Origin of the sequence: Paraburkholderia sp. C35 (assembly GCF_003121405.1) — a bacterium.
GTDB lineage: Bacteria > Pseudomonadota > Gammaproteobacteria > Burkholderiales > Burkholderiaceae > Paraburkholderia.
This window is the reverse complement of record NZ_QBUY01000041.1, coordinates 1-56,809: the sequence shown is the minus strand read 5'-3', so window position 1 is coordinate 56,809 and position 56,809 is coordinate 1. Positions and strand designations below refer to the sequence as shown.

52 protein-coding genes (1 of these 52 cut by a window edge) are annotated in these 56,809 nt (G+C 62.7%); 32 read left to right on the top strand and 20 right to left on the bottom strand.

The window, feature by feature from the left end; genetic code table 11:
* Positions 1 to 188, top strand: the 3' portion of a protein-coding gene (locus tag DK391_RS23100) for a pyrimidine/purine nucleoside phosphorylase (RefSeq protein ID WP_109480310.1). The gene continues 136 nt to the left of window position 1, outside the view; only the last 188 of its 324 coding nucleotides appear in the window; the start codon falls outside the window, past its left edge; the stop codon is at positions 186 to 188.
* A 49-nt stretch (positions 189 to 237) separates the two neighbouring features.
* On the opposite strand, the gene DK391_RS23095 is transcribed toward DK391_RS23100, so the two are convergent.
* Positions 238 to 1,200 (bottom strand): LysR substrate-binding domain-containing protein, encoded by a 963-nt coding sequence (locus DK391_RS23095; protein ID WP_109480309.1) that lies wholly within the window; start codon positions 1,198 to 1,200, stop codon positions 238 to 240.
* A 135-nt stretch (positions 1,201 to 1,335) separates the two neighbouring features.
* On the opposite strand from DK391_RS23095, the gene DK391_RS23090 reads away from it, so the two are divergent.
* Genes DK391_RS23090 through DK391_RS23050 form a run of 9 tightly spaced genes read left to right on the top strand, consistent with a single transcriptional unit; the run spans position 1,336 to position 9,687 of the window.
* Positions 1,336 to 2,400 (top strand): ABC transporter substrate-binding protein, encoded by a 1,065-nt coding sequence (locus DK391_RS23090; RefSeq protein ID WP_109480308.1) that lies wholly within the window; start codon positions 1,336 to 1,338, stop codon positions 2,398 to 2,400.
* Between the two features lie 53 nt (positions 2,401 to 2,453).
* On the top strand, positions 2,454 to 3,524 hold the full coding sequence (locus DK391_RS23085; protein WP_109480307.1) for an ABC transporter ATP-binding protein: 1,071 nt from the start codon (positions 2,454 to 2,456) through the stop codon (positions 3,522 to 3,524).
* On the top strand, positions 3,511 to 4,383 hold the full coding sequence (locus DK391_RS23080; RefSeq protein WP_109480306.1) for an ABC transporter permease: 873 nt from the start codon (positions 3,511 to 3,513) through the stop codon (positions 4,381 to 4,383). Before DK391_RS23085 ends, DK391_RS23080 begins: the two co-directional genes overlap by 14 nt.
* A 4-nt stretch (positions 4,384 to 4,387) precedes the next feature.
* Complete coding sequence (locus DK391_RS23075) at positions 4,388 to 5,185, top strand: ABC transporter permease (RefSeq protein WP_109480305.1); 798 nt, start codon at positions 4,388 to 4,390, stop codon at positions 5,183 to 5,185.
* On the top strand, positions 5,182 to 6,330 hold the full coding sequence (locus tag DK391_RS23070; RefSeq protein ID WP_109480304.1) for an FAD-dependent oxidoreductase: 1,149 nt from the start codon (positions 5,182 to 5,184) through the stop codon (positions 6,328 to 6,330). The genes DK391_RS23075 and DK391_RS23070 overlap by 4 nt, the downstream gene beginning before the upstream one ends.
* A gap of 7 nt (positions 6,331 to 6,337) precedes the next feature.
* Entirely contained in the window at positions 6,338 to 6,679 is a 342-nt protein-coding gene (locus tag DK391_RS23065) for a (2Fe-2S)-binding protein (protein WP_109480303.1), read from the top strand.
* On the top strand, positions 6,669 to 8,099 hold the full coding sequence (locus DK391_RS23060) for an FAD-dependent oxidoreductase (RefSeq protein WP_109480302.1): 1,431 nt from the start codon (positions 6,669 to 6,671) through the stop codon (positions 8,097 to 8,099). The genes DK391_RS23065 and DK391_RS23060 overlap by 11 nt, the downstream gene beginning before the upstream one ends.
* 25 nt (positions 8,100 to 8,124) lie before the next feature.
* Positions 8,125 to 9,273 carry an FAD-binding oxidoreductase gene (locus tag DK391_RS23055; RefSeq protein WP_204117422.1) on the top strand — a complete coding sequence of 383 codons (1,149 nt, stop codon included), beginning with the start codon at positions 8,125 to 8,127 and terminating at the stop codon, positions 9,271 to 9,273.
* A 60-nt stretch (positions 9,274 to 9,333) separates the two neighbouring features.
* Positions 9,334 to 9,687: a RidA family protein gene (locus DK391_RS23050; protein ID WP_109480300.1), complete on the top strand. Its 354-nt coding sequence runs from the start codon at positions 9,334 to 9,336 to the stop codon at positions 9,685 to 9,687.
* 36 nt (positions 9,688 to 9,723) lie between these two features.
* Here DK391_RS23050 and DK391_RS23045 read toward each other — a convergent pair whose 3' ends face one another.
* Complete coding sequence (locus DK391_RS23045; protein ID WP_109480325.1) at positions 9,724 to 11,223, bottom strand: sensor domain-containing diguanylate cyclase; 1,500 nt, start codon at positions 11,221 to 11,223, stop codon at positions 9,724 to 9,726.
* 295 nt (positions 11,224 to 11,518) lie between these two features.
* Between DK391_RS23045 and DK391_RS23040 the strand changes: the two genes are divergently transcribed.
* From DK391_RS23040 to DK391_RS23025, 4 genes are all read left to right on the top strand, one after another.
* Positions 11,519 to 12,409 carry a LysR family transcriptional regulator gene (locus DK391_RS23040; protein ID WP_109480299.1) on the top strand — a complete coding sequence of 297 codons (891 nt, stop codon included), beginning with the start codon at positions 11,519 to 11,521 and terminating at the stop codon, positions 12,407 to 12,409.
* Between the two features lie 287 nt (positions 12,410 to 12,696).
* Positions 12,697 to 13,926 (top strand): CoA transferase, encoded by a 1,230-nt coding sequence (locus tag DK391_RS23035; RefSeq protein WP_275426830.1) that lies wholly within the window; start codon positions 12,697 to 12,699, stop codon positions 13,924 to 13,926.
* Positions 13,923 to 14,687 (top strand): enoyl-CoA hydratase, encoded by a 765-nt coding sequence (locus tag DK391_RS23030; protein WP_109480298.1) that lies wholly within the window; start codon positions 13,923 to 13,925, stop codon positions 14,685 to 14,687. The genes DK391_RS23035 and DK391_RS23030 overlap by 4 nt, the downstream gene beginning before the upstream one ends.
* 34 nt (positions 14,688 to 14,721) lie before the next feature.
* Complete coding sequence (locus DK391_RS23025) at positions 14,722 to 16,041, top strand: MFS transporter (protein ID WP_109480297.1); 1,320 nt, start codon at positions 14,722 to 14,724, stop codon at positions 16,039 to 16,041.
* A 73-nt stretch (positions 16,042 to 16,114) separates the two neighbouring features.
* On the opposite strand, the gene DK391_RS23020 is transcribed toward DK391_RS23025, so the two are convergent.
* On the bottom strand, positions 16,115 to 16,279 hold the full coding sequence (locus tag DK391_RS23020) for an FmdB family zinc ribbon protein (RefSeq protein WP_109480296.1): 165 nt from the start codon (positions 16,277 to 16,279) through the stop codon (positions 16,115 to 16,117).
* Positions 16,280 to 16,559: 280 nt separating this feature from the next.
* Here DK391_RS23020 and DK391_RS23015 point away from each other — a divergent pair, with 280 nt between their 5' ends.
* Positions 16,560 to 18,482, top strand: coding sequence for an SMP-30/gluconolaconase/LRE-like region family protein (locus DK391_RS23015; RefSeq protein ID WP_109480295.1), 1,923 nt, complete (start codon positions 16,560 to 16,562; stop codon positions 18,480 to 18,482).
* A 31-nt stretch (positions 18,483 to 18,513) separates the two neighbouring features.
* Here the strand turns inward: DK391_RS23015 and DK391_RS23010 are convergent, their stop codons facing one another.
* From DK391_RS23010 to DK391_RS22995, 4 genes are all read right to left on the bottom strand, one after another.
* Complete coding sequence (locus DK391_RS23010; protein ID WP_109480294.1) at positions 18,514 to 19,662, bottom strand: acyltransferase; 1,149 nt, start codon at positions 19,660 to 19,662, stop codon at positions 18,514 to 18,516.
* A gap of 151 nt (positions 19,663 to 19,813) precedes the next feature.
* Positions 19,814 to 20,428: a hypothetical protein gene (locus tag DK391_RS23005; RefSeq protein ID WP_109480293.1), complete on the bottom strand. Its 615-nt coding sequence runs from the start codon at positions 20,426 to 20,428 to the stop codon at positions 19,814 to 19,816.
* 64 nt (positions 20,429 to 20,492) lie between these two features.
* Positions 20,493 to 21,284, bottom strand: coding sequence for a molybdopterin-dependent oxidoreductase (locus tag DK391_RS23000; protein ID WP_109480292.1), 792 nt, complete (start codon positions 21,282 to 21,284; stop codon positions 20,493 to 20,495).
* Positions 21,285 to 21,287: 3 nt separating this feature from the next.
* On the bottom strand, positions 21,288 to 21,881 hold the full coding sequence (locus tag DK391_RS22995) for a cytochrome b/b6 domain-containing protein (RefSeq protein ID WP_109480291.1): 594 nt from the start codon (positions 21,879 to 21,881) through the stop codon (positions 21,288 to 21,290).
* A gap of 374 nt (positions 21,882 to 22,255) precedes the next feature.
* Here DK391_RS22995 and DK391_RS22990 point away from each other — a divergent pair, with 374 nt between their 5' ends.
* Positions 22,256 to 24,448: a TonB-dependent receptor gene (locus DK391_RS22990; RefSeq protein ID WP_109480290.1), complete on the top strand. Its 2,193-nt coding sequence runs from the start codon at positions 22,256 to 22,258 to the stop codon at positions 24,446 to 24,448.
* 14 nt (positions 24,449 to 24,462) lie between these two features.
* Here DK391_RS22990 and DK391_RS22985 read toward each other — a convergent pair whose 3' ends face one another.
* Positions 24,463 to 25,116, bottom strand: a complete 654-nt coding sequence (locus DK391_RS22985; RefSeq protein ID WP_109480289.1) for a DsbA family oxidoreductase — start codon at positions 25,114 to 25,116, stop codon at positions 24,463 to 24,465.
* Positions 25,117 to 25,291: 175 nt separating this feature from the next.
* Between DK391_RS22985 and fusA the strand changes: the two genes are divergently transcribed.
* The gene (gene fusA, locus DK391_RS22980) at positions 25,292 to 27,337 is read left to right on the top strand and encodes an elongation factor G (protein WP_109480288.1); all 2,046 of its coding nucleotides are present in this window, start codon (positions 25,292 to 25,294) and stop codon (positions 27,335 to 27,337) included.
* A 9-nt stretch (positions 27,338 to 27,346) separates the two neighbouring features.
* Here the strand turns inward: fusA and DK391_RS22975 are convergent, their stop codons facing one another.
* From DK391_RS22975 to DK391_RS22950, 6 genes are all read right to left on the bottom strand, one after another.
* Positions 27,347 to 27,985 (bottom strand): DUF2894 domain-containing protein, encoded by a 639-nt coding sequence (locus tag DK391_RS22975; RefSeq protein ID WP_109480287.1) that lies wholly within the window; start codon positions 27,983 to 27,985, stop codon positions 27,347 to 27,349.
* Positions 27,978 to 28,625 (bottom strand): OmpA family protein, encoded by a 648-nt coding sequence (locus DK391_RS22970; RefSeq protein WP_109480286.1) that lies wholly within the window; start codon positions 28,623 to 28,625, stop codon positions 27,978 to 27,980. Before DK391_RS22970 ends, DK391_RS22975 begins: the two co-directional genes overlap by 8 nt.
* Entirely contained in the window at positions 28,622 to 31,060 is a 2,439-nt protein-coding gene (locus tag DK391_RS22965) for a DUF802 domain-containing protein (RefSeq protein WP_109480285.1), read from the bottom strand. Before DK391_RS22965 ends, DK391_RS22970 begins: the two co-directional genes overlap by 4 nt.
* Positions 31,061 to 31,070: 10 nt before the next feature.
* Positions 31,071 to 31,826 carry a DUF3348 domain-containing protein gene (locus DK391_RS22960; RefSeq protein ID WP_109480284.1) on the bottom strand — a complete coding sequence of 252 codons (756 nt, stop codon included), beginning with the start codon at positions 31,824 to 31,826 and terminating at the stop codon, positions 31,071 to 31,073.
* A gap of 195 nt (positions 31,827 to 32,021) precedes the next feature.
* Positions 32,022 to 33,035 carry an alcohol dehydrogenase gene (locus DK391_RS22955; protein ID WP_109480283.1) on the bottom strand — a complete coding sequence of 338 codons (1,014 nt, stop codon included), beginning with the start codon at positions 33,033 to 33,035 and terminating at the stop codon, positions 32,022 to 32,024.
* A gap of 197 nt (positions 33,036 to 33,232) precedes the next feature.
* Positions 33,233 to 34,327, bottom strand: a complete 1,095-nt coding sequence (locus tag DK391_RS22950; RefSeq protein WP_239482922.1) for a nucleoside hydrolase — start codon at positions 34,325 to 34,327, stop codon at positions 33,233 to 33,235.
* Here DK391_RS22950 and DK391_RS44405 point away from each other — a divergent pair.
* The 5 genes from DK391_RS44405 to DK391_RS22930 all read left to right on the top strand — a co-directional run bounded on the left by DK391_RS44405 (position 34,284) and on the right by DK391_RS22930 (position 39,674).
* Complete coding sequence (locus tag DK391_RS44405; protein ID WP_162600892.1) at positions 34,284 to 34,496, top strand: hypothetical protein; 213 nt, start codon at positions 34,284 to 34,286, stop codon at positions 34,494 to 34,496. The two genes, DK391_RS22950 and DK391_RS44405, sit on opposite strands and share 44 nt — an antisense overlap.
* A 204-nt stretch (positions 34,497 to 34,700) precedes the next feature.
* Complete coding sequence (locus DK391_RS22945) at positions 34,701 to 37,070, top strand: penicillin acylase family protein (protein WP_239482923.1); 2,370 nt, start codon at positions 34,701 to 34,703, stop codon at positions 37,068 to 37,070.
* Positions 37,067 to 38,065, top strand: a complete 999-nt coding sequence (locus DK391_RS22940) for a diacylglycerol kinase family protein (protein ID WP_109480281.1) — start codon at positions 37,067 to 37,069, stop codon at positions 38,063 to 38,065. The genes DK391_RS22945 and DK391_RS22940 overlap by 4 nt, the downstream gene beginning before the upstream one ends.
* Entirely contained in the window at positions 38,062 to 38,919 is an 858-nt protein-coding gene (locus DK391_RS22935) for a metallophosphoesterase family protein (RefSeq protein WP_109480280.1), read from the top strand. Before DK391_RS22940 ends, DK391_RS22935 begins: the two co-directional genes overlap by 4 nt.
* Positions 38,916 to 39,674 (top strand): phosphatase PAP2 family protein, encoded by a 759-nt coding sequence (locus tag DK391_RS22930; protein ID WP_109480279.1) that lies wholly within the window; start codon positions 38,916 to 38,918, stop codon positions 39,672 to 39,674. Before DK391_RS22935 ends, DK391_RS22930 begins: the two co-directional genes overlap by 4 nt.
* 12 nt (positions 39,675 to 39,686) lie before the next feature.
* Here the strand turns inward: DK391_RS22930 and DK391_RS22925 are convergent, their stop codons facing one another.
* The 3 genes from DK391_RS22925 to DK391_RS22915 form a co-directional block, all read right to left on the bottom strand.
* Positions 39,687 to 40,634: a DMT family transporter gene (locus DK391_RS22925; protein ID WP_109480278.1), complete on the bottom strand. Its 948-nt coding sequence runs from the start codon at positions 40,632 to 40,634 to the stop codon at positions 39,687 to 39,689.
* 232 nt (positions 40,635 to 40,866) lie between these two features.
* Positions 40,867 to 41,376: a DUF1269 domain-containing protein gene (locus DK391_RS22920; protein ID WP_109480277.1), complete on the bottom strand. Its 510-nt coding sequence runs from the start codon at positions 41,374 to 41,376 to the stop codon at positions 40,867 to 40,869.
* 149 nt (positions 41,377 to 41,525) lie between these two features.
* Positions 41,526 to 41,783: a hypothetical protein gene (locus DK391_RS22915; protein WP_109480276.1), complete on the bottom strand. Its 258-nt coding sequence runs from the start codon at positions 41,781 to 41,783 to the stop codon at positions 41,526 to 41,528.
* Positions 41,784 to 41,946: 163 nt separating this feature from the next.
* On the opposite strand from DK391_RS22915, the gene DK391_RS22910 reads away from it, so the two are divergent.
* The 5 genes from DK391_RS22910 to DK391_RS22890 all read left to right on the top strand — a co-directional run bounded on the left by DK391_RS22910 (position 41,947) and on the right by DK391_RS22890 (position 47,737).
* A complete protein-coding gene (locus DK391_RS22910; RefSeq protein WP_109480322.1) occupies positions 41,947 to 42,858 on the top strand; it encodes a DUF4922 domain-containing protein in 912 nt (303 codons plus the stop codon).
* Positions 42,859 to 42,985: 127 nt separating this feature from the next.
* Positions 42,986 to 43,828, top strand: coding sequence for a MaoC family dehydratase N-terminal domain-containing protein (locus tag DK391_RS22905; RefSeq protein WP_109480275.1), 843 nt, complete (start codon positions 42,986 to 42,988; stop codon positions 43,826 to 43,828).
* 32 nt (positions 43,829 to 43,860) lie between these two features.
* On the top strand, positions 43,861 to 45,024 hold the full coding sequence (locus tag DK391_RS22900; protein WP_109480274.1) for an acyl-CoA dehydrogenase family protein: 1,164 nt from the start codon (positions 43,861 to 43,863) through the stop codon (positions 45,022 to 45,024).
* 20 nt (positions 45,025 to 45,044) lie between these two features.
* Positions 45,045 to 46,223 carry a CaiB/BaiF CoA-transferase family protein gene (locus DK391_RS22895; protein WP_109480273.1) on the top strand — a complete coding sequence of 393 codons (1,179 nt, stop codon included), beginning with the start codon at positions 45,045 to 45,047 and terminating at the stop codon, positions 46,221 to 46,223.
* A 119-nt stretch (positions 46,224 to 46,342) separates the two neighbouring features.
* Positions 46,343 to 47,737: an MFS transporter gene (locus DK391_RS22890; RefSeq protein ID WP_109480272.1), complete on the top strand. Its 1,395-nt coding sequence runs from the start codon at positions 46,343 to 46,345 to the stop codon at positions 47,735 to 47,737.
* Positions 47,738 to 47,745: 8 nt separating this feature from the next.
* Here the strand turns inward: DK391_RS22890 and DK391_RS22885 are convergent, their stop codons facing one another.
* Positions 47,746 to 48,690 carry a LysR substrate-binding domain-containing protein gene (locus DK391_RS22885; RefSeq protein ID WP_109480271.1) on the bottom strand — a complete coding sequence of 315 codons (945 nt, stop codon included), beginning with the start codon at positions 48,688 to 48,690 and terminating at the stop codon, positions 47,746 to 47,748.
* 40 nt (positions 48,691 to 48,730) lie between these two features.
* Positions 48,731 to 49,549 carry a CoA ester lyase gene (locus DK391_RS22880; protein ID WP_109480270.1) on the bottom strand — a complete coding sequence of 273 codons (819 nt, stop codon included), beginning with the start codon at positions 49,547 to 49,549 and terminating at the stop codon, positions 48,731 to 48,733.
* 210 nt (positions 49,550 to 49,759) lie between these two features.
* On the opposite strand from DK391_RS22880, the gene DK391_RS22875 reads away from it, so the two are divergent.
* Positions 49,760 to 50,407 carry an ABC transporter substrate-binding protein gene (locus tag DK391_RS22875; protein ID WP_109480269.1) on the top strand — a complete coding sequence of 216 codons (648 nt, stop codon included), beginning with the start codon at positions 49,760 to 49,762 and terminating at the stop codon, positions 50,405 to 50,407.
* Positions 50,408 to 50,733: 326 nt separating this feature from the next.
* Positions 50,734 to 53,235 (top strand): glycogen/starch/alpha-glucan phosphorylase, encoded by a 2,502-nt coding sequence (locus DK391_RS22870; RefSeq protein ID WP_109480268.1) that lies wholly within the window; start codon positions 50,734 to 50,736, stop codon positions 53,233 to 53,235.
* A gap of 21 nt (positions 53,236 to 53,256) precedes the next feature.
* On the opposite strand, the gene DK391_RS22865 is transcribed toward DK391_RS22870, so the two are convergent.
* On the bottom strand, positions 53,257 to 53,889 hold the full coding sequence (locus DK391_RS22865; protein WP_109480267.1) for an ABATE domain-containing protein: 633 nt from the start codon (positions 53,887 to 53,889) through the stop codon (positions 53,257 to 53,259).
* A 160-nt stretch (positions 53,890 to 54,049) separates the two neighbouring features.
* Here DK391_RS22865 and DK391_RS22860 point away from each other — a divergent pair, with 160 nt between their 5' ends.
* From DK391_RS22860 to DK391_RS22850, 3 genes are all read left to right on the top strand, one after another.
* Positions 54,050 to 54,904 (top strand): alpha/beta hydrolase, encoded by an 855-nt coding sequence (locus tag DK391_RS22860; RefSeq protein ID WP_109480266.1) that lies wholly within the window; start codon positions 54,050 to 54,052, stop codon positions 54,902 to 54,904.
* Between the two features lie 90 nt (positions 54,905 to 54,994).
* Positions 54,995 to 55,966, top strand: a complete 972-nt coding sequence (locus DK391_RS22855) for a zinc-binding alcohol dehydrogenase family protein (RefSeq protein ID WP_109480265.1) — start codon at positions 54,995 to 54,997, stop codon at positions 55,964 to 55,966.
* A gap of 34 nt (positions 55,967 to 56,000) precedes the next feature.
* Positions 56,001 to 56,774, top strand: coding sequence for an SDR family oxidoreductase (locus DK391_RS22850; RefSeq protein WP_109480264.1), 774 nt, complete (start codon positions 56,001 to 56,003; stop codon positions 56,772 to 56,774).
* Positions 56,775 to 56,809 lie beyond the last annotated feature (35 nt).

Here is a 56,809-nt window from a genome sequence, read left to right as displayed (position 1 = left end):
GCACGCTCAACTTCGGCACCGACGCGCCCGAACTGATGGAAGTGCAGGCTGGCCAGTGCCGCATCCGTCTGCAAGGCAGCGACGAATGGAACACGTACAGCGCCGGCGAATCGTTTTCGGTGCCCGGCCAGAGCCGCTTCGACATCGACGTGATCGAAACGCTCGATTACGTGTGCAGCTACCTTTGATCGCCTGATCCCCGCGTTGCCGCGAGACACCGACAGGTTCGCGGCAACGTCATTGCACGGCGCGTTTCGCGCTGCGCTTGCGGGCCGGCTTCGACGCTGAATCCGGCACGATCCGCGCCATCTTCGCCATCACTTCGTCGTGCTCCTCGCGCAGCACCTCGATAAACGCCGACGCCAGCCGCTCACGCGGCCGATGCGGCGGAAACAGCAGATACATCGGGAACATCACGGCCGGCGAGAATGGCCGGATCGCGATGTCCGGTCCTGCAAAGTCCAGCGCCACACCGGGATGCGCGAGCGTCACGCCCATGCCGCAACGCACCAGTTCGCAGCAGATCGCCGTGTATTGCCCTTCGATAGCGAGCTTGCGTTCGACGCCTGCACGCAGGAACACCTCGTCCATTTGCGCGCGCGTGCCGTCGCCATGACACAGCGAGATAAACGACTCGCCTTCGAGATCGGTGGGCTTGATGACGGCCTTCGATGCCAGCCTGTGTGACGCCGGCATCACGCACACAGCGGCCACCTTCGAGAGCATCTCGACATCGCAATTCGACGCCTCGCTGATGTACACCGCCACGCCCAGATCGCAGAACTGCGACGCGGTCCAATGGTTCACCGTGCCCGACGTGTTCACGTGCAAGGACACCGTCACGCCCGGATGCAGCGCCTGAAAACGCTTGATGGCATGTGGCACCAGCGTCAGCCCCGCTGACGGCATCGCCGCAATGCGCAGACGTCCGCTGCCCAGATTGCGGATCTGCGCGGCAGCGTTCGTCAGCCCCTGCAAGCCCACATACGCACGTTCCACTTCGCGGAAAAACGCGGTGCCTTCGCTGGTCGGAATCAGCCGCACGCCGCTGCGCTGAAACAGCAGCAAGCCTGTTTCGCGTTCGAGTTGCGAGATCAACCGGCTCACGTTCGGCTGCGACGTGAAGAGCGCTTTCGCCGCCGCCGTCATCGACCCCGCCACCATCACCGCACGAAACGCCTCGATATGCTTCAGGTTCATCGGCTCTAACCCATATCAACCATGTATGGATAGGTATTTTATTCGTATTGGACGATATAACCATAGCAGACCAGACTGTGATGCATGGACACGCCATCAGAGCGTCCCTTCCCACACTGTCTGGAGATCGTCGTCATGCAAGAAACGCTGCGCCGCCGTTGCCGTTTTACGACCCGTGCTCTCTCCTCTGCCCTTGCCCTCACCAGCCTGACGGTTGCGTTTCAAACGCATGCTGAAACGACGCTATATGTCGCGAATGTCGGTGGCTCGAATGAACAGCTGTATCGGCAGAAAGTCATTCCGCCGTTTGAAAAAGCGCATGACGTGAAGATCGTCTATGTCGCGGGCAATTCGAGCGACACCCTCGCCAAGCTCCAGGCGCAAAAAGGCCACCAGCAGATCAACGTCGCGGTGATGGACGATGGCCCGATGTATCAGGCGATGCAGCTTGGCCTGTGCGCGAAGGTCGATGAGGCGCCCGTGATGAAGGATCTCTATCCGCTCGCACGGCTCGGCCCGACGGCGGTCGGCGTCGGCATGGTGGCGACGGGTATCGGCTACAACGAAGAGGCGTTCAAGAAACTCGGCCTGCCCGCGCCCGATTCGTGGCAGGTGCTGACCGACAAGCGCCTGAAGGGCAAGCTCGGCGTGCCGCCCATTACGAATACGTATGGACTGCATACGCTCGTGATGCTCGCGCGCATGAACGGCGGCGGCGAAAAGAACATCGATCCTGGCTTCAACACGATGACGAAGCAGGTCGCGCCCGACGTGCTGTCGTGGGCGCCGACACCCGGCGAAATGGACGGCCTGATGCAGGCCGGCGATGTGATCATCGCACCGTACGGCAGTGGCCGCGCGGTGGCGCTGCAAAACACGGGCTTCCCGCTGAAGTTCGTCTATCCGAAGGAAGGTGGCGTGGCATTGCAGGTGGCGGCCTGTTCGCTTGCCGAGAACGCGCAGCCGAAGCTCTCGCAGGAATTCGTCCAGTATCTGCTTAGCCCTGAAGTGCAGGCCATGCAGGCACAAGCCATCGGCCTCGGTCCCGTCAACAAAACCGTCAAGCTGACGCCCGATGTCGCGGCGCGCGTGCCATACGGTCCCGATCAGGTCAACAAGCTGACGGCAATGGACTGGACCACGATCAACCAGCATCGCACGGAATGGACGGAGCGCTGGAACCGCTCGGTCGAACGCTAAGCCGCGCTGCCGCTCCCAGCCTCTACGCCCGACTCCGAACAGGACCGACGCTTATGACCTTTCTCACCTTGCAAGGCATCTCGAAGCGCTACGGCGACTTCACTGCCGTCGAGCATATCGACCTGTCCGTCGAGCGCGGCGAGTTCCTGTCGCTGCTCGGGCCATCCGGCTGCGGCAAGACCACCACGCTGCAGATGATCGCCGGTTTCGTCACGCCGAGCGCGGGCAGCATCACGCTCGGTGGCCGCGACATTACCAACGTGCGCCCGGAAAAGCGCGGCATGGGCGTGGTGTTCCAGAGCTATGCGCTGTTTCCGCATATGACGGTGGCGGCCAACGTCGGCTTCGGCCTCGAAATGCGCAACATGAAGCGCGACGAGCGCGCGGTGCGCGTGGCCGAAGCGCTCGATCTCGTACGTCTTAAGGGACTCGACGCACGTTATCCGAAGGAACTGTCGGGCGGCCAGCGCCAGCGCGTTGCAATTGCACGTGCGCTGGCGATGCGCCCCGAACTGCTGTTGCTCGACGAACCGATGTCGAATCTCGACGCGAAGTTGCGCGAGGAAATGCATATCGAACTGCGCGCGATCCAGAAGCGCCTCGGCATCACGACGATCCTCGTTACGCACGATCAGGTCGAAGCGATGACGATGAGCGACCGCATCGCCGTGCTGCACAAAGGGCGCATCGCGCAACTGAGCACACCATTCGATGCATACGAGCGCCCTGCCACGCCGTTCGCATCGACGTTCCTCGGTCGCACGAATACGCTGCCGGGCGAAGTGCGCGCGCGTAATCCGCGCTGCGCTGTCGTGGATGTGGCAGGCACCACGCTGCATGTGCCGCACGAAGGCCGTGATGTCGAAGGCGCCGTGCATGTCTACATTCGCCCGGAAAAAGTCCGCCTCGCAAATGGCGACGCGCGCATGCACGGTCGTGTGGCGAACCGCGTGTTCATCGGCAATCAATGGCTGCTGGAAGTCGAGACGGAACTCGGCAAGCTGCACATCGCGCAGCCGAATTTCGGCGCGCCGCCGCCTGACGAAGGCCACGAAGTCGGCCTCTCGTTCACCGACGACGATCTGCGCGTGCTGACCCGGGAGAGCGCTCATGGCAACGCTTGACGATACGCGTGCGGGCGCCACGCCATGGCTGCTGTCGTCGCCTGCGTTGCTGCTGTTCGGCGCGCTGCTGTTCGTGCCGCTTCTGCTGACGTTGCTTCTATCGTTCCGCGTGTTCAGCGACGTGGCGGGCGTCGAAGCCGCCTACACGCTGAAAAACTACGCCGAAGTACTGAGCGATCCGTACTACGGCGAAATCTTTCTGCGCACAGCGGGCCTCGCACTCGCCGTGACCTTCTTGAGCGTGCTGCTCGGCGTACCTGAAACGATCGTGCTCGCACGCATGAAGCGGCCATGGCAATCGCTGTGTCTGCTGATCGTGCTCGGCCCGCTGCTGATTTCCGTGGTGGTGCGCACGCTCGGCTGGCAGATCCTGCTTGGCAATAACGGCGTGCTCAACAACGCGCTGCAAGCCCTGCACATCACGTCCGAACCGATCCGCCTCGTCTTCACGATGACGGGCATGATCATCGCGCTCACGCATGTGCTGGTGCCTTTCATGGTGATGTCCGTGTGGGCGACGCTGCAAAAGCTCGATCCGCAAGTCGAATGGGCAGGACTGTCGCTCGGTGGCTCGCCGCTGCGCGTGTTCCGCCGTGTGGTGTTGCCGCAGATCATGCCTGGTGTGCTGTCCGGTTCGATCATCGTGTTCGCGTTGTCGGCATCGGCATTCGCGACGCCTGCGCTGATCGGCGGGCGCCGCCTGAAAGTGGTGGCGACGGCCGCCTACGACGAATTTCTCGGCACGCTCAACTGGCCGCTCGGCGCGAGCATCGCCGTGCTGCTGCTGATCGCCAACGTCGCGATCGTGATGGGTTGCAGCCGTCTCGCCGAACGCCGTTTCAAGCACATTTTCGAGTGACGCCATGAAACAGAACGGATTCTGGGGCCTGCTGTTCAACGCACTGTTCCTCACTTTCATCCTCGCGCCGCTGGTCGTCGTAATGCTGGTCGCGTTCACCGACAAGGGCTTTATCTCGATGCCCTTCGACGGCGCCTCGCTGCGCTGGTTTCGCGCGATTCTGGACAACGGCGACATCGTGTCGGCGTTCTGGCTTTCCGTGCGGCTCGCGTTCGCGGCGGCGACCATCGGCGTTGCGCTCGCCGTGCCCGCTGCGCTGGCGATCGCGCGTTATCGCTTTGTCGGCCGAGGCGCGCTGGTGAGCTTCTTCCTCTCGCCGATGATGATTCCCGCCGTCGTGCTCGGCATCGCGTTTCTGCGCTTCCTGTCGCTGCTGCAGCTGAGCGGCTCGTTCTGGGCGCTGGTCGCGACGCACGTGATCATCGTGTTGCCGTACGCGCTGCGGCTGGCGTTGTCGTCGGCGGTCGGGCTCGATCGTGATGCCGAACGCGCGGCGCTGTCGTGCGGCGCGAGCCGTTTCACCGCGTTCCGCCGCGTCGTGCTGCCGATGATCCGCACAGGCGTCGCGGGCGGCTGGGTGCTGTCGTTCATCCAGAGCTTCGACGAACTCACGATGACCATTTTCGTCGCGACGCCCGGCACGACTACGCTGCCCGTCGCCATGTACAACCAGATCGCGCAGACCATCGATCCCCTCGTCGCGTCGGTGTCGGCGGTGCTGATCGTCGGCACGGTTCTGCTGATGGTGCTGCTCGACCGCATGGTCGGACTGGACCGCATTCTGATTGGAGAAGCCCGATGATTCACAACGCTTCCGCCAGCATTAACGCCAGCGCCGACGTGCTCGTGCTGGGCGGTGGACTGGTCGGTTCCGCTGTTGCGTGGGGACTCGCGCGCGAAGGTGCGAACGTGACCGTGCTCGACCAGGACGACGGCGCGTTTCGCGCTTCACGCGGCAACTTCGGCCTCGTATGGATTCAGGGCAAAGGCTATGGCTTGTCGCCGTATGCGCGCTGGTCGCGCAGTTCGGCGTCGCGCTGGCCGATGCTGGCCGAAACGCTGTTCGATCAGACTGGCATCGACGTCGCGCTGCGTCAGCCGGGCGGCTTCCAGTTCTTCTTCTCCGAAGACGAAATCGCCGAACGCGCGAAACGGCTCGGCGCGCTGCAACGTGAGCTCGGCGACTATCCGTATCAACTGCTCGATGCGCGTGAAGTGCGCGACCGTATTCCGCAGGTCGGCCCGGACGTGATCGGCGCGAGCTACACGCCGATGGATGGCCACGTCAATCCGCTCAAGCTGCTGCGTGCGCTGCATACAGGCATGCAACGGCGCGGCGTGACGCTCGTGAACAACGAAGAAGCGGTGCGTATCACGCCGGAAAACGGCGGCTTCGCGGTGCAAGGCAAACGCGGCGTGTATCGCGCGGCACGCGTGGTGCTCGCGGCGGGTCTCGGCAATCGCATGCTCGCGCCGCATGTCGGGCTGCATGCACCCGTTGCGCCGAACCGCGGCCAGGTGCTGATCAGCGAACGCGTCGCGCCGTTCCTGCATTACCCGACACTCAACGTCCGCCAGACCGACGAAGGCACGCTGCAGTTCGGCGATTCGATGGAAGAAGTCGGCCTCAACGATTTCACCACCACGCCCGTGCTGTCCGACATTGCGCGGCGCGGCGTGCGGGCGTTTCCGTTCCTGAAGAACGTACGGCTGGTGCGCACGTGGGCAGCGCTGCGCGTCTACAGCCCGGATGGTTTTCCCATCTACGACGAATCCACGCGCTATCCGGGCGCATTCGTCGTGACCTGCCATAGCGGCGTGACGCTGGCCGCCGCGCACGCGCTGCGCATTGCGCCGTGGATTGCGGGCGGCGCAATGCCCGATGAGCTTCCCGCGATGTCGGGCACGCGCTTTCTCGAATCCCCTGTTCTCATTCCCGCTCACTGATTCCGACATGACTTCCACACCGCTCTTCAAGGCTCTGCCGGGCGCCGATGCGCCCGTCGATATCTGGTTCAACGATCAGCCGCTGCGTGTGCCGGGCGGCCGGTCGGTGGCGGCGGCGCTGCTCGCTGCCGGCATTGCGCGCTTTCGCGCGACGCCTGTTTCCGGTGCGCCACGTGCGCCGTTCTGCATGATGGGCGCGTGCTTCGAGTGTCTCGTCGAGATCGACGGTGTGCCGAGCCGCCAAAGCTGCATGGTGACGGTACGCGACGGCATGCGTATCCATTCGCAGGAAGGCGCGCGCGATCTGCCGCCCGTAGCTGTTTCGCTGGAGGATGCTCATGCCCGCTGATTACGCTGCTGAAACCGTATCGAGCTTCCCTTCCGAAGCCGTCGATGTCGTCGTGGTCGGTGCCGGTCCTGCCGGGATGAGCGCGGCCACGCGTGCAGCACGTGCCGGTTTGTCCGTGGTGCTGCTCGACGAACAGGATGCCGTCGGCGGACAGATCTATCGCGCGATTGGCCGCGCCGATGCGCGTCGCAAGGAGATTCTCGGTCCTGACTACGCGGCAGGCGCCGCCATCGCCGATGCTTTCGTGCGTTCCGGTGCACGCCATGTCGCACATGCGTCGGTGTGGCAGGTGACGCGCGATCACGCCGTGCACTACCTGAAAGACGGCAAGGTCGGCAGCTTCGACGCACGGCGCGTGATTCTGGCGACAGGCGCGCTCGAACGCCCGTTCCCGATTCCCGGCTGGACGCAGCCCGGCGTGCTGACGGCAGGCGCCGCGCAGATCCTGCTGAAAAGCGCAGGCGAAGTGCCTGCCGAGCCGCCCATCCTGGCAGGCTGCGGTCCGCTGCTCTATCTGCTCGGCTGGCAGTACGTGCGTGCCGGCGTGCCGATCCGCGCACTCGTCGATACGACGCGTCACGAAGACCGCTGGCGCGCGAAGAAGTATCTGCTGTCCGCATTGCGCGCGTGGCCGTTCTTGAGCAAAGGCTTGCAACTGATCCGCACGCTGCGCGCCGCCGGCGTGCCCATCTACGAAGCGGCCGACGATCTGCGAATCGAATCGAAGACGGACGCACAAGGCGTCGAACGCGCCGCCGCGTTGAGCTTCACGACGCAAGGCCGCGCGCACAGGATCGAAGCGAATGTGATCCTGCTGCATCAGGGCGTCGTGCCGAATACGCAGTTCACGCTGTCGTTGCGCGCGCAACACCATTGGGACTCGGCGCAACTGTGCTTCACACCGACCACCGACACGTGGGGCGAACTCGACGTGCCCGGCATTTTTATCGCGGGCGATGGCGGCGGCATCGGCGGTGCACTGGCGGCGGCGGAACAGGGTTCACTCGCGGCGCTTCAGGCCGCATGTCACCTGGGCGCTATCGACTCCGACACCCGCGACCGCGAGGCCGCGCCGCATCGCCGCGCGCTCGACAGCGTGATGCGCATCCGCCCGTTTCTGGACAGCCTGTACCGCCCGCGCGACGCGAACCGCATCCCGCACGATGACGTGATCGTCTGCCGCTGCGAGGAAGTGACGGCTGGCGACGTGCGCGGCTTCGTTGAACTGGGCTGCCTCGGCCCGAATCAGGCGAAGTCGTTTGGACGCTGCGGCATGGGACCGTGCCAGGGACGCATGTGCGGCCTGACCGTGACCGAGATCATCGCCGATGCCCGCAAGGTGCCGCCCGGCGACGTCGGCTACTACCGCATCCGTCCGCCCATCAAGCCGCTGACGCTCGGAGAACTCGCCGGTGAATGACACTGCTACGTCTCCTTCCAGCGCCATGCGCGAGGCCGATGTGCTGGTGATCGGCGGCGGTCTGCACGGATCGAGCACCGCGTTCCATCTTGCGCGGCGCGGTGCGAACGTGATCGTGCTGGAAGCCGATTACGTCGCGCGACATTCGTCGGGTGTCAATGCGGGTGGCTTGCGCACCTTGGGTCGGCCTGTGCCTGAGATTCCGCTCGCGCTGATGTCGCGCGAAATCTGGCACACGATGCGCGAGCTGATCGGCGACGACGGCGGCTTCGTGGCGTCCGGCCAGTTGAAGATTGCCGAATCGGAAGCCGAACTCGACGAATGCCGCGCGCGCGTGGCTGAACTGGAATCGCATGGCTTCACGCACGAAAAGATCATCGACCGCGAAACCGTGCTCGCACTCGAACCCGCGCTCGCGCCGCACGTGACGGGCGGCATCTGGGTCGAGCGTGACGGCTATGCGCTGCCGTTCAAGACCACCACGGCTTTCCGGCTGGCCGCGCAACGGCTCGGCGTGCAGTTCTTCGAAGGCACGCCCGTCACCCGCATCGAGCAGCGCGGCACACGCTGGATCGCGCACACGCCGCGCGGCGAATTCAGCGCGGAGAAGCTCGTCGTCACGGCAGGCGCGTGGGCGGGCCAGTTGGCCGAACAGGTCGGCGAGCGCGTGCCGGTGCATCCCGAAGGCCTGATGCTGATGGTGACGCATCGCGTCGCGCCGTTCTGCCGCGCGACGCTGGGCGCGACAGGACGCCCACTCTCGTTCAAGCAGTTCGACAACGGCACGGTCGTGATCGGCGGCAAGCTGATCGGCATCGCCGATCTGAACGGACGACACGGCGAAGTCGATTTCGCGCGGCTGGTGCGCAGCGCCAATACCGTCGTCGATCTGTTTCCGCATTTGCGGCATCTCGGCGTGAACCGCGCGTGGGCGGGCGTCGAAGCCTTCACCGACGATGCATTGCCCGTGATCTCGCCAAGCCGCCGCGCGTCGAATCTCGTCTATTCGTTTGGATATTGCGGCAGCGGCTTCCAGCTTGGGCCGGCATGCGGGCGGCTGGTGTCCGAACTCGTGCTCGACGGCAAGGCTTCGTTGCCGCTCGACGCGTTCGCCATCGACCGCTTCTCGCGGCAGTCCACGCTGGAACGTTCGGCAAGCGCCGTTGCCCACTAACCTCACGCGCGCCCTGCCCGCGCGCGTTCCATTCACTTAAACCACGGAGTTGAGCAAGATATGTCCGAGATTGTCAGAATCGAAACGAATCAACGGATGAGCCGCGTCGTCAAGGCGGCAGGACTGGTGTTCATCGGCGGCCAGACGTCGAATGATCACGCGCCGGATGTGAAGGTCCAGACCGCGAGCGTGCTGGCGAAGATCGACGGCTTTCTGGAAAAGGCGGGCATCGACAGGACGCGGCTGGTGTCGGCTCAGGTGTGGCTGGCGAATATCGAGCGCGATTTTGCGGACATGAACAGCGTGTGGGATGCGTGGGTCGCGCCCGGCTGCGCGCCGACTCGCGCGACGGTCGAGGCGAAGCTGGCCGCGCCGGAACTGCTGGTCGAGATCGCCGTCGTCGCGCTCGCCTGACGGCGGGTTTGTGGCAGGCTTGGGCTGCGCGTTCGCTTACGCGTTCGCCACGCGATACGTGCCGCGGCCTGCCTGCTTCGCGCTGTACAGCGCCTGGTCCGCGCGGCGGATCAGGCCATCGACGGAGTCTTCGTTCGCGGCGAGCGCAATGCCCACACTCGTGCCGATGCTGACGGCTTCGCCCGTCGACAGATGATAGGGCAACGCAATATCGCGGATCACGCGCTGCGCCAGCGCGACCACGGACGGCAGTGTCGTATGGTCAGCGATGATCGCGAACTCGTCGCCGCCCAGCCGCGCCACCAGTTCGCCGGGACGCAGCACGCGCGACAGCCGCGTGGCCACCGTTTCCAGCACTTCGTCGCCTGCACAGTGGCCAAGCCGGTCGTTGACCTGCTTGAAGCCGTCGAGATCCAGATACATCATCGCGATCGATCCGTTCTTGCGCAGCGCCGTGCTCATCAGGATCTGCTCCAGCCGGTCGCGCAGTTCGCGCCGGTTCGGCAGCCCCGTCAGCGCGTCGTGCCGCGCGAGATGCAGGATCTTCGCCTCGGTTTGCCGCCGCTCGGTGACGTCCTCGATGATGATGATCGCGCTGCCGTCCGGCACCGGGTTGCGGGTCAGTTCCAGTTGCCGGCCATCTTCCAGTTCGAGGTCCATCGGACGATGCTCGTCGCCAAGCCACGCGGTGCAGCGTTCCACCAGCCGCTTGCGCAGCGTCTCGCCGAACTGCGTAATGCCGACGTGACCGATAAATTCCGGCAGCGGCACGTTGAGTTTCAGCATTTCGACCGTCGCGCCGAACAGCTCGGCCGTGCGGCGATTGGCGATCACCACGTTGCCCGCGCCATCGACGGTGCACAGCCCGTGCGGCATGTAAGCGAGCGCCGCGTCGAAGCGCGCGGCCAGTTCGGCGTGGCGCTGCGCGGCTGTCATCAGCGCGACGAGGCCGTTGTAGTGGCGACGCACGACGGAAACCATCGCTGCGTTGTACGCGATGAGCGGCGGCACCAGAATCCAGGCACCGCTTTGCGGCGCGATCAGTGCGCCGATACCGATGGGCACCGTGGCAAGAAAGATCTGCGCGATGGCCAGGCGCGGCAGCGCCGCGTTACGCGACGCAATGCCGCCGAGAATGCCCGCCGCGACCATGATGGCGAGCGTAGCCAGTTCCTTGTCCGGCGACAGGAAACACGCCGCCGTGCCAAGGCCGAGCAGCAGGCAGGCGATCAGGCTGACGGGCGCGTAGCGCGCCGCCCACGGGCCGGGATGCACCGCGCAGATGCCGCTGCGCGCCACATAGAGCCGCACGATGCCAAGACGCGTGGCCAGCATGGCGATATCGGCGATCAGCCACGCGGCGGTCCATGTCTGGTGCAGCCGGAAGCACGCGACCACCGCCACGAAGATGCTGGACAGTCCCGACAGGAACAGCGGCCACGCGTTGTCGAACAGTGCGGACAGCAACGCGGCCCGCACGGAGGGACTCACGACAGCCTTCTCTGGCGTGGGAGTCGCCAGTAGCGAATCAAACATGAAAGTGTTCTCAGACATGGCTCCGCCGTGTTCGGGACGCCGCGTTCCGATCCATCGCGGTGCAAGCTTTGCTCTTTGGAATAACGACCTGAAAATGTCGGACTTGAGTCTGGCGACCCGATCAGGCAACCGGGTCACACAACGACATGGCGTGTACAAGGCAGAAACAGGGAAACGCCAGGCATTCGCATGATGCCGTAAATTTGCCCGTTCGTGCGGGTTGTGCGTATATCTTACTCACGCAAAATTCCGTTGAGCGCGCATCCTTTGTTCCCATCAGGAGATCAGCACCACCGTGAGACTCGACACCACCACTGTCCGGCTGGTCCTCGCCATCGTCGACGAAGGCAGCATCTCGCGCGCCGCCGACAAACTCGGGCTCGCCGTGGCCGCTGCCTCGCGGCGCGTATCCGAACTCGAAGCGCAACTGGGCGCGAAGCTGTTCCGGCGCGTGCCGCATGGCGTCGAAGTGACGGAATCGGGCGACAAGCTGCTGCGCTATATCCGCCAGATCGACACCCTCGTCGACCGGCTGGCAGGCGACGCACAGGCGCTCGCGCAGGGTCAGCAGGGGCGCATCATCATCGGTGCGCCGAAAGCGGTGGTGATCGAATTTCTGGCGCGCGACATTGCCGGTATCCAGCGGCAGTATCCGGGCATCGCGCTGAAGGTGGTCGAGGAAAACAGCAAGATCGTCCAGCAGATGCTGCGCGACAAGGTGATCGATATCGGCATCTACGAGAAAAAGAGCGGCTTTCTCGATCTGCCGCAGGTGCCGTACCGGCAGGACAGGCTCGTGCTGGTCTATAGCCGAACGCATTTCCAGTTTCCCGCTGCGCCCGTCGCCATCGACGACCTGCTCGACATGCCGCTCGTCAGTCTCGGCAAGGGCTCGGCGATTCTCTCCGCCGTGCAGCGCGCGTATCGCAGCCGGGGCCGTCATTTCACCAATGATTTCCTCGTCAACGGCTTCGACACGATGCTCGCGTTCGTGCGGCATGGTCTGGGCGTCGGGTTGATGCCGCCCGACGTGCTGGACAGTTTTCATCCCGAAGATGCCCTCGCCTGCGCCGAACTGCAGGGCGACTGGCATCAGCGCAGCTATGTGCTGTCGTGTGTCGAAGGGCATGCGCAGGCGCAAACGCTGCAGAACGTCGTGACCGCGATGACGGCCTCAGCGCCGTAGGCACTTCGACTGTTTGTCAGGCGCTTTCGCAATTTGCGAATCCAGCCATGACCGTTACGTTCTTGCCGCCATTCCTCCGCTGGGTGAGAGTTGTGCCTACAACAAGCACATGGAGACGGCATGACAAACGCCCATCTTTTCCCGCTACCCGCAAGCGCCACTTCGCGTTCGATTGAATCGATGCCGCGCTCGTACCGCTTCTAATCACCCTCCTCTGCTCGCCACCTACCTATTCCGGCATCGAGCCGGCGGCGCCCGCTCGCCCATATCTTTCAGGAGACGCACACATGTCGCAATCCGATCAATCGACCGAATCGACCGGATGGAACGAATCAGATGAATCGACCGGTTCGCGGCCTTTGCCGCTGCAAGGCATTCGGGTGCTGGATGTCAGCCAGGTGATGGCAGGACCGTTCGCCTGCATGCTGCTCGCCGATCTCGGCGCCGACGTGATCAAGGTCGAGCCGCTCGAAGGCGATCAGACGCGCGGCGCGATGGGCTTCAAGATGAAAGGCCCGGATAGCATGGGCTTTCTCAACATGAACCGCAACAAGCGTTCGCTGTCGCTCGACCTCAAGAGCGATGAAGGCCGCGAGTTCTTCTACAAGCTGGCGAAAACCGCCGATGTGATCGTCGAGAATTACCGGCCTGGCGTGGTGCAGCGGTTGCGCATCGATTACGAGTCGATCCGCGCGATCAATCCGAAGATCGTCTACGCGAGCATTTCCGGCTTCGGGCAGAGCGGGCCGTGGGCGTCGCGGCCCGGTTTCGATCTGATGGCGCAGGCGATGTCGGGCGTGATGAGCGTGACGGGCTACAAGGGCGGCAAGCCCGTGAAAGCCGGTGTGCCTGTCGCCGATATCGGCTGCGCGCTGTTTGCTGTGTATGGCCTGCTGTCCGCGTATATCGGCGCGCAGAAAACGGGCGTCGGGCAGCATATCGACGCGTCGCTGTTCGATTCGGCGATGGCGTTCTCGATCTGGGACATGTCCGACTACTGGGGCACAGGCGTGCCGCCCACGCCGCTCGGCACCAGCAACAAGATGAGCGCGCCATATCAGGCCGTCAAAGCGGGCGACGGCTACTTCGTGATGGGCGCGACCAACCAGAAGCTGTGGTCGAAGCTGTGTGCATTGATCGAGCGGCCCGAACTGCTGCGCCACTCCGATTTCGAAACCGTGTCGTTGCGGCTGAAGAACCGCGAAGCGCTGATCGAAATGCTGGAGCAGTCGTTTGCTCAACGGGATTGCGAGGAGTGGATCGACACGATGCTCGCTGCAGGCATTCCTGCCGGCCCGATTCTGTCGTATCCCGAGGCGTTCGGCAGCGAGCACGCACAGCATCGCGGCATGTGCATGGAGATCGATCATCCGATCGAGGGCAAGGTGAAGAACATCGGTTTTCCCGTCAAGCTGCTCGGCACGCCGCAGCAGGTGCGGCGCCACCCGCCGCTGCTCGGCGAGCACAACGACGAACTGTTCGCCGAGATCAACGGAACGGATGGGACGAAGCCATGAGCGAACACGTCAGCCTGAACATGCTGGACGCGGCGACGGCGGAAATCCTCATCGATCGGCCCGAGCGTCACAACGCGATGACGATACCGATGTACGAAGCGCTGCTCGCCTCGATCGACGAATGCCGGCGCAATGCCGACGTGCGCTGCATCGTGCTGCGCGGTGCGGGTGGCAAATCGTTCGTGTCAGGCACCGACATCGGCTATTTCACCGACTTCCACGATGGCCGCCAGGGCGTCGCCTATGAAGCGCTCGTCGAGCGCGTGATCGATGCCGTCGAACGCATTGCCGTGCCGACCATCGCGGTGATCGACGGATGGGCGGTTGGCGGCGGTCTCGCACTCGCTACCGCATGCGACTTTCGCCTCTGCAGCGAAGGATCGAAATTCGGCGCGCCGATTGCGAAGACCTTGTCGAACACACTGTCGTCGCGCAATCTCGCGCGGCTTCACGCTGCGTTCGGCGTGCCGCGTGTGAAGAAGATGCTGTTGCTCGCCGATTTTCTTTCCGCACAGGACGCACTCGCGTGCGGCTATGTCTACGAAATCTGTGCGAAAGACGCGCTCGGCGACATGGCGCTTGCTCTCGCGCAACGTCTCGGCGCGCTGTCGCAGGTGACGCAGCACGCGGTGAAAGAGAGCTTGCGGCGCATCGTCGTCGAACAGCGACTCGACGACGAAGACCTGATCGAATCCGTCTATGGCAGCGCGGCATTCCGCGCAGGCGTGGCGGCGTTCACTGCCGGTTCGAACCAACGCTGACGGCGGCTTGCATCCGACAATACGAGGAGGAGACATGAAACGATTGCTGCCCAAGGCGACCACGACGGTGCTCGCGATGCTCTGCCTGATGTACTTCATCACCTATGTGGACCGCGTCAATATCAGCACGGCGGCCGGTCAGTTCAAGAGCGAGCTTGGACTCACGAATACGCAGCTCGGGCTGATCTTTTCCGCGTTCGCGTATCCGTATGTGATCTTTCAGTTTATCGGCGGCTGGGTTAGCGACCGGTTCGGTGCACGCCGCACCTTGATTGCGTGCGCGGCCGTGTGGGCCATCGCGACGGCGCTCACAGGCTTTGCGGGAGGTTTCTTCTCGCTGATCGCCGCGCGGCTGCTGCTCGGCCTCGGCGAAGGCGCGACCTTCCCGGCCTCGACCAGCGCCATGGCCGCATGGGTGACGAAGGACAAGCGCGGCATGGCGCAAGGCATCACGCATTCATGCGCGCGTTTAGGCAACGCCATTGCACCGATACTCGTGCTCGCGTTGATGACGGCGTTCAACTGGCGCTTCTCGTTTTATCTGCTCGGCGCATTGAGCGCGGGCTGGCTGGTGCTGTGGATCGTCACCTATACCGAGCGTCCCGCCGATCACGCACGCATCACGCGCGAAGAACTCGCGGCATTGCCGCCACCCAAAGTGCATCCCGTCGATGCGCCCGGCACGTGGATGCGTCTTTATCGCCGCATGGCGCCGGTGTCGGCCGTCTACTTCTGCTACAACTGGATTCTCTGGCTGATGCTCGACTGGATGCCGCTGTACTTCATGCACAGCTTCCATCTGAACATCAAGAAGGCCGTCGTGTTCACGTCCGGTGTGTTCGTTGCAGGCGTGATCGGCGATCTGGCGGGCGGGCTGGTCAGCGACCGGCTGTTGCGCAAGTCGGGCAACGTCAAACTCGCGCGCAGCTATCTGGTCGCGGGCTGCATGGCGTTGACAGCGCTGTCGCTGATTCCTGTCGTGCTGTTGCACGACCCGATGTACTCGCTGATCTTTCTCGCCGCGGCGATGTTCTTCAACGAAATGAATATCGGCCCGATGTGGGCGATTCCGATGGATATTGCGTACGACCGCTCCGGCACCGCGAGCGGCATCATGAGCGGCAATGGTTTCATTGCGGCCATCGTGAGCCCTGTGGTGGCGGGTTATGTGGTCGATCACCTCGGCAACTGGAACGTGACGTTCATGCTGTCGATTGGTGTGATGGTCTGCGGAATCGCGTTGAGCTTCGTGATGAAACCCGATGTGCCCTTTGCCGACAATCTGCGTGTGGACCGGCGCCGCGCGCAGCACGACACGCTCGACACGTCGTTGCCGCTGGCCGACAAACGGTAAGGCACAAAGCCCTGCATGCTTCGCATGGTTGCATCGACGTGTCTCGCTTATGTCACGCGTCGATGTGCCACATCTAGCTCTTGCGCGAAGTCTTTGCGACGAATGGCGCCGGTGCATGCTGCACCTTTTCGCTGCCGCATTTAGGGCATTTCAGTTGCACTGTTGCGTGTTCTGCGACGTGCTCGGCGTGTTCAAACTTCTCCTCACAACTTTCGCAACGATACTGATAGGTCGGCATGCTGATTCTCCGATGCGGAAACACTGGATGCGCAGACAAAGCCGCATCGCCGCAAAAACGCATGCGGCATTAACCCATTCTAGTGCGGCATGCATAACCTGAAGATTTTTTCGTCACGCTGCTTGCCGCCGACGCGATGCGCAAAGCATGTTCTTCGATGCGTCGAATTATCCAACTCGCGTTTTCTGCACTTGCGTTCGCGTATCGACACCTATTTGAATAAATGGGCACTTAAAATTTCCTGCATCGCTATGGATGGCTCTACAGGAGAACATGCCGAATGTCCAAATATCGAATACGTTTTCATGCGCTGTGCTTCGGCGTTCTTATGGCAATGCTTTGCTCGCTTGCTCACGCGCAATACACCACTGACTGGCTCGCCAATACGTATGGCACGCTCGCCACGCATGTCGGCAACGGTGCACGTTCGATGTGGGTCGCACCGGAAGGCGTGATTTATACGGCATCGCTGTGGGACGAGAACGAAGGTGGCGTCGCGATCTATCAGAACGGACGCAGCATGGGATCGATCGGCATTCACAGCGAGTTCCAGGGCAGCGCCATTACTGGCAATGCAACGTCGATCTTTGCGGCGATGCAGGCAGGCACGCAATACGGCAGCGGCGGCGTGGGACGATACAACCGCGCGACGGGCACACGCGATCTCGTCATCAACGTCAGTTCATGGAACACGCTGACGCGTGTCGATGCGATCACCGGTCTCGCGACAACGGGCTCGACACTCTACGCAAGCGACTTCTTCGGCAATCGCGTGCGCGTCTTCACGACCGACGGCGCGTGGCTGCAGGACATCGCCGTTTCAGGGCCAGGCGCGCTTGCGCTGGATAGCGCGGGCAACCTGTGGGTCGCGCGCAAGAGTGCGGGCATCGTCGTCGAATATGGTCCTACGGGCGCATTGCTGAACACGATCGCGATGGATGCAACCTCGCGCCCTTCCGCGCTATATGTCGATACCTCGACAGGGCTGCTGATGGTCGGCGACGAAGGCCCTGACATGAATATCAAGCTCTACAACGTGACGGGCACGCCGCAACTGGCCGGCACGTTCGGTGTTCAAGGCGGTTATCTCGACAGCACGACAGGCACGCGAGGTCAGGTGGGCGACAAGCGGTTCACGCGTATAGAAGGCATCGGCAAGGACTCGGCTGGCAATCTCTATGTCCTCAACAATCCGTGGGGCGGCGGCTGGGATCTGGGCCGCAACGGTGGCACCGACATTCACGCGTACAACAGCGCGGGCACGCTGCTATGGAAACTGCAGGCGCTCAACTTCGAGGCCGTCGCTGCGCCCGACCCGGTGACGGATGGCGCGCTGTTTTATAGCGGCACGAATATCTATTCAGGCACGGCAGGCGGCACGTTTGTCGCGAACACCGTCGATCCTTTCTCGTATCCGAATGACCCGCGACTCAACGTCAACGACACGCAACGCGACGAGCACTTCGGCCAGCTTGTCAGCGTGGGCGGCAATCGCATTCTCGTTGCATCGGGACAAAACCCGGCTATCTTCTACTTCTACCATTTCGAACCGTCGAAGGGTTATATCGCAGTGCCGGACGGATCGCTGCCCGGCGCCGCGTTCAATACGACCCGATCGATCACGGCGGGATTCAGCATCGATAGCAAGGGCGACATCTGGGCCGGACTCGATCGCACGAATCACATCTATCACTATCCGCTAACGGGCTTCGATGGATACGGCAAGCCGAGCTGGGGCGCCGCCATCGCGCTGCCGGTGCCAATGAGCATTCGCCCGCTGACGCGCATCATCTATCTCGCCGAAAGCGACACGATGATTCTTGCGCAAGGCATAGCAGGCAGTTCGGACTGGACCGCGATGAGCACGCGTATCGAGGTGTATCACGGCTGGAGTGCGGGCAACATGACGCGCCCCGACCCGGTGATCAATCTGACCAGCGCGAATGCGAAGTCGATGACGGCAGCGGGCAACTATCTGTTCGTCGGCTATGTGCACACGGTGCCCAATATCGACGCGTTCAATCTCACTACGGGCCAACTCGCCACCACGCTGACCAATTCGAATCCCGGCAATGTCGATGTCGGCAATGACGTGGATTCGATGTATGGCTTACGCGCCTATCTGAGATCGACGGGCGAATACATGATCACGAAAGACAACTACAACGGCACGAGCATGATCGTGTATCGCTGGACGCCTTAATTGCAACACCCACGGGCTGCGCCGCTGCCGCTCACGCGGCGGGCGCGCCCGGCACATCCGGCGAGTACTTTCGCAGCCGTTGCGAAATGACATGCGACGGCTTCTCGACGAGGCGATAGAACGCGTAGCTAATGGCAAACGCCAACGCCACTTCGACGAACCACGCGTAACGCGATGCTTCATCGAATGCCGTCATTTCGAGTAGCGCCAGCGCAGTCTTGTGGCATAGGTAAAGGCTGTACGACCACGCGCCGAACACGGCGAGAACGGACCACACGCGTGATTGCGAAGGCGTCGCCGTTTCCGTTGCGATCCAGATGGCCGCGAGGAACTGGAATACCGGCAAGCTGATATCCGGCGTGATCAGCGGCAGCATCGCAGGCTTGAGGCTCGATTCCGACAGCAGGATCATCACGAATGCGCCTGCTGCGACGACGACCACGCGCAACGCGACAAGATGATTGGCGAGCGCACGCGTGCTCACATCGAGGCCGCGCTTCATTGCCAGCGTGAGCGGCGAATACGCGCCGCGAATCTGGAATTGCGCCGCATTGCGCTGCGATTCTGCAATCAGACATCCGGCAATCCAGCCTGCTGCGTAAAGCAAAGCCGTACCCGGCACGTGGTAGGTTTCAATCACGCAGCCGTGGCACGCGGGATGCCCCAACAGCCGCACGCACGCGACCATCACACCCGCCATCAACACACAGCCGACGATCATTTCGCCGATGTGAGAAAACCGCGGCCGCAAAAACGGATAGACCGCGTAGTACACCATTTCGCAGTAAAGCGACCACAACACGGATTCCAGATAGTTCTGTCCGGCCGGCAATGGCTGCACGACGCATAAGAGCACGATCAGCGGCAATCCAATACGGACGAAGCGCGATGCGTAATAGTTGATTGGCTTGAGCGCGACATCCTTGTGATATGCGGCATGAATGCAATACCCGGAAATCACAAAGAACACAATCACGGCAGCCGGCCCGGCAAATAGCGCGGTAGCACCCGACCACAACGCGCCGCCCAGAAACGAAAGCTGATGCGGCAGCAACTGCCTGAAGAGAGGCGGCTTGAAGTGGTACATCAGCACCCAGAACGCCGCGAGAAATCGAATCGCGTCGATCTTCAATGATTTCCCGGCATTCACCGACGCCGGCAGCTTCATGCTATTCGCCATTTCTTTGTCCTTTTTTATTACGGCTGCGACGATCTTATCGCCGCAGCCAATAACAAAAATGGAAAAAAATTGGCGAAATTAATCCGCTGACGCCTGAGCTTTCATGCCCAGGCGTCAGCAAAGCGGTTCAGCAAAGCACTCGCGCCAGCGATTACATCGGCGGCGCGACACCATCCTTTTCGACCACGACGCGCTGCGCAACATACGCACCTTGCGAAGCCGGCGTTGCGACCACGAACACCTTCTTGCCAGGCGTCAGGTCGCTATGCGCGGCGGGCGTGAAGGTCACGATGGGCACATTAGGCGGCACCGTCACGACATTGCTGCCGCCCTTGTACGACAGCTTCAGGTCGCGCCCGCTCGTGCTCTGCACGACGGTATCGACATTCGCATTGGTCATCGAGCTGTTCGGCCCGAGATCCCATGCGTAGTGCCCTTCGCCCGTGCCGCGCGCGGACTCGGGGAATACGACCACTTCCGTCGCCGTCAGCTTGCCGTCGGTGCCCGTGGTCGCCGCCGTGCCGATGAACGAACCCGGCTTGATATCCGACAGTTGCATCGACTTGACTGCCGACACCGTCACCGCCGGTTTCACTTCGATCGACACCGTATCGCCGCTGCGGCGATGCACCTTGAGCGTATCGCCGTCGAGCGACACGATTTCTCCGCGAATGCGCGAAGGCTTCACGGCCGGCGTCTGCGCGAGCGCAGCTGTCGCCAGCGTGGCTGTCACGAGCGTGGCAACGAGTTTGATGCGGAAAGACATGGAAGCTCCCGAATAGTTGGTTTAGGTGCGTTTAAGTGCGGCGAGAGAGAACAACGTCAAGGCGTCACGAGCCGCCGAACCAGTTGTAGCCCTGGTTCTCCCAGTACCCGCCCGGATACTGGTTCGTGATTTCAATCGAAACGATATGCTTCGGATTCTTGTAGCCAAGCTTGGTCGGCATGCGCAGCTTCATGGGAAAGCCGTACTTCGGCGGCAGTACTTCGCCGTCGTAGGTCAGCGTGAGCAAGGTCTGCGCGTGCAGCGCCGTCGGCATGTCGATGCTGGTCCAGTAGTTGTCCGCGCAACGCAGCGACACGTACTTCGCCGTGGTGTCGGCACCCGAGCGGCGCAGGAAATCGGCGAAGCGCACGCCGCCCCAATGACCGATCGCACTCCATCCCTCGATGCAGATATGGCGCGTGATCTGGCTTTCCTGCGGCAGTGCGCGCAGTTCGTCGAGCGTCCATACGCGCTTGCCGTGCGCGAGGCCGCCGATCTGCAAGTGGTAATTCGCAGCATCGACTTCGGGTACGTCGTCGATGTCATAGAACGCGTTGAATGGAAACGGCTTTGTGATCATCGACTCGGGATACGTCGGCGCGAGCTTGTTCGGATCGAACAGCGCGGCCTGCACGTCGTCGTTGAAAAACGAAATACGGCGCAGCGCGGTATTCACGGTCTTGTCGTTGCTCAGGTCGCAACCGGAGAGCAGCGCGATACCGCCGAGCGTCAGCAGCCGCTGACCGAACAGACGCCGCGCGGGCGATTTGAGTTCGCGCTGGGCATCACGGATGATCGACTCGCCATGGGTTGCGAGAAACGAGCCGGGCTGTGGGGTTCGCTTTCTGATCGTCATGATTCAGCGCCCCCGGATCATCAGCAGCAACGAACGCGGCACGAGCGCAACCATCACCACGTGCACGACGAAGAACGCCACCAGCACGCTCATGCAGACGAAGTGCACGATGCGCGCATTGTCGTAACCGCCCATCAGCGTGCGCAGCAGCGGAAACTGCACCGATTTCCACACGGCCAGCCCGGACAGCACGATCAGCACGATATCGGCGATGACGACCAGATACGCAAACTTCTGGATCGCGTTGTAGTGCGCGAGATCGTCGTGCTTCAGGCGTCCGCGCAAAGCGGCGAACAGATCGGTCACGATCTGCTTCGGCGTGAGCGGCAACAGTTTCCTGCTGAAGCGCCCCGACGCCACGGTGAAGGCGAGATACACGATGAAATTCGCGACCAGCAACCACATGACCGCGAAGTGCCATTGCAGCGCGCCGCCAAGCCAGCCGCCTAGCGTGATCGAAGGAGAAAACTGGATGACGGGGAAGATCGGCGACGCATCGTAGATCTGCCAGCCGCTCATGACCATCAGCACGACCGCTAACGCATTGATCCAGTGCGTGATCCGCACCCACCCCGGTTGAACCGTGTTGCGACTCAAGAGCTTTCCTCGCTTGATGTTATGAGTCCCGGCATGACGCTCCACACGTCCGCACATGAGCGGGCGCGCGCGGGACAGACTCTGCGACACAGGAGCTAACGCAATCGATTCCGGGTTATTCCATCGGCTTCGAAGATTTTTTTCTTGCGATCCGGTTTCAATCAGCTTGCAAATACAACCATTCGATCCTGTTGCATCTCGCCAACCGACGATTGCTTTACTTTAGTGTTATGTTATAACATCGCCATCGTGATTTCTTGCAGCAACGAGAAAGCGGAGAGTCAGACAAAAAGCAGTTCATCAAGCCGCGTGAGTCACTATCGCGCGGGTCGAACGAAAACAGGTTCATCGCATGTTTCATTCATAGGATTCCTATGGATTGGACACGCTCGCGCCTGAAAAACGCATCACTCAACGACATCGAGCACACAATAAAAATGCGCAACCACACACCCATCAAGTACGCCACGCTGATACTCTTCGCGGCCGCTTCACGCGTATCGGCGGCGACGGCAGACACTTCCGCGCCCACCGACAGCGTCACCGCGACGCAAGAGATGAGCGACGTGAAGATCAGCGCCAAACGTCTCGATGATGTCCGCAACGGCTTATTGCCCGAAACGGGCAGCAGCGTCTATCGCTTCACGCAGGACGACATTGATACGCTCCCCGTCGGCCAGGACACGCCGCTCAATCAGGTGCTGCTGCAGGCGCCCGGTGTCGCGCAAGACTCTTACGGCCAGTTGCATGTGCGCGGCGATCACGCGAATCTTCAGTACCGCATCAACGGCATCATCATTCCGGAGCCGATCAGTGGCTTCGGCCAGTCGCTCGATACGCGCATCATCGATCAGGTCAATCTGCTGACGGGCGCGCTGCCCGCGCAGTACGGCTATCGCACGGCGGGCATCGTCGATATCCGCACCAAAACGGGCGACGAAGGCAACGGCGGCTCGGTCAGCGTGTTCGGCGGCAGCCATCAGACCATCAAGACCAGCGCCGATGTATACGGCAGCCAGGGACCGTTCAGCTACTACCTGAGCGGCTCGCTCGGCGTGAACAATCTGGGCATCGAGAATCCGACGGCGAGCGCCAATGCGATTCACGATCACACGCGTCAAGGCGACGCATTCGGCTATCTGTCGTACATCATCGATCCGCAGACGCGCGTGAGCGTGCTGTTCGGCACGACCAGCAACCAGTTCGAGATTCCGAATACGCCGGGCCTGCCGACCAGCTTCACGCTCAACGGCAACAGCACCTTCGATTCATCGCAACTCAACGAAACGCAATCGGAGTTGAACCAGTTCGCTGCCGTCGCGTTGCAAGGCACGAACGGCGGTGCATTCGATTATCAGGTGGCGCTGTTCACGCGCTATACGCGCACGAAGTTCAATCCGGATCCTGTCGGCGATCTGCTGTTCAATGGTGTGGCGTCGGAAGATTTTCACAGCAACTCGGCCAACGGCGCGCAAGTCGATACCACCTGGCGTCTGAACGATAAACACACGATACGCGCGGGCCTGTTTTTCCAGCAGGAACATGCGGTATTCGACAACAGCGTGAACGTATTTTCTGTCGATGAAAACGGCAATCAGCTATCCGATCAACCGTTCAACATTCAGGACAACAGTAGCAAGACAGGCTATCTATACAGCCTGTATGCGCAGGACGAATGGAAAGTCACCGACCGTCTCACGCTGAACTACGGTCTGCGCTACGACCGCATGGATGAATACACGAGCGCGAGCCAGTTGAGCCCGCGCATCGGCATGGTGTACACGCTCACGCCGACCACCACCGTGCACGCGGGCTACGCACGTTACTTCACGCCGCCCGCGTTCGAACTGGTGTCCGGCTCGACGATCTCGAAGTTCAACGGCACGACGAACCAGAGCCCGTCGAACCAGAACGACCCTGTGCAGCCGGAACGCAGTCATTACTTCGATATCGGCATTACGCAGAAGGTCGGCTCGGCGCTCACGCTCGGGCTCGATGCGTACTACAAGAAATCGACCAATCTGCTCGACGAAGGCCAGTTCGGCACCGCGTTGATCTACACGCCGTTCAACTATCAGTACGGCAAGACCTACGGCGTCGAATTCACGGCCAACTACCGGCAGGGCAACGTGTCCGGCTATCTGAACCTCGCATACAGCCGCGCGCAGGGCAAGCAGATCAGTTCAGCGCAGTTCAACTTCGATCCCGACGAACTGGCCTTCATCAACAGCCACTGGGTGTTTCTTGATCACGACCAGCGCGTGACGGCTTCATTCGGCGGCGCGTACGATTTCGGCAAGACCACGTTCACCTTCGATGGCCTGGTCGGCAGCGGATTGCGCAGCGGCTTTGCGAACACCGCCCGTCTGCCCGTCTATGCACAGGTCAATCTCGGCGTGATCCAGCACTTCAACCAGCCGCTGATCGGCAAGTTCGATGCACGCCTTGTCGTGATGAACGCGTTCAACCGTGTGTATGAACTGCGCGACGGTTCGGGCATCGGTGTTGGCGCGCCGCAATACGCGCCGCATTTCGCGGTGTATGCGGGCGCGACCAAATACTTTTAACGCGCCGAGATAACTCAGGCGCTGGCTTCCTCTTCGGCCAGAATCTGCTGGATCACCTGCTCGAATGCTTCGACGGGCTGGCCGCCCGTCACCAGGTATTTCTGATTGAAGATGATCGACGGCACTGACTGAATGCCCATTGCCTGGAACTGTTCCTCTTCGGCGCGGACCTTGTCGGCATAGTCGTTGCCGCTCAGCACCGCGCGGGCTTTGTCAGCATCGAGACCGACGGATTGCGCAGCTTCGACCAGCACGTCATGATTGCTCGGGTCCTTGCCGTCGCCGTGATACGCCTGCAACAACGCGAGCTTGAGCGGCAACTGCTTGCCTTCGATACCCGCCCAGTACATCAGCCGATGCGCATCGAACGTGTTGTACACGTAGTTGCGCGGCCCGAACGTAAAACCGACATCTGCGCCGCGCTCGCGGATCATCGCCTGCGTTTCTTCGATTTGCGCGGGCGTGCGGCCATACTTCTTGCCGAGATACTCGACAATCGCCTCGCCTTCCGGCCCCATCTGCGGATTGAGTTCGAACGGATGCATCGCGAACTCGGCGTTCACTTTGTCGCCGAGGTTCGCAACGGCTTGCCGCAGCGAAGCAAGGCCGATGGCGCACCACGGGCAGGCAATATCGGAGACAAAATCGATTCTGAGCTGTTGGGTCATGACGTGGCTGATCAAATGAATAGGGGTGACGATCGGACCACCTTATCAGAAACAGGTGCGATCGTTTTTACCGCGCCGCAGCATACCCGAGAACGCAATTTCTTGTGCGCCGTCTGGCAGGACGCGCCATTTTCACCAATAATGGCCGAATAACTGTCGCAGAATGAGGACGGCCATGGATTACCCACCCGAAGCCATCCGTACCATCGCGTTGGTCGGCCCCGCCGGTTGCGGCAAAACCTCGCTAATCGAGGCGCTGCTCAAGGACGGAGGCGCGATCCACGCGGCAGGCAGCGGCGATCGAGGGTCGACCGTCTGCGACTTCGATCCGCTGGAGCGCAAATACCACCACTCGCTCTCCTCCGCGATCGCCCATCTGCAATACCAGAACACCCGCATCTACCTCGCCGATACCCCCGGCTACCCCGACTTCTCCGGCCTCTCCATCAGCGCGCTGCCCGCCGTCGAAACCGCGGCCATCGTGATCAACGCCCGCACCGGCATCGAAATGACCACGCGCCGCATGATGGCGTGGGCCGAGTCGCGCAAGCTGTGCCGGATCATCGTCGTGAATGGCATCGACGGCGACAAGGTGAATCTGCCCGAACTGCTCGCCGAGATTCAGGAGACTTTCGGCAACACCTGTCTGCCTATCAACCTGCCCGCGCAGGGCGCGCATGCCGTGGTCGACTGCTTCTTCAATCCATCCGGCGAATCGGATTTTCTGAGCGTGGCGTCCGCGCACGATGCACTCGTCGATCAGGTGATCGAACTCGACGCCAAGCTGATGGAGCTGTATCTCGAACAGGGGGAAGCGATCAAGCCGGAGCAGTTGCATGAACCGTTCGAACGCGCGCTGCGCGAAGGTCATCTCGTGCCCGTCTGCTTTACGTCGTCGGCGACGGGTGCAGGCATCCGCGAACTGCTCGATGTGTTCGTCAAGCTGTTGCCCAATCCGCTCGAAGGCAATCCGCCGCTCTTCTATCGCGATGTCGATGGCAGGCGCGACACCGTGCAGGCCGAGCCTGATCCGAACAAGCATGTGCTCGCGCACGTGTTCAAGATCGTCATCGATCCGTACATCGGCAAGATGGCCGTGTTCCGCATCCATCAGGGCACCGTGCGGCGTGACAGTCAGCTCTATATCGGCGATGCGCGCCAGCCCTTTCGCGTCGCGCATCTGATGCTGCTGCAAGGCAAGGATCACGAAGAAGTCTCGCAGGCCGGTCCCGGCGAGATCTGCGCGACCGCGAAAGTCGACGAGATTTTCTTCGACGCCGTGCTGCACGACGCGCCCGAAGACGGCAACATCCATCTCGCGCCGCTCGATTTCCCGACGCCGATCTACGGCCTCGCGATCGAGCCGGAGCGGCGCGGCAATGAACAGCGTCTGTGGGAGATCCTGCAGAAGCTCGCGGCGGAAGATCCGTGCTTGCGGATCGAACATCCTGTGGGCACCAACGAAACCGTCGTGCGCGGATTAGGCGAACTGCATCTGCGGCACATGCTGGAGCGGCTCACCGATCAATACAAGCTCGCCGTCATCACGCGGCCGCCGAAGATCGCGTATCGCGAGACGATTGGCGGCAAGGCGGAAGGCCATCATCGGCACAAGAAGCAGACAGGCGGCGCCGGTCAGTTCGGTGAAGTGATGCTGCGCGTCGAGCCGCTGCCGCGTGGTGCGGGCTACGAATTCGTCGATGCCGTGAAGGGTGGCGCAATCCCAGGCCAGTTCATGCCAGCCGTTGAAAAAGGCATTTTGCAGGTGATCGAAAACGGTCCGCTGGCAGGCTTTCCGATGCAGGACGTGCGCATCACCGTGTTCGACGGCAAGAGCCATCCCGTCGATTCAAAGGAAGTCGCGTTCGTCACAGCGGGCCGCAAGGCATTTATCGACGCGATCCTGAAGGCGCAGCCGATTCTGCTCGAGCCTGTCGTGAACATCGAGGTGATGACGCCCGAGGCGACGATGGGCGACATCATCGGCGATCTGTCGTCGCGGCGGGCGCAGGTGCAAGGCACGCGCAATCTGGCGGGGCATGCCGTCGTGGTAGCGGGGAAAGTGCCGCTATCGGAACTGGCCGACTATCAGTCGCGGCTCAATGCGATTGCGGGCGGGCACGGCAATTACAGCATCGAGTTGAGCCACTACGATCCTGTTCCGCCGAACCAGCAGGACAAGCTCGCGTCGCAGTACAGGAAGCATGACGATCCAGGCTGACGCGCCCGGTCAGCGCGACTTCGCCCGTCCGCCCTTCTTCGTGCTCACGGCGCGCGGCACTTCCTTGACGGGCAGCGTGCCGACGCCTGTGATCTGCTCCATCCACGTCAACGCATCGACATACGACAGAAACTGCTGCAGATAACCCGGCGACAACTCGCGCATCAGCGAAAGCGAACGATGCACGAGGCTGCTCGAATTGAGCGGCCCCGCATTGCCCGGCACCTGTTCGAGCGACTGTCGCAACTGCTTCTCGGCGCTGACCTTCGACCACGTTTCGCGGAAGTAGTCGAGCGCTTTCAACTCGGAACGCACGGCTGGACTGAGCGCATCGGCTTCTTCATCCGGCTTTGCGTGGCTGGCAATGTAGTCGACCAGTTCGGCCAGCGGTCCGCGCGTGTTCGCGCTCTGAGCCTGCACATCATCAGGCTCGCCACGGCCCGCGAGATCGCATGCATACGCATCGAGCAAAACCGCGAGCCGAGCATCGAGCAGACGGCGCGCTTCGCCTTCGTGCGTGGCCGCACGCCGCGCCATTGCATCGATGAAGTGAAAGCGCAGTGGATCGAAACGGTCGGCGCCCTGCTCGCGCCATGCGTCGAGCGTCGCCTGCACGTCCATCGCGCTTGCGATTGCTGCGTTACTCATGCGCGCCGCCGCCCGACGACGACGGCCTCGGCACTGCCGCAATTTCCACGCGACGGTTCTTCGCCCGACCCTCGCTGTCCGCGTTCGAACTCACCGGCTGCTCGGAGCCGAACGCCGCTGCGAATACCGACGACGCAGGAATGCCCGCATCGATGACCGAACGCGTCACCGTCAGCGCGCGTTGCGCCGACAGTTCCCAGTTATCGGCGAAGCGCCGGTTGCCCGAGCGCACCTGCTGGTCGTCGGCAAAGCCGCTCACCATCAGGATTTCGTCGTGCGAGCGCAGATACGCGGACAGCGGCCCGGCGAGGCTTTTCAGCAGATCTCGCCCCTGCGGTTGCAACTGGTCGGAGTTCAGCGCAAACAGCACGTTGCCGCTGATGCCGATACGCCCGATCACCAGCGTCACGCGCCCGGCAGCGAGCGGCCCCGCGAGCGCCTGTTCCAGCGTCATGCGGCGCTGCGCTTCCATCTGACGCTGCTTGACGGCATCGTCGAGACGCGCGGACAACTCCAGCTGCACGCCGATCACCCCGACCAGAATCAGCACGAACGCGCCCAGCAGCACCGAAATCAGATCGCTGAAGGCCGCCCAGATGGGTGTGGTCGGCTCGACGCCGCCGTCGATATCCTCGTTCATGCCGCGTCAGCTCCCGCCGAAGCGCGCTGGTTCGCCAGCTGCTGCAAGTCTTCGACGATCTGCTTCTGCGACAGCATGCTCAGGTCGATCACCTCGCGCGCCTGCGCGACGTAGTACGCAAGCTGCTCGTCGCTGCGTGCCAGCGACTTGTCGAGCGCGGCTTCGATGCGTTGCAGATGCGTCATCAGCTTGTCGTTCGATTCGCCGAACCCGCGCACCGCTGCGCCGAACGCTTCGCCCAGGCTCGCCACTTCGACGGAACTGCCCGCCACCTGCGCAGCGACATTGCCGAGCTTGCGCGTTTCGGCTTCGACCTTGTCGGTGAACTGCGTGCCGACACGCTCCAGCAAACCTGCCGACGTCGACACCAGCGCATCGACAGCCGTGCGCTGTTCCGTCGACGCGTGGTTCACCGCGTCCAGCAGCGTTTCGAGCGTGGCCAGCAAGCGGCTGCGCTCTTCGAGCATCGCGGTATCGCGGACCATGCTGTCGGAGAGCTTCTGGCGCAGTTCGGCGACCACTTCCGCCGCCGCGCGCGGCGCTTCCGATGCAGCCTGCACCAGCCGCGAAATCTCGGCGATCGTGCTGCTTGCGTGTGCCTGGGTCTGCTCCGAAAACTCGCGCGCCGTTTGCGCGAGCGTGTCGCTGATCGCCTGCTGATGGCTCGCGTTGCGTTCGCCGGCTTCATCCCATTGACGGTTCAAGGTCGCGGCGACACTTTCGAGCGACGCGCGCCACGTGGCCAGCCGTTCTTCGTCGCGCGACGCCAGTTCCGTCTGCAGACCGGCGTGCGACTGATCGACCGCGCGCAACAGTGCCGCCGAGTGCTGTTCGAATGCGGCGGCAGCCGCCGTGAGCGCCGCGCGGTTGTGGTCCGCGAGCTTTTCGCCCGTTTGTTCCTGCTGGCTCAGCGCATCCGTCCATGCCTGCGAAACCTGTCCTGCCGTCGCGTCGAGGCGCGCCGAGACGTTGTCCAGCAGCGTGGTCGCGCGCTGTTCGAAGGTATGGTTAAAGCCTTCCAGCGACGCGCGCAGATCCTTGACCAGCGCTTCATGCGCGCTCTGATGGCCGGCCAGCGCGTTGTTCCACATATCGGCGACATTCGTCGTGGTCGATTCGAAACCGCTCGACAGACCATCGAGTTGACGCTGCACCGCCTGCTCGACGGTGGCCCGCAGCGACGCCATTTCGAGCGCGTGCGCGGCCATGGTCGCTTCCATCGCCGGCTGCAACGCGGCGCCCGCCGCGCGCGCGCTTTCCGCTGCGCCAGCCACCTGACCTGCGGCTGCATCGAGGCGCGCGGACACGCCGTCCAGCAGCGTCGCGGAACGTTGTTCGAAGGTCTGGCTGAAGCCTTCGAGCGAGCCGCGCAGATCGTGAACCAGCGTGTCGCTTGCGGACTGATGGTTGGTCAACGCTTTCGTCCACAGATCCGCGACCGTCGCCGTGCTGGCTTCGAAGCCGGTGGTCAATCCGTTGAGCTGACGCTGCACGGCGTGCTCGACCGTGTCGCGCAGCGAGGCCATTTCGCGCGCATGCCCCGCCATCGAAGCTTCCATCGCCGGCTGCAATGCGGCGCTCGCCGCGCGCGCGCGTTCCGCCGCGCTGTCCTTCAGCGATTGCGACACCGACGGCACCAGCCGCGCATACGCCGCTTCCGTCCGCCCATGGAACGCGTGCTGATTCGAAATCAGGCGTTCGTTGAGCGCGACGCCCTGCTGTTCGATGACGCCCATCATCGCCTGCAGGCGATCGACCAGCGCGGGCATCATGTCCGCCTGGCGCTGCATCAGCCTGAAGGTCTCGTCGCGTTTCTGGCTCTGCGAGACCGCGCGCAGGGTGGTCGCGAGCTTCGTGTCGAGCAGTTGCGCGGCCTGCGCGCGCTCGCGACGGCACAGCGCCGACAGCAGCCCGAGCCTCGCCGAGGTCGCCACGCCGGCAATCGAGGTGCCGAACGCAAAGCCCAACCCCTTGACGGGCGCCGCCAGCGACGCGCGGATTGCCTGCAGATCGGTCGCGCTTTCGAGCGCGGCGCCCGTGCCGCGCAGCGTCGTCACCATGCCGAGCAGCGTCCCCAGCATGCCGAGCAGCACCAGCAGGCCAACGAGGTACGGCGTGAGCGCCGGCCCCGGCAGCGCGACGCGCTCGCCTTCGATACGCAGCCGCACGCTATTGCGCAACCCCGGATGCAGCCGTTCGAGCCACGCGCCGAGAATCGGCGGTGCCTGCGTCAGTTCCGCGATTGCACGCGTGAGCGTCGACGTGGCCTGCTGATAGCGCTGCAATTCCAGCGCGCCCGCCACATAGCAGCCGATCACGAGCAGCGTCACGGCCAGCGCGAGCGGATTCGACACGATATAGCCTGCGCCGACCCATCCAGCAGCCATCAGACCTACGAGAAAAACAACGACTAAATCAATGCGATATCTGGACATGTCGTCCCAGTTAGCTGATGCGAAGGGCAGCCAGCAGCCCTTCGACCGGTTGAAAACGAATGTCGAGCTCGGCGAGCAGCACGCTTTGCATGTCCTTGCGGAACACGTCGAGCCACGCGCCAGGCTGCGCGCGCGTGGCGGCCGCGCCCGCCTGATCACGGCTGGCGCCTTCCGACTGAACCTGCGCCGCTTGCTCGGCCTGCGCTGCCTTCTGCAAGCGCTCGAAATGGCTTTTCAGCATGCCCGGCACCGCGCCGAGCAGACTGCGCTCACGCGCGCCGAGCGAACGCTCCATGATTGCGTCCACCACGGCGAGGCGCGTCATGTCCGGCGTCTGCGCTGCGAGCAGGCTGCGCAAACGGCCGCGCAGACTGCCGATGCGGGTTTCCATCGCCTGCTGCAGCGCGAGATAGCACTGACGGAAATCCGCGTAGCTGAGTTCGGCTTCGGCGGGCGCGTGGTGCGCCGATCCGCGCCGACGCTTGGGCGCGAGCACGCTGTCACCCGCGATCGCGTCCGCCAGCGCGGCACGCACGCGCGCGCTCTCGCTCCCGGCGCTGCCTGCACCGCGCGCGCCCGACGCAACGGCAGGCGGCGCAGTGTTGAGCGCCGTCGACAGCGCGATCGCATCCGTCCAGCCGAGCCACTGGCTCAACTGGTCCGATAGCGACTGGCTCGAGGCGCAAGCGTCGGCAGCCGTCAGGCGTGCGAGCAGGCGGACGAGCGTCGGGCCGCTGACCGCTGTGCGCTGAGGGGCTTGAACCATACCGACAAAAATTGTGAAAAGGCAGCATTTTACGCGCTGCGGGAGGCGACACGCCCTCGCGGGCTATCGATTGATAAAAGCAGAACTGCGGCGCATGCCGGGAACCCAGTCAATCCGGGGGAGAGCCGGGTTTTCGTCCGCCGTCGCGCGCCCGCGACGGCGGCTCTTGACATAGCCGATGCGCTAAAACTGCTGTTACATCGTCAGCACGACGCGAAAGCGCGCCGCGCCGCTCATCATCCGTTCGTACGCTTCGGCGGCGCGTTCGAGCGGATAGGTTTCGATCATCGGCTTGACGTCGGAGAGTGCGCTGAAGGCAAGCGTATCCTCGGAATCCGCCGACGAACCCGACGGCCAGCCCACCACTGCATTGCGCCCCATGATGAACTGCACGGGCGGCACTTCGATCGGCTTGTCGGCGACACCCAGTATGCTCAGCTTGCCGTCCAGCCCCAATCCGCCGAGCGTGGCCGTCATCGCGTCGCCGTTCGTGACCGTCGCGAGGATGACCTTCGCGCCGCCCAGCGCCTTCAGCGCCTCGGCTACGTTCTGCGAACGGCTGTCGATATAGTGATGCGCACCCAGTTGTTTCGCGAGCGGCGCCTTGTCCTCGCCACGCGCAATCGCGACCGTGCGGAAACCCATGCGCCGCGCGAACTGCACGCCAAGATGGCCCAATCCGCCAATGCCGAGAATCGCGACCGTATCGCCCGCGCGTGCACCGCTATTGCGCAGCGCATTGAAGGTCGTGATGCCGGCGCAAAGCAGCGGCGCGGCGTCGACATCGTTGAGATCTTCGGGCATGCGCGCCAGTGCTTCGACGGGCACAACCAGGTAATCCGCGTAGCCGCCGTCGTAGCTGATGCCGGGCACCTGCGCTTTCTCGCAGACCACGAAAAAGCCGCGCCTGCAATTCGCGCAATGGCCGCAGTGTCCACCGTGCCAGCCCACGCCGACCCGCTCGCCCGCCTTCCACCCTTCGACACCCGCGCCAAGCGTGTCGATCACGCCCGCCACTTCATGGCCCGGCACACGTGGAAACTGCAAGCCGGGCCATTGGCCTTCCTTGGTCAGCGAGTCGCTGTGACAGATGCCGCACGCCTGCACCTTGATCAGCACCTGGCCCGCGCCAGGCGCCGGTACATCACGCTCGACGAGTTCCAGCGCGGCGCCCGCGCTGCCCACCTGTACCGCTCTCATCTTTCGCATCGGTTTTGCTCCAGTCGAAGAACAGTCACTCCAGCGCGGCCGCGTTCACCGATATGCTGCGGCGAATACATCCGACATGCTGCATGACGATGCAGCCGGCTGGTCCGAAATGGATACTAGGTGGTGAATGGTGCGTATGCAATTGAACGGTCGCATGATCGCTCGCACACGGCAATGCGATGCATGCGACGCATCTGTCACGGCAATTTAACAGGCACGGGGCGCGTGAGCAGATCGACGTAAAAATCGAAAAAGCGTGCGTTGTCGAAACGCTTGACGATGGTCATCTTCTGCAGACCCGCAGGCGGCGAACTCGCGTAACCGGTCGACTTGCCGTCGTTCGCGCCGAAGCGCGTATCGACGTCGACCCAGCGTTCTTCCGTCTGCGTCGCGAAGCTCGGGTCCATCAGATAAGCGATGGTCAGCGTGTCCCAGATGTCGGTGGTGTAGTTCGGGTTGGTCTCGAAACCGTTCTTGCCATCGAAGCCGTAGCCGTGCAACTGCCTGAACAGTTGCGTGATGACGGTCTGCTTGTTCGGATGGTGCGCGATGCGATCGTAGATGGGCTTGTCCATCTTCACGGTGTCGGTCACGTCGAGGGGAATCACCGTCTGTTTGATGGGCAGCCGCAGCACGTCACGCGCCGCTTCGGGGTCGAACCACCAGTTGAATTCGGCCGTCGCCGTGGTGTTGCCCGGCACGTCGATGGCGCCGCCCATGTAGATGATCTGCCTGATGAGCGGCACGATCTCAGGATGCGCCCGGGTTGCGAGCGCGATATTCGTCAGCGGGCCGATGGCGAGAATCGTCACCTCGTTCGGGTTCGCCTTCACCGTATCGACGATGAAGTCCACTGCGCTCTTGCCTTGCACCTGCGTATGCGTGGCGAAGCCGTCGGGTGGCGCGACGAGTTGTGCCTGCGAAGCGGGCTCGGGTGTGCTCCACGCGCCGAGGTAACCGTCGCCGCTCGGGAACTGCTTCTGTTCCTGCTGGATTTCCGCATACGGATGCGACAGCGCGTAGTTCGCGCCCGCATACACGCCGATGCGGTCGCCCACGCCGAGGCGCTCCACCGACTTCAACGCATCGGCCACGCCCTGCTTCAACCACTGGTTGCCCGACACGACCGTGATGCCCAGCACGTCGATCTTGCCCTGCGCCTGCAATTGCGCGGCCATCACACCGAGTTGCCCGTCATCGCTGAGCGTGTTGTAGTCGCTATCGACGATCACCTTCGGTGCTGGATTCATGTTGCCGCTCGTTATGCTGTGTCCGCCGCAGCCCGACAGCATGACCGCGCATGACATCATGAGAAAAAGTCGCTTCAATGCGGTCTCCCTGTTCTCGTTTTCTGTTGCACTGCGCGACGATGGCCACGCCCCGCAGAAGAATGATCATAGTGGCAAAGCCCGCACGAGCAAAACCGCGAACGCGCTAAAAGCCGCGTGCATCGTGCGTTGATCACCCTGCGCCATGCCCGATGCATGCATACGCTGAACGTTGCATCCGCAAGCAACACGTTCGACACGATGTTCTGCTCATCAAATGCAGCATCGTCGGTTACAGTCGAGTTCTACACGGAGACATCGCGTTGCAATCATAAGGAGGAAACAAGTGCAGACAAAACACGCCCTCACGGTCATATTTGCATGCGCGGCGTTCGGCATGGCGTCATCGCAAACCGCACGCGCGGACAGCGCATCCGACGAAACGATCACAGTGGAAGGTCTGTCGCAACCCACCGACATTCTCATCGACAAATGGGGCGTGCCGCATATCTTCGCGCAGAACGAACACGATGCGTTCTTCGTGCAAGGCTTCAACGCCGCGCGCGATCGCATGTTTCAGATCGACCTGTGGCGCCGCCGCGGTCTTGGCGAACTGGCCGAAGTGTTCGGTCCCGCGTACGTCGAGCAGGACAAGGCAACGCGGCTCTTTCTGTATCGCGGCGACATGGCCGCCGAATGGCAACGCTATGGACCGGATGCAAAGCCTGTCGCGACACGCTTTGCGGCAGGCGTGAATGCATACATCGAGTGGCTCGCCGCGCATCCCGACCGTTTGCCGTATGAGTTTCGCAAAGTCGGCTACTGGCCCGCAAAATGGTCTGCCGACGATGTCGTCCGTATCCGCAGTCACGGCCTCACGCGCAATCTGGAGAGCGAAGTGGCCCGCGCGAAGGTCGCATGCAAGAGCACGCTGGCAGCAGACGAGATCCGCTTCGGCCTGCACCCGCAATGGCACACGCAGATGCCCGACGGACTCGATCCCTGCCTGCCCGACGATGTATTGAAGGTCTTCAACCTCGCCACGCAGAACGTGCGCGTGACCCGCGATTCGCTCAAAAGCGCCGATGCATCGACCACCATGCTCGCCGCCGCCGACAACCTCGAAGAAGTGACGGAAGGCAGCAACAACTGGGTGATCGCACCGGACAAATCGTCGACGGGCCGCGCGATCATGGCCAACGATCCGCACCGCGCCTATGCCGCGCCGAGCCTGCGCTACATCCAGCAGATCAGCGCGCCGACGCTCGACCTGATCGGCGGCGGCGAGCCGTCGGCGCCGGGTGTATCGATTGGTCACAACGGCTCGATTGCGTTCGGTCTGACGATCTTCAATATCGATCAGGAAGACCTCTACGTGTACGAACTGAATCCCGCGAATCCGCATGAGTATCGCTACAAGGGACGCTGGGAGCCGATGCGTATCGTGCGCGAACAGATCGCTGTGCGCGGCGGCGCACCCGTCACGGCGGAACTCGCCTTCACGCGGCATGGCCCTGTGATCTACACGGAGAACGCGAAGCATCGCGCGTTTGCCGTGCGCACCGCGTGGCTCGCACCGGGCATGTCGCCCTACTTCGATTCCGTGCGCTACATGCGCGCGACAAACTACACGCAGTTCAGAAACGATCTGTCGACATGGGGTGCGCCGACCGTCAATCAGGTCTACGCAGACACGCACGGCAACATCGGCTGGGTGCCGAGCGGACTGGCGCCGAAGCGCCCGAACTGGGACGGCCTGCTGCCTGTGCCGGGCGACGGACGCTACGAATGGGCCGGCTTCTGGCCACGCGACGACATGCCGTCCGCGTTCAATCCGAAGGACGGCTACTTCACCACGTCGAATGAAATGAACCTGCCCGCAGACTACCCGTACAAGGAGCGCAAGCTGGGCTTCGAATGGACCAACGGCTCGCGGCATCAACGCATCGACGAAGTGCTGAAGTCGCTGCCGAAAGTATCGATTGAAGACAGCGAGCGCCTGCAGAACGACGACGTGTCGATTCCCGCACGCAGGCTCGTCGCGTTGCTCGCGCCGCTCTCGTCCGATGACGCCGACACGCATGCTGCGCTCACGTTGCTCAAGGGCTGGGACGCGCACATGGGCGCGACTTCGCCGCAGGCCGCGCTGGAAGAAGTGTGGCTGTCGCGCCATCTGGGCCGCGCATTCAAGCAAGCCGTCTTGCCGAAAAACGCCGCCGATGCGTTCGGCGCGCCCGACACCGCGGTCATGCTCGATTCGCTCGAACATCCCGACGCGCGTTTCGGCGACAACACGCAGAGCAAGCGCGACACCGTGATGCTGACGAGCCTGCGCGACGCGTATCGCGAGATGGTCAAGCTGCAAGGCACCGATGCGAGTGCGTGGCAATGGGGCAAACTGCAGACCAACCTCAACGCGCATCCGTTCGCCGATCTCGTCGACGCCGACATGCGCGCGAAGCTGAACGTCGGTCCCACGGGCAAAGGTGGCAGCGCTTACACGCCGAATCAGTCGACATATCGTGCGAGCGACTTCCGGCAGACCAACGGCCCGTCGTTCCGCGTGATCGTCGATGTCGGCAACTGGGACAATTCGCGTGCGGTGAATCTGCCCGGCGAATCAGGCGATCCCGACAACCCGCACTATCGCGATCTTGCGCAGATGTGGCTGGACGGCGACTATTTCCCCTTGCTCTACACACGCGCCGCCGTCGAGCAGGCAACCGAAAAGCGCATTCATCTCGTCCCCGGCACGCAAACACGATGAGCTTCGCCGCGCATCCGTTCACCGATCCCCCGCCTGGCGACGCCCGGCCAATCGACGCGCGGGCGCCGTTCGTGATCGTGATGAACGCGGGGTCTGGCCGCCAGCAAGGCGGCACCACTGCGGCCCTGATCGCCGATGCATTCGGCAAGGCGCAGCGCGAATACGAACTGATGCTGGTGCACGATCCGTCGCAACTCGGCGCGACGGCACGCAGCGCGGTTGAACGCGCGCAGGCACGCGGCGGTGTGGTGATCGGCGCGGGCGGCGACGGCACGCTATGTGCCGTCGCACAGGCGGTGATCGGCAGCGGCTGCGCGTTCGGCGTGCTGCCGTGCGGCACGTTCAACTATTTCAGCCGAGACCATGGCATTCCCGCGGATCCCGCTCGCGCCATCGATCTGCTGCTGACGGCCCGCGCGCATCCCGTGCAGGTGGGCTTCGTCAACGCGCGCATGTTCCTCGTCAACGCAAGCCTTGGGCTGTATCCGACGATGCTCGAACACAGGGAAATCTACAAGCGGCAATTCGGCCGCAGCCGGCTGGTTGCGCTGTGGTCGGCTATCGCGATGCTGTTGCGGCGGCACCGGCATCTGCGCCTGCATGTCGATCACGAAGGCACCATGCAGGAGATCCGCACCTCCACGCTGTTCGTCGCCAACAACCGGCTTCAGCTCGAACAGGTTGGCGCGGCAGAAGCGCCCTTGCTGGCGCAAGGCTTGCTGGTCGCATTGGCACCACGCGCCATCGGGCGCATGGCGCAGATCATCCTCACGCTGCACGGCGCAGCCAGCCGGATGAGCGACGCCGACAACGTGATCGCCTTCGCGTTTCACCGCTTCACCGTGACTCATCCGTCGAGGCGGCGCCGGCGTGTCAAAATCGCCACGGACGGCGAAGTCACGCATATGCGCATGCCGCTCGAATTCCGCGTTGGCGAAACGCCGCTCTTTCTGCTCAAACCCGAGGCCGAGGTCGCTGCCCTGAACCGCGCATGACGCTGTTGCTCCAGATCTCCGATCCGCATTTCGGCACCGAACGGCCCGAGGTCGTCGAAGCATTGCTGCAACTGGCCACGCGCGAGCAGCCCGACCTCGCGGTGCTGTCCGGCGACATCACGCAGCGCGCGCGGCGCAGCCAGTTCGCGGCGGCACGCGCGTTCGTCGATCGTCTGGGTGCGATGCCCGTGCTCGTGGTGCCGGGCAATCACGACATTCCGCTCTTCAACGTGTTTGCGCGCGTGCTGTGTGCGTATGCGAATCACCGGCGCGTGTTCGGCGCGGAACTCGAACCTGTGTTCGAGTCGCGCGAACTGCTGGTGATCGGCATTAATACGTCGCGCCGTTCCCGGCACACGGATGGCGAAGTGTCGATGGAACAGATCGAACGCGCCGCACGGCGATTGTCGCTTGCGACGCCTTTGCAATTGCGCGTCGTGGTCACGCACCATCCCGTCGCGGCCGTGACCGCGGGGGACACGCGCAACCTGCTGCACGGCCACGATCAGGCGATTCGCCGCTGGGCGCAGGCGGGCGCGGATCTGATAGTCGGTGGACATATCCATCTGCCCTATGTGCTGCCGCTCGCGAGCCGCATGGACATCGCACGGCCCGTGTGGGCCGTGCAGGCAGGCACGGCCGTCTCGACGCGTATTCGCGGGCAGATGTCGAACTCGGTCAATCTTATTCGTTACGACGCCGATGCGCCGGGCGCACGCAAGGCCATCGTCGCGCGTTACGACTATGACGACGCGAGCCAGACGTTCGTGCCCGTGCTGGAGCATCCACTCGATCTCGCTGGCGTGGTCGATGTGCGGTCGCCTGTTTCAGAGCGCGCGGCCGGATCGCCATGATCGAACTGGCGAGTTTCGCAGGCCGTCATGCGCTAGGACTGATGGTGATGACGCTACTCGTTGCGGAATGTGTGGCGTACGGCGCCTTGACTTTCGGACGTGCGCGTGTGGCGACGTTTCATGCAGGCGTTGTGACCGGCGTGGTAGTGATGATCGCTGCGGCAGCGGGCTTTGCGATGGTCACGCATGCGCTTCTGAACGGTGCCGCCTTGAACAGCTTCGACCTCGCGTTCGCTCGCGATCTCAGCGTGGCCGTTCCACGCGATGTCAAACACGTCTTCGCAGTGTTGACGCATCTGGGCGATCCGTGGTGGCTGGCCGTCTGCTGCACGGCGGGCGTGATCGCGTTACTCGTGCGCCGCAATCTGCTACTTGCCTGCGCGCTCGCGGCAGCATCCGGTGGCAACGGCTTGCTGAACATGACACTCAAGCAATCGATCCAGCGTGCACGGCCCGACTACGATACGGCGTTCGCATCGGTGCATAGCTGGAGTTTTCCAAGTGGCCACACGTCCGGCTCGCTCGCGACATACGGCGCAATCGCGTATGTGCTGGTACGCAGCCTGCCCGCACGCTGGCGGTTGCCCGTCATCTTCATCGCGGTGGCGCTGGTCGGCGTGATCGCATGGAGCCGGTTGATGATCGGCGTGCATTTCGCCAGCGATGTGCTCGCGGGCGCGTTGTCGTCGACTGCATGGCTGACGGCGTGCGTGCTGAGTGCCGAATGGCTGCGACGACGCGCACTCAACCGCTGACGCCCCGCACCTTCACACCGAACCGATCTTGCCGTCGCGCCGTTGCCGCGCGAAGACGAACTTCAGCCACTCGCGCCCGTTGACTACGAGCATGCCCGCCAGCACGAGTGCCGCGCCCGCGAGGAAGGTCGGATCGAGCCGCTCATGCAGCAGCAGCGCGCCCAGCGCGACACCGAACAGCGGCGCCATGAACGACAGCACGCCAAGTCGCGACGCGAGATACACGCGCAGCAGATAGAACCACGCGACGTAGCTGAAGAAGCACACGACGATTGCCTGAAAGCCAAGGCTCGCCCATACCAGCGTATTGCCGTGAAATGCGACCTGGCGCGTCAGCCCGGCGACCGGCAGCAAGATGGCAAAAGCCCATACGAGCTGATAGAACAGCGTCTGCGTGGCGGGCGCATCGCTCAGACGCGTGGCGCGTACGGCCACCGTGGTCAGGCCCCACGCTGCGCCGCCGCAAAGACCGAGCAGATCGCCCAGCATCCAGTTCTGCGCCGACGGCCCCCCGCCACCGCCGGCCGTCGGCCCGACAAAGGTGATCACGATCCCCACGCACGCGATGCCGATACCCGTCCACTGCGCGCGCGTCAGCCGCTCGGTGGGCAGTGCGATTTGCAGGCCGATGGCGGCGAACATCGGTGCGGTATAGAGAAACACGGCCATGTGCGACGCTGTCGTGTAGCGCAGCCCTTCGGCGACGAACAGAAACTCGGCGGCAAACAGCACGCCGATCAGCGACCCCGGCCAGAGCGCCACGCCCGCGATCCACTTGTCACGCACGATCAGCCGGCCGAATACCCAGACCATCACTGCCGCCACGCCGGAGCGCAGCGAAACCTGCAGCATGGGTGCGACGTCGGCCGCAATCGCTTTCATGGCCGCCTGTTGCAGGCCCCAGATCAGGCACAACAGCACCATGCTTGAGACGGCAACGCCGTCCAGAGTCTTTCTCATTGATATTCGCCAGCGTATCGTTGCGCGACCACGGGGCTTAGACGCGCTGGCGTCGAGCCGGTGTGATTCGCGTGAATAGAAGCTGCGCGACGCAGGGCGCGTGAGCGGCATAGGCACGCCGTCACGACGCATCGTGGATTGAAACCGCTCACCACTCGCCGCGCGCAAGGCTTTCGATTCTCGACGATTTGCGCTGCCTTGTCGAATGCCTTACACGACAGCAATGCGATCTTTACGGAAAAATCGGTGAGGTCGGCTCTGCGCCTTCGAGATCGGCTCGCGGCACATGCTGCGCGATCAGTTCCTCGATTTCATGCTCGCGCAGCGCGGGCACGTCGGCCATGATCAGCAGCTGACCTGTGCGGATCGCTTCCCGGAAGCGCTCCAGCCGCGTGTTCGGCTCGTTCACGCCGATCATCGTTGCCGTCCACGCGCCGAAACCGGCGCCCGTCAGCGTCAGCATCACCACCGCGCCGCCCGCGATAGCCAGTTGCGCCGGCGGAAACGCCAGCGCCACCAGACCCAGCAGCGCGCCTGTCACGCCGCCAAGCGCGACGCCGCGCTCCAGCGCATGCACGACGTCGCTGCTCTGCAGCAACGAGGCTTGTGGCAACTGTTCGAGTGTGACGCTGTGATCGGCCAGTACGTGGATATGACGCCACGTGATGCGTGCACACAGAAGATCGTCGACGATGGCTTTCGCCGTGGGGATGTCGGGGGCGAGAAAGTAAAGGCGTCTCATATCGGCTCTCCGTCAGATGGCGGGTGTCCGCAACGGGGCGATGCCTTTTATCGTACGCCTGAATTCGACCTGTAGCGGCGCTGCCACATGTCGTAGCGGCTCTGCGTCATGCGCGAATCGACATGACGCGTTTGCCGCGATGCAGCAGATCAGCTATGTCCCGTCACGAACTTTTTCGTCGCGTGATAACCGTGCTTCGTCGCGTCGGCAACGGCATGGCCCGCCGACTTCACGCCATGTCCGACTGCATGAACGCCGTCGCGAACGGCGTGCCCGGTCTCGCGGCCCGCCGTTTTGGCATCGGTCTTGAACTGGTGGGCGCCGCTCTTGAGGCTTGCATGCGCCAGCGGGCTGAGGCTGACGAGAGCCAGCGTAAGCGCCATCAGGGAAATTTTGCGCGTTTTCATGACCCTGATTTTCCCATATCGGACCGGCGCGGGCTGTTGCGAGCCGGTAATCGTGACACCGAGTTTGTATCGCAATGTTTCTTACGGCGCGCCGACAAGCAGACGGTCCGCTGCGCACGATCGGTTATAAACTCTGACGCATTGAACCTCCGCTTCGATGACGATGGACTATCCGAGCCTGACACCCGGCACGCTATGGCCCGCCATCGAGCGGCAGACGGCACACGCGCTGCAATGCGGCGCGCTGCAGCCCATCGATACCGTTCAGGCCGTCATCGAAAGCGGCGGTGTGCGGTTTGTCGTGCGGCAAGTGTCGAGCCTCACGCGCAAGGAGCAGCAGCGCGAACAGGCGCGCAAGCGCGAGGCGCAGCAGCGTCCCGTAGCCAACCCGTTTCTGCCATACGAGCCGGATCTGTTCGTCGCCGATATTTCGCCGACGCATCTCGCGTTGCTCAACAAGTTCAACGTGATCGATCATCACCTGCTGATCGTCACGCGCGATTTCCGGCGCCAGGAAGCGCTGCTCGATCTCGCGGACTTCACGGCGCTGATGACCTGCATGGCCGAATTCGAGGGCATCGGTTTTTACAATGGCGGCCCCGAAGCCGGCGCGAGTCAGCCGCACAAACATCTGCAGATCGTGCCGCTGCCGCTCGGCAATACCGGGCCTGCCGTGCCCATCGAAACACTGCTCGCACAGTGCGCCACCGATGGCTCCGTGTCTCGCGTGCCAGGCCTCCCGTTCCAACATGCATTTGCGCGTCTCGCCGCAAACGCAGACCATCCAGAGGCTGCGAATACTGCGCTGGCCTGCTATCGCGCGCTGCTCGACGCAACCGGCATCGGAGCGGTCGAAAGCCACGGCGAGTTATGCCAGACGTCCCCCTACAACCTGCTCGTCACGCGCGACTGGATGCTGCTCGTGCCACGCTCGGCGGAACGGGTGGAAGGCGTGTCGGTGAATGCGCTGGGATTTGCGGGCTCGCTGTTCGTGCGCGACGCCGGCCATCTCGCGCTGCTGGAGCAGCTCGGCCCGATGAATGTTCTGCAACGCGCCGGCCTGGCGGTTTCGTAATAGGCTTGCCCTATGACCGGCACATGAAACTGGTATTTCCGCGCTGATCTGGCTTCACCTACAGTCTCCGTACCGGAAAGCATTTCGAGAAAAACGCGCTGGCCATGGCCGGCGACGGAGACAACGCATGAATCAGCCGTCCGCTGCATCCGATGCCCATATCGTCATCGCCGCCGATATCGTCGTGCCGACCTCGGCGGTAGCGCTGGGCGCGACGCTCGACTACGACACGTCGCCCGCTCCCGGCGATGCTCTCCCGCTTCTCTGGCACTGGATCTTCTTCCACCCGACCGTCGCACAGGCGCAGATTGGCGACGACGGTCACCCGCGCAAAGGCGGCTTTCTGCCCGATCTTGGTTTGCCGCGCCGCATGTGGGCGGGCGGCCGTTTGCGCTTTCTCGCGCCGCTGACGGTAGGCAGCGCAATCACACGCGAATCATCGATTGTGAATGTCAGCGAGAAACAGGGACGCACGGGCAAGCGCGCTTTCGTCACCGTGAATCACAAGGTGTATTGCGAAGGCACGCTCGCCATCGACGAGGAACAGGACATCGTGTACCGCGAGCCGCCCGCGCCCGGTGCACCCGCGCCTGCACCGACTGCCGCACCCGACGCCGCGCAATGGCACCGCCAGATCGTGCCCGATGAAGTGCTGCTGTTCCGCTACTCCGCGCTGACCTTCAACGGACATCGCATCCATTACGACAAGCCCTACGCGACGCAGGTGGAAGGCTATCCGAACCTCGTCGTGCATGGGCCGCTGATCGCCACGCTGCTGATGGACCTGCTGCGCCGGAATATGCCCGACGCGACCGTGCGTGAGTTCGCCTACAAGGCGCAGCGTCCGAGCTTCATGGGCAACGCGCTGCATCTGTGCGGCCAGCCGTCGGCGGACGGCAAGACAGTCGAATTGTGGTCGAAGGATCACGAAGGCTGGCTGGCCATGACGGCACGCGCGACGCTCGCCTGACATCGCAATCTGCAACTGCATACGAACCGATCATGAACCACACTGCCTCCGATCCGTTTCAGGACATTCGCGAAGCCGTTCGCGACCTGTGCGGACAATTCCCCGCCGAGTACTTTCGCAAGATCGATGAAGAACGCGGCTATCCGGAAGCCTTCGTCGATGCGCTGACCCAGGCAGGCTGGCTTGCCGCGCTGATTCCACAAGAATATGGCGGCTCGGGACTGGGCTTGACGGAAGCGTCCGTGATCATGGAAGAGATCAACCGCTCGGGCGGCAATTCCGGCGCGTGCCACGGCCAGATGTACAACATGGGCACGCTGTTGCGACACGGCTCCGCGGAACAGAAGCGGCTGTATCTGCCGAAAATCGCAAGCGGCGAACTGCGTCTGCAATCGATGGGCGTCACCGAACCGACCACGGGCACCGACACGACGAAGATCAAGACGACAGCCGTGCGCAAAGGCGATCGTTACGTGGTCAACGGGCAGAAGGTGTGGATCTCGCGCGTCCAGCATTCGGACCTGATGATCCTGCTCGCGCGCACCACACCGCTTTCCGACGTGACGAAGAAAAGCGAAGGCATGTCGATCTTCATTGTCGATCTGCGCGCAGCGATTGGCCACGGCATGACGGTGCAGCCGATTCCGAACATGGTCAATCACGAGACCAACGAACTGTTCTTCGACAACCTCGAGATTCCCGCCGAGAACCTCATCGGCGAGGAAGGCATGGGCTTCAAATACATACTCGATGGCCTGAATGCCGAACGCACGCTGATCGCCGCCGAATGCATCGGCGACGGCTACTGGTTCATCGACAAGGTGTCGCAGTACGTGAAAGACCGCGTCGTGTTTGGCCGCCCGATCGGCCAGAACCAGGGCGTGCAGTTTCCGATTGCGCGTGCGTACGTCAACATCGAAGCAGCGAACCTGATGCGCTTCGACGCCGCGCGCCGCTTCGACGCACACGAGCCGTGCGGTGCGCAGGCCAACATGGCGAAGCTGCTGGCCGCCGATGCCTCGTGGGAAGCTGCCAACGCATGCCTGCAGTTTCACGGCGGCTTCGGTTTTGCCGCCGAATACGATGTCGAGCGTAAGTTCCGCGAGACGCGTCTCTACCAGGTCGCGCCGATCTCGACGAACCTGATTCTCTCGTACGTCGCCGAGCACATTCTCGGCCTGCCGCGTTCCTTCTGACTCTGACATCGAAACCGATCATGCGTCCGCTTCAAGGCATCAAGGTCGTCACATTCGAACACGCGATTGCCGCGCCCTTCTGCACCCGGCAACTTGCCGATCTCGGCGCGCGTGTCATCAAGATCGAGCGGCCCGGATCGGGCGACTTCGCGCGCGGCTATGACGAGCGCGTGTCGGGACTCGCGTCGCATTTCGTGTGGACGCACCGCTCGAAGGAAAGTCTCACGCTCGACGTGAAGCAGCCGCAAGCACTCGACATCGTGCACAGACTGCTCGCCGATGCCGACGTTTTCGTGCAGAACCTCGCGCCCGGTGCAGCGGAACGCCTTGGTTTCGGCTATCAAACGTTGAGCACGAAATATCCGAAGCTGATCGTCTGCGATATTTCCGGGTATGGACTGGACGGTCCGTTTCGCGACAAGAAAGCCTATGACCTGCTGATTCAAAGCGAATCCGGCTTTCTGAGCATTACGGGTTCGGACGGCAAGCCTGCAAAGGCAGGCTGTTCGATAGCCGACATTGCAGCGGGCATGTACGGCTACACGAACATTCTCGCTGCGCTGCTGGAGCGCGCACAAACGGGGCGCGGCAAACATATCGACGTGTCGATGCTCGAGAGCATGGTCGAGTGGATGGGTTATCCGCTCTACTATTCGATCGACGGGCAATCGCCGCCACCACAGGCGGGCGCATCGCATGCGACCATCTTTCCGTATGGACCTTTCATCGCCGGCGACGGCAAGACCGTGATGCTCGGTTTGCAGAACGAACGCGAATGGAAGCACTTCTGCGAGACGGTAATCGTGCGTCCCGACCTGCTCGCCGATGAACGTTTCGCGTCGAACAGCGGCCGCACGAAACATCGCGATGAACTCACGCGCGTCATTGTCGAGGCGTTTTCCACATTGACGGCAGAGCAGGTCATCGAGCGTCTTGAACAGGCGAGCATTGCGAATGCGCGCATGAACGACATGCACGATGTCTGGCACCACGCACAACTGAAGGCCCGGCAACGCTGGACGCAGGTAAGCACTTCAGCGGGCGATATGCCTGCGCTGTATCCGCCCGGTCAATCCGCAGACGACGAACCGCGCATGGACGCTGTCCCCGCGCTCGGCGCGCATACGGATGCGATCCTGCAAGAACTCGGCTTCAGCCCGACGGAGGTAGAAGCCTTGCATGCCGCTCGTGCTGTCTAGCAGCACGTCGAGCGGTCGATACACAAGTCGGACCATCGGGGCAATCACTTCACAACAATAATGCCCGCCTTGCCACGTCATTCATACGCGGCAGGGCATTCCATTCAGGAGACACACCCATGTCAGTCAATGCCGCTGGCCGGCTCGACCGCCTGCCCGTCTGCAGTTTTCACTGGAAGATACTCGGCCTGATCGCGGGCGGCGCGTTTCTCGATGCGTTCGATATCTATCTCGCCAACGGCTCGGTCGCGGCGATGGTAAAGGAAGGCTTCACCGATCTGCAGCATGGCGCGATGTTCGTGTCGGCCACCTTTGTCGGCATGATGCTGGGCGCGTATGCGGCGGGCTACATCGGCGACCGGCTCGGACGACGCTATTCGTACCAGTTGAATCTGGGCATTTTCGGGCTCGCTTCGCTTGCTGCGTGCTTTGCGCCGAACATCGAATGGCTGATCGCGCTGCGCTTCATCATGGGCATCGGACTCGGCGCGGAACTGGTCGTCGCGGCCGGCACACTCGCCGAATTCGTGCCGCCCGAGACGCGCGGCAAGTGGGTGTCGCTGCTCGCCATCATCATCAACAGCGGGTTGTTTGCAGCGCTTGCGGCGGGCTACTGGATCATTCCGAATCTCGGCTGGCGCTACATGTTCGCGATTGCAGGCATCGGGGCGCTGGTCGTGTGGTTCCTGCGTCACCGGATGCCGGAGTCGCCGCGCTGGCTCGAATCGACGGGCAAGCTCGAGGAAGCCGAAGCGACACTTTCCGCAATCGAACGCGAAGTCGAAGCGCGCGTCGGCACCTTGCCGCCCGTGCAGCGCGTGGTCAATCTCCATGTCGGCGCAGTGCCGCTGCGCACGCTGTTTGCGCCTGGCTTGCGCGGACGCACCTGCGTCGCGGCGCTCACGGCGATTGCCGTCAACATCGGGCTGTATGGATTCATCGCCTGGCTGCCGACCTTCTTCGTCAGCGAAGGCCTGTCGATCGTCAAGTCGCTTGGCTTCGTGATGTTGATGTCGATCGGTTCGCCTGTCGGCGGACTGGTCGGCTATCTGATCGCGGATCGCATTGGCCGCGCCAAAGGTATCGTGCTGGCGGCGCTGGTGAGCATCGTGCTCGGCTGGATCTATGTGACGCTGCACGAGCCGGCGGCGATCATTGTGGTCGGTTTCTGTCTCGTCACGACAATCTATACGATCACGACGCTCGGCCTGTTCGGCTACATTCCCGAACTGTTTCCGACGGAAGTGCGGCTGCGCGGCACAGGTGTGGCGGGCACATGTGGCCGGGCCGCGTCGATTGCGACGCCGTATCTGGCGTTGCTGCTGTATCAGCGAGTCGGCGTATCGGGCGTGATTGCGATGGTGAGCGTGATTTTCGCGGTGCTGTGCGTCGCGATTGCGATCTTGCGTGTGGAAACGAGCCGGCATGCGCTCGAAGATGTCGCGCCAGCAACAGGCGATGTGGCGGCAGGCTCGGCCGAGCGCGACACCGCGCATGCAGCCGAACACGCCTGAAGCATCGTTCAAACCCGATGGTTTTGCCTGCGCAGCGTCACGCCCTGCCAGGCTTCCCCTTCCACCCGCTCCGCGATCAGTTCGACGAGCGTTTGCCGCACGGCCACGCTTGCCGAGTGCATCGGCAGGCCGTTGGGCCAGCAGATGCTCGCGGGACGGCGAATGACGGGATCGACGATCTTGCGCATCTTCGGCATGCGCGACGGGTCGAGCTGCGCCAGCGCCGACGACGGCAGGATCGTGCAGGCGCGGCCCGAATGCGCGATCTGCAGCATCGACGGCAAGGAATCGATATCGGCGACGATGTTCAGTTCCACCTTCTCGCTCGAGAAGGTGCGCTCGATCAGCAGCCGCAAACCATTCGACACACCGGGCGCGACGAGCTTGACGCCTGCGAGCTTTGCAAGCGGACAGGTGGCCGAGCGCGATGAAACGCCGCCAGGTTCGCCGAGCAGATAAAGCGTTTCATCGAGCACAGGCAGTGCCGAAATGCCGGGTGTGTCGGACTCGCGAAACAGGATGGCGAGATCGAGGCGTCCGTTGGCGAGCAGTTCGTTGAGATAGCCGCTCATGCTCTCGAAGAATTGCAGGCGAATGCCGGGATAGCGGTCCTGAACGCGCTCGAATAGCGGCACGGCGAGCACGGAGGCCATGGTGGTCGGCAGGCCGACTGCGACCGTGCCCGATTCGCTGCCGGCACCCTTGGTGACTTCCTGACGAAGTTGTTCCATCTGCCGCAATACGAGGCGCGCGTGACGATAGAGCGCGTCGCCTTCGGCCGTCGGGGTGACGCCGTGATTGCTTCGCAGCAGTAGTGAGACGCCGAGTTCTTCTTCGAGACGCGCCATCTGCTGACTCAGCGATGGCTGCGCGACGAAGAGCTTTTCCGCTGCTTTCCCAAGACTGCCGTAATCGACGATGCTGACGAAGTAGCGAAGCTGGCGTACGTCCATGGGTGTTGGGAAAGTGAGCGCTGAGGTGTGGGCTGGGCGCTTATTTTATACGGGTTGCCAGACACCGCCGCGCCCGCAGCACCACCGGCAAATCCACCATCTCCCCATCGACGGCCACCGCCGCGCCGTTGGCGCGGTCAAACGCATCCAGCACCTTCAAAGCCCAAGCAACATCCGCCTCACTCGGTGAAAAGCCTGCATTGACAGTCGAAACCTGCCTTGGATGAATGCACAGCTTTCCCGCAAAACCCCAACGCTTCGCCCTGAGCGTGTCAGCCTCGAGCAGATTCGCATCATCAACGGCAGCCGTCACGCCATCAACGGGCGCCGCGATCCCGGCAACGCGCGAAATCATCACCAGCTCCGCGCGAAACGTATTCAGTTCATCGCCATCGGAGGCCATGCCCATATCCGCGCAAAAATCGAGCGTGCCGAACATCAGCTGCCGCACAGACGGCGCTTTCGCCACTTCCATCGCATTCCACATGCCCTGCGCACTTTCGATCAGCGGGTACACAGGCAGGGCATCGCCAGCAAGCGATACAAGCCGGCTCACATCGGCGCCACGCTCCGCCTTCGGCAAAACAACACCAGCAATACCGCGCAAGCGGCACAACGCAGCATCCTGTTCAAACCACTGTGTCCCCACCGCATTAATGCGAATCAGCACAGGCCGTTCCGGCGAGACCCACGCAGCAACCGCCTCTCTCGCCCGATCCTTGTCCTCAGGCGCAACCGCATCTTCGAGATCGACGATCACGGCATCGGCGCCACTGCTCAACGCCTTGTCGAATCGCTCGACACGCGTGCCAGGCACGAACAGAAACGAACGATGCAACCGCTCAACCGACTGCGACATATCAACTCCGGACAGATCCAATCACGCCATCACATCACCAGCCTCCATTTGAAGGCCAGCCCCGCGCCTGCGCAAATACCAGATTGCTCTGCCCGTCATAGGTTGCGCCGATGCCTGTCACCCTCGCTGCCGATTTTGCGCAACGCCCCTACAATAACCGTGGCCGCGGCGAACCCCCTCGCCGCGGCCGTTCGCTCACGCATGCACATCATGACAATTACCCACATCCGATCGCGATTTTTCGTTGCTTTCCTGTTCTTCACGGTGCTTGCCTTCGGCAACCCGGCGTCGGCGCAAACCGTCGACAGTTCCGATCCGCAACTGCTCGTCAAGGCAGTGACCCAACAGGTGCTGGACGAGGTTCACACGAAGGCAATCGATCCGTCGGATATTCCGCGCATCATGGACATCGTGAATCGCGACATCCTGCCCTACATCGATTTCGAACACACCACGCAACTTGCGCTCGCCCGCTACTGGCGCACCGCTACGCCCGCGCAACAGCAGCAGTTGACCCAGCAGTTCAAGATGCTGCTGATCCACCTGTATTCGGGCGCGCTGGCGCAGTTGAAGCCCGACCAGAAAATCGAATATCCGCCGATGCGCGTCGGCTCGTCGGATACGGATGCCGTGGTTCGCACCATCGCGTCCACCAACGCGCAACCTGTCGAGATCGACTACCGGCTGCGCAAGACGCCGCAAGGCTGGCGCGTGTATGACCTCAACGTGATGGGCGCCTGGCTCGTGCAGACTTACCGGCAGCAGTTCGGCGAGACGATCCAGCAAAGCGGCATCGATGGGCTGTTGCGCTTTCTGACGGATCGCAACCAGCAGCTTGCATCGGGCAAGCCGCAGTAAGCCTTCACGTGCAACCTGACGGTTCGCAACGCGTGCGAGCCGTCAGACATGCGCACACGCGCCGCGCACGGACTTGCATTCCGCCGCCGGGCACCGCAATCCCGGCCCTCCTCCGCAGCGTGACATCACGCCGGCTCGCAGCGCAGCCGCCTCGATGCCGTACACCTCCGATACCGTGATCGCTGCCTGCGTCACGGTTCTGTCAAGCGCCCGACACACAACAGGATCATCGTTGCCCGCTATGAGCAGGCTGGCTGCGGTGCGTCGCCTCGGTCGACAGGCAACGCACCGCCTGCTGCACCGCGCCCGGCACACGAGGACAAGTCATGAACGACATGCGCATCCTGAAGTCACCGACCAGTTCGGAACCTGCACGCAGCGGTCTGGGCGTCGAGGCGCTGCGGCGCGACATCGTCGATAACCTGATCTGCCTGCAGGGCCGGTATCCGGAGATCGCGACGCCGCACGACTGGTATATGGCGCTTGCCTTCGCCGTCCGCGACCGGATGATGACGCGCCGGGTCGCCACGACCCACGCTTACGTCGCGAGCGGCGCGCGCGTCGCCTGCTATCTGTCGGCCGAATATCTGATCGGCCCGCAACTCGGCAACAATCTGATCAATCTGGGCATCCAGCACAATGCCCGCGATGCACTCGCCGCGCTCGGCCTCGACCTCGACACGCTGATCGGCATCGAGGAAGAACCGGGACTCGGCAATGGCGGACTCGGGCGGCTCGCCGCGTGTTATCTCGACTCGCTCTCTACGCTGGAAATCCCCGCAATCGGCTATGGCATCCGTTACGAGTTCGGCATCTTCGATCAGGAGATCCGCGACGGCTGGCAGGTCGAAGTCACCGACAAATGGCTGCAAAAGGGCAACCCGTGGGAATTGCTGCGCCCGGACGTCGCGTTCTATGTGAATTTCGGCGGACGCACCGAGCAAGGCACGGATGCCGAAGGCCGCTTTTGCGTGCAATGGATTCCCGCCTATACCGTCAAAGGTGTAGCGTGCGATACGCCGATTCCCGGCTATCACGTGAACACCTGCAACACGCTGCGGCTATGGAAAAGCGAGGCGGTCGAATCGTTCGATCTGCAGGACTTCAATGCCGGCGACTACTACGAGGCCGTGCACGAGAAGGTGCGCTCGGAAACGCTGTCGAAGGTGCTGTATCCGAACGACGAGCCGGAAGCCGGCAAGCGTCTGCGCCTCGCGCAACAGTACTTCTTCGTCTCGTGCTCGCTGCAGGACATGCTGCGTCTGCTCGCGCTGAAAGGTGAACCCGTCAGCCGCCTGCCGGACATGTTCACCGCGCAGCTGAACGACACGCATCCGTCCATCGCCGTCGCCGAACTGATGCGTCTGCTGATCGACGAGCGGCACGTGCCCTGGGACGAAGCCTGGGACATCACGCAGCGCACACTTGCCTATACCAATCACACGCTGTTACCCGAAGCGCTCGAAACATGGGGCTTGCCGCTGTTTCAGGACTTGCTGCCGCGACTGCTTGACATCATCTATGAGATCAACCGGCGCTTCCTGGATGAAGTCCGGCAACGCCTTCCTGGCGACGACGCGCGCATTGCCCGCATGTCGCTGATCGATGAGGCCGGCGCGAAGCGTGTGCGCATGGCGCATCTGGCGACCGTCGGCAGTCACGCGGTCAACGGCGTGGCGGCGCTGCATTCGGATCTGCTCAGACAGACCGTGTTGCGCGACTTTGCCGAACTCTGGCCGGAGCGCTTCCATAACGTGACCAATGGCGTCACGCCGCGGCGCTTCGTGATGCTCAGCAATCCGGGGCTGGCGAGCCTGCTGGATGAGACCGTCGGCGATGGCTGGGTGACCGGTCCCGCGAGGCTGCGCAAGCTCGATGCACACCTCGACGACAACGCGTTCCAGGCGCGCTGGCGACAGGTCAAGCACGCGAACAAGGTGCTGCTGGCGTCGCATATTCACAGCGCGACGGGCATCATGGTCGATCCTGGCGCGCTGTTCGACATTCAGGTCAAGCGCATCCACGAATACAAGCGCCAGCATCTGAACGCGCTGTATATCGTCACGCTCTATCTGCGCCTGCGGCGCGATCCGCAACTCGCGTTGACGCCGCGTTGCTTCGTGTTCGGCGGCAAGGCCGCGCCGGGCTACGCGATGGCCAAGCTCATCATTCGCCTGATCAACGGCATCGCGGAAGTGGTCAACGACGATCCGATGATCAACGGGCGGCTGAAGGTGGTGTTCTTCCCCGATTTCAACGTGAAAAACGCGCACTTCATCTATCCGGCCGCCGATCTGTCCGAGCAGATATCGACGGCCGGCAAGGAAGCGTCGGGCACGGGCAATATGAAGTTCATGATGAACGGCGCGCTGACCATCGGCACGCTCGACGGCGCGAACGTCGAAATCCGCGAAGAAGTGGGCGACGACAACTTCTTCCTGTTCGGACTGACCGAGGCCGAAGTGGAAAGCGTGCGACGCGCGGGCTATCGCCCCGCCGATTACGCGAACGGCAATGAAGAACTGCGCGCGGTGCTGGATCTGATCGGCAGCGGACACTTTTCGCGCGGCGATGCACAGATGTTCCGTCCACTGGTCGATAACCTGCTGTATGCCGATCCGTTCCTCGTGCTCGCCGATTACGCGTCATACGTCGCGCGCCAGCAGGATGTCAGCGATGCCTGGCAAGACGCGCAACGCTGGACGCGTATGTCGATCATCAACACGGCGCACTCGGGCAAGTTCTCGTCCGATCGTGCGATTGCTGAATACTGCGAGCAGATCTGGAACATCCGCCCCGTCAAGATTGCGCTGGACAATCGGCCCTGAAACACGGCGCTCAGTAGCGCGTCATTCAGCCTGCTTTTCCTTGAGCCGCGCGCGATGCGCAGCCACTTTCGCGCGATTGCCGCAGATCGCCATGCTGCACCAGCGGCGCGCGTGGCCGCGCGTGTGATCGGCGAACAGCAGCGTGCAATTGACGCCCTCGCACGCTTTCACATGCGTGAAGTCCTCGTCGCAAATGGTTTTGGCAATGGCTTCGGCAATCGGCATCAGCAGCGATTCAGCCGATGACCATCGGCGCGTGGTGCGATACGAAAACGCGCTGCCGGCATCCGGCCCGTTCGCGACGATCTCACCGTGCTGCTGGTCGCGCGCGAGCAGTTCGTTCAGCGGTTCGAGCACGCGCACATCGGCGGCGTCGAGCGCACGCCCTTTCCTCTCTTTCACGTAGCCGCGAAACCATTCGCGCAGCCCGCGCGCCTGCGCGGCGACTTCATCCAGTTCGGCGGACGTCGCCTGCGAGCGGATCGCCGCCAGCGCATCGGGCGGCACCATGCCTGCCTGTTCGAGCCAGTTGAGCAGCCCTTCGCCGTCGCCGATCCAGTCGACGGGTTCGTCGACGGGGGTCGCGATCGAGTTCAGGAAATCAATGCCCGGCGCGTCGGCCAGGAACATGGCGGGTATCTGGCGGTAGTCCATTTCTATCGGATTCGGCATGGCGATGACTTAATAGTAACCGCCACAAAACCTCTTGACAAGTTACATCGGCGATTTGTAACCTGTAAAACATCAGCAGTGCAGTTACACAGCAATCCCATTGATCGCACTGCAAGTCCTGATTTTTTGCGGAGAGAACGCCATGTCCACGATTACCCATCGCCACGCCGACGTTGACGGTTTTAACGTGTTCTACCGGGAAGCCGGCCGCGCGGGTGCGCCCAAGCTCCTCCTGCTGCACGGTTTTCCGAGTTCCAGCCATATGTTTCGCGACCTGATTCCGCTGCTCGCCGACCGCTTCCATATCGTGGCGCCCGATCTGCCCGGCTTCGGCCAGTCGGACATGCCGGACCGCAAGGACTTCGCGTACACGTTCGATAATCTCGCCAACGTGATCGACCGGTTCACGGAAGTGATCGGCTTCGACCGTTACGCGGTGTACGTCTTCGATTACGGCGCACCGACGGGTTTCCGGCTTGCGCTCAAGCATCCCGAACGCATCACGGGGATCGTTTCGCAGAATGGCAATGCCTACGTGGAAGGTCTGAGCGACGGCTGGAACCCCATTCAGGCGTACTGGAAGGAGCCGACCCAGGCGAACCGCGACGCGCTGCGCGCGCTGCTCACGCGTGACACGACGATCTGGCAATACACGCATGGCGTCACCGATACGAGCCGGGTCTCGCCGGACGGGTATTCGCTCGACGACTACTACATGAGCCGTCCCGGCGCGCACGAAGTGCAACTCGACCTGTTCGGCGACTATCAGAGCAACGTCGCGCTATATCCGGCGTTCCAGCAGTATTTCCGCACGCACCAGCCGCCGTTCCTCGCGGTGTGGGGCAAGCACGATCCGTTCTTCTTGCCGCCGGGCGCACAGGCGTTCAAGCGCGATTTGCCGAACGCGGACGTGCGTTTCTTCGATACCGGCCACTTCGCGCTCGAAACGCACGCGGCCGAGATCGCTGCGGCCACCGCCGAATTTCTGATCCGTTGAAATCCATTCGCTGAATGCAAGGGCGAGCGTCGCGTTCGCTCCATCACACACTGCGCCGTCCGGCGCATCCATCACCTCAGGAGAATCCTCATGCGCGCAATCGTGCTCGACAAGTTCGGCGGCCTCGACAGCCTCGTCTATACCGAGTTGCCGGAACCCGAGCCGCTCGAAGGCCATGTGGTCATCGAGATCAAGGCGTTCGGTATCAATCACGCGGAAATGCATATGCGGCGCGGTGAATGGGCGGAAGCCGCCAGAGTGAGCGGGATCGAATGCGTGGGCATCGTGAAGTCGTGTCCGGGCGGCGAGTTTCCCGTCGGCGCGAAAGTCGCGGCGTTGATGGGCGGCCTCGGGCGCACCATCAACGGCAGCTATGCGGAATACACGCGGGCGCCCGGGTCGAATGTCGCGGTGCTCGAATCGGATTTGCCGTGGGCCGAACTCGCGGCCATTCCCGAAACCTATGCGACGGCATGGACGTGTCTGTTCCGCAATCTCGAACTCGTCAAAGGACAAACCATCGTGATTCGCGGCGCGACGTCGTCGTTTGGTCAGGCTGCCGTGAATCTCGCCGTGAATGCAGGCGCAAAGGTCATAGCGACGCCGCGCAGCGCGGCACGCTTCGAGATGATCGAGAAGCTCGGTGCGGCACGCGTCGAACTGGAAGGCCCCGATCTGTCGAAGCTCCTTGCCGAAACGAAGCAGATCGACGCAGTACTCGACCTGGTCGGCAATAGCGTGATTCTCGATTCACTTGCCATGCTGCGCCGTGGCGGCCGCGCGTGTCTCGCGGGCTGGCTTGGCGGCCTCGCGCCCATCGCCGATTTCAATCCGTTGCTGCAGATGCCGAGCGGCGTCAATCTGACGTTCTTTGGCAGCTTCGTGTTCGGCACGCCAGGTTTTCCGCTTTCCGATGTGCCGCTGCAAGCGATCGCCGCCGATGTCGCGGCGGGCCGTCTGAAAGCAAAGCCATCGCGCGTGTTCGGCTTCGCTGAGATCCGCGAGGCGGACCGGGTGATGGAGGCGAACGAAGCGGGCGGCAAGATGGTCGTCGTTCACTGAACGCTGCGCGTTTTCTTGAACAAGGAGAGATGACATGTCGAGCAACAAGGTAGCCATCGTCACGGGTGCAAGCCAGGGCATCGGACGTTCCACGGCGATCCGCCTGGCGAAAGACTTCGGCGCGATCGTGCTGGTCGCGCGCAACCGCGAGAATCTCGAACAGACGGCGCAAGCCGTGACGGAGGCTGGCGCGCAGGCGCTTGCCATCGGTATCGATCTGTCGTTGCCGGATGCCGCGCAGGCAGTGGTCGATCAGACGCTGGCCGCATACGGGCGCATCGACGCGCTGCTCAACATCGCGGGTGCCGTGCCGCAAATCGATCTGTTCGATATGACCGACGAGCAGTGGAACAACGGCCTCGCGCTGAAACTGCACGGCGCGCGGCGTCTGACGATTGCGGCGTGGCCGGCATTGAAGGCGACGTCGGGGTCGGTGGTGCTGATGTCGGGCAATTCGGCTGTGGTTCCGAAGGCGCCTTATGCGGCTGTCGGTACGATCAATGCGGCGATTGTCGCGCTGGCAAAGGCGTTTTCGGATCGCGGTATCGAGGATGGCGTGCAGGTCAACAGCGTGTTGCCGGGGCCGGTGATGACGGGGCGCCGACAGTCGTATCTGGAACATTGGGCGCCGTTGCATAACATGAGCGTCGAAGAGGCGACTGCGAAGTTTCCGAAGGAAGCGGGGATTGCGCGGTATGGCTCGCCGGAGGAAATCGCCGAATTGATGGCGTTTGTTGTGTCGCCGGGTGCGCAGTGGATGACGGGGTCGACGTTGAGGATGGATGGGGGGGAGGTGAAGTCGGTGTGATGGTTGGGTGTTGGTGCTGTCTCTTATACCCATCT

What these genes read in the sequence shown, in the direction of transcription:
- DK391_RS23095 (WP_109480309.1), bottom strand. Translation starts at nt 1,200, where the DNA reads ATGAACCTGAAGCATATCGAGGCGTTTCGTGCGGTGATGGTGGCGGGG.
- DK391_RS23090 (WP_109480308.1), top strand. Translation starts at nt 1,336, where the DNA reads ATGCAAGAAACGCTGCGCCGCCGTTGCCGTTTTACGACCCGTGCTCTC.
- DK391_RS23085 (WP_109480307.1), top strand. Translation starts at nt 2,454, where the DNA reads ATGACCTTTCTCACCTTGCAAGGCATCTCGAAGCGCTACGGCGACTTC.
- DK391_RS23080 (WP_109480306.1), top strand. Translation starts at nt 3,511, where the DNA reads ATGGCAACGCTTGACGATACGCGTGCGGGCGCCACGCCATGGCTGCTG.
- DK391_RS23075 (WP_109480305.1), top strand. Translation starts at nt 4,388, where the DNA reads ATGAAACAGAACGGATTCTGGGGCCTGCTGTTCAACGCACTGTTCCTC.
- DK391_RS23070 (WP_109480304.1), top strand. Translation starts at nt 5,182, where the DNA reads ATGATTCACAACGCTTCCGCCAGCATTAACGCCAGCGCCGACGTGCTC.
- DK391_RS23065 (WP_109480303.1), top strand. Translation starts at nt 6,338, where the DNA reads ATGACTTCCACACCGCTCTTCAAGGCTCTGCCGGGCGCCGATGCGCCC.
- DK391_RS23060 (WP_109480302.1), top strand. Translation starts at nt 6,669, where the DNA reads ATGCCCGCTGATTACGCTGCTGAAACCGTATCGAGCTTCCCTTCCGAA.
- DK391_RS23055 (WP_204117422.1), top strand. Translation starts at nt 8,125, where the DNA reads ATGCGCGAGGCCGATGTGCTGGTGATCGGCGGCGGTCTGCACGGATCG.
- DK391_RS23050 (WP_109480300.1), top strand. Translation starts at nt 9,334, where the DNA reads ATGTCCGAGATTGTCAGAATCGAAACGAATCAACGGATGAGCCGCGTC.
- DK391_RS23045 (WP_109480325.1), bottom strand. Translation starts at nt 11,223, where the DNA reads ATGTTTGATTCGCTACTGGCGACTCCCACGCCAGAGAAGGCTGTCGTG.
- DK391_RS23035 (WP_275426830.1), top strand. Translation starts at nt 12,697, where the DNA reads ATGTCGCAATCCGATCAATCGACCGAATCGACCGGATGGAACGAATCA.
- DK391_RS23030 (WP_109480298.1), top strand. Translation starts at nt 13,923, where the DNA reads ATGAGCGAACACGTCAGCCTGAACATGCTGGACGCGGCGACGGCGGAA.
- DK391_RS23025 (WP_109480297.1), top strand. Translation starts at nt 14,722, where the DNA reads ATGAAACGATTGCTGCCCAAGGCGACCACGACGGTGCTCGCGATGCTC.
- DK391_RS23020 (WP_109480296.1), bottom strand. Translation starts at nt 16,279, where the DNA reads ATGCCGACCTATCAGTATCGTTGCGAAAGTTGTGAGGAGAAGTTTGAA.
- DK391_RS23015 (WP_109480295.1), top strand. Translation starts at nt 16,560, where the DNA reads ATGTCCAAATATCGAATACGTTTTCATGCGCTGTGCTTCGGCGTTCTT.
- DK391_RS23010 (WP_109480294.1), bottom strand. Translation starts at nt 19,662, where the DNA reads ATGGCGAATAGCATGAAGCTGCCGGCGTCGGTGAATGCCGGGAAATCA.
- DK391_RS23005 (WP_109480293.1), bottom strand. Translation starts at nt 20,428, where the DNA reads ATGTCTTTCCGCATCAAACTCGTTGCCACGCTCGTGACAGCCACGCTG.
- DK391_RS23000 (WP_109480292.1), bottom strand. Translation starts at nt 21,284, where the DNA reads ATGACGATCAGAAAGCGAACCCCACAGCCCGGCTCGTTTCTCGCAACC.
- DK391_RS22990 (WP_109480290.1), top strand. Translation starts at nt 22,256, where the DNA reads ATGGATTGGACACGCTCGCGCCTGAAAAACGCATCACTCAACGACATC.
- DK391_RS22985 (WP_109480289.1), bottom strand. Translation starts at nt 25,116, where the DNA reads ATGACCCAACAGCTCAGAATCGATTTTGTCTCCGATATTGCCTGCCCG.
- fusA (WP_109480288.1), top strand. Translation starts at nt 25,292, where the DNA reads ATGGATTACCCACCCGAAGCCATCCGTACCATCGCGTTGGTCGGCCCC.
- DK391_RS22975 (WP_109480287.1), bottom strand. Translation starts at nt 27,985, where the DNA reads ATGAGTAACGCAGCAATCGCAAGCGCGATGGACGTGCAGGCGACGCTC.
- DK391_RS22970 (WP_109480286.1), bottom strand. Translation starts at nt 28,625, where the DNA reads ATGAACGAGGATATCGACGGCGGCGTCGAGCCGACCACACCCATCTGG.
- DK391_RS22965 (WP_109480285.1), bottom strand. Translation starts at nt 31,060, where the DNA reads ATGTCCAGATATCGCATTGATTTAGTCGTTGTTTTTCTCGTAGGTCTG.
- DK391_RS22960 (WP_109480284.1), bottom strand. Translation starts at nt 31,826, where the DNA reads ATGGTTCAAGCCCCTCAGCGCACAGCGGTCAGCGGCCCGACGCTCGTC.
- DK391_RS22955 (WP_109480283.1), bottom strand. Translation starts at nt 33,035, where the DNA reads ATGCGAAAGATGAGAGCGGTACAGGTGGGCAGCGCGGGCGCCGCGCTG.
- DK391_RS44405 (WP_162600892.1), top strand. Translation starts at nt 34,284, where the DNA reads ATGTTGCCGCTCGTTATGCTGTGTCCGCCGCAGCCCGACAGCATGACC.
- DK391_RS22950 (WP_239482922.1), bottom strand. Translation starts at nt 34,327, where the DNA reads ATGCTGTCGGGCTGCGGCGGACACAGCATAACGAGCGGCAACATGAAT.
- DK391_RS22945 (WP_239482923.1), top strand. Translation starts at nt 34,701, where the DNA reads ATGGCGTCATCGCAAACCGCACGCGCGGACAGCGCATCCGACGAAACG.
- DK391_RS22940 (WP_109480281.1), top strand. Translation starts at nt 37,067, where the DNA reads ATGAGCTTCGCCGCGCATCCGTTCACCGATCCCCCGCCTGGCGACGCC.
- DK391_RS22935 (WP_109480280.1), top strand. Translation starts at nt 38,062, where the DNA reads ATGACGCTGTTGCTCCAGATCTCCGATCCGCATTTCGGCACCGAACGG.
- DK391_RS22930 (WP_109480279.1), top strand. Translation starts at nt 38,916, where the DNA reads ATGATCGAACTGGCGAGTTTCGCAGGCCGTCATGCGCTAGGACTGATG.
- DK391_RS22925 (WP_109480278.1), bottom strand. Translation starts at nt 40,634, where the DNA reads ATGAGAAAGACTCTGGACGGCGTTGCCGTCTCAAGCATGGTGCTGTTG.
- DK391_RS22920 (WP_109480277.1), bottom strand. Translation starts at nt 41,376, where the DNA reads ATGAGACGCCTTTACTTTCTCGCCCCCGACATCCCCACGGCGAAAGCC.
- DK391_RS22915 (WP_109480276.1), bottom strand. Translation starts at nt 41,783, where the DNA reads ATGAAAACGCGCAAAATTTCCCTGATGGCGCTTACGCTGGCTCTCGTC.
- DK391_RS22910 (WP_109480322.1), top strand. Translation starts at nt 41,947, where the DNA reads ATGGACTATCCGAGCCTGACACCCGGCACGCTATGGCCCGCCATCGAG.
- DK391_RS22905 (WP_109480275.1), top strand. Translation starts at nt 42,986, where the DNA reads ATGAATCAGCCGTCCGCTGCATCCGATGCCCATATCGTCATCGCCGCC.
- DK391_RS22900 (WP_109480274.1), top strand. Translation starts at nt 43,861, where the DNA reads ATGAACCACACTGCCTCCGATCCGTTTCAGGACATTCGCGAAGCCGTT.
- DK391_RS22895 (WP_109480273.1), top strand. Translation starts at nt 45,045, where the DNA reads ATGCGTCCGCTTCAAGGCATCAAGGTCGTCACATTCGAACACGCGATT.
- DK391_RS22890 (WP_109480272.1), top strand. Translation starts at nt 46,343, where the DNA reads ATGTCAGTCAATGCCGCTGGCCGGCTCGACCGCCTGCCCGTCTGCAGT.
- DK391_RS22885 (WP_109480271.1), bottom strand. Translation starts at nt 48,690, where the DNA reads ATGGACGTACGCCAGCTTCGCTACTTCGTCAGCATCGTCGATTACGGC.
- DK391_RS22880 (WP_109480270.1), bottom strand. Translation starts at nt 49,549, where the DNA reads ATGTCGCAGTCGGTTGAGCGGTTGCATCGTTCGTTTCTGTTCGTGCCT.
- DK391_RS22875 (WP_109480269.1), top strand. Translation starts at nt 49,760, where the DNA reads ATGACAATTACCCACATCCGATCGCGATTTTTCGTTGCTTTCCTGTTC.
- DK391_RS22870 (WP_109480268.1), top strand. Translation starts at nt 50,734, where the DNA reads ATGAACGACATGCGCATCCTGAAGTCACCGACCAGTTCGGAACCTGCA.
- DK391_RS22865 (WP_109480267.1), bottom strand. Translation starts at nt 53,889, where the DNA reads ATGGACTACCGCCAGATACCCGCCATGTTCCTGGCCGACGCGCCGGGC.
- DK391_RS22860 (WP_109480266.1), top strand. Translation starts at nt 54,050, where the DNA reads ATGTCCACGATTACCCATCGCCACGCCGACGTTGACGGTTTTAACGTG.
- DK391_RS22855 (WP_109480265.1), top strand. Translation starts at nt 54,995, where the DNA reads ATGCGCGCAATCGTGCTCGACAAGTTCGGCGGCCTCGACAGCCTCGTC.
- DK391_RS22850 (WP_109480264.1), top strand. Translation starts at nt 56,001, where the DNA reads ATGTCGAGCAACAAGGTAGCCATCGTCACGGGTGCAAGCCAGGGCATC.